The 55,211-nt window shown below is 69.3% G+C and carries 52 protein-coding genes and 14 pseudogenes (1 of these 66 running past the window's edge); 36 read left to right on the top strand and 30 right to left on the bottom strand.

Going from position 1 to position 55,211, the window contains the following annotated elements; all coding sequences use genetic code 11:
- Nucleotides 1–224 precede the first annotated feature (224 nt).
- From AB0I51_RS40625 to AB0I51_RS40635, 3 genes are all read left to right on the top strand, one after another.
- Nucleotides 225–1,355 carry an MBL fold metallo-hydrolase gene (locus tag AB0I51_RS40625; RefSeq protein WP_362983417.1) on the top strand — a complete coding sequence of 377 codons (1,131 nt, stop codon included), beginning with the start codon at nt 225–227 and terminating at the stop codon, nt 1,353–1,355.
- 174 nt (nt 1,356–1,529) lie between these two features.
- On the top strand, nt 1,530–2,891 hold the full coding sequence (locus AB0I51_RS40630) for a glycine cleavage T C-terminal barrel domain-containing protein (RefSeq protein WP_362983418.1): 1,362 nt from the start codon (nt 1,530–1,532) through the stop codon (nt 2,889–2,891).
- 335 nt (nt 2,892–3,226) lie between these two features.
- Complete coding sequence (locus AB0I51_RS40635) at nt 3,227–3,724, top strand: pyridoxamine 5'-phosphate oxidase family protein (protein WP_362983419.1); 498 nt, start codon at nt 3,227–3,229, stop codon at nt 3,722–3,724.
- Between the two features lie 8 nt (nt 3,725–3,732).
- Here the strand turns inward: AB0I51_RS40635 and AB0I51_RS40640 are convergent.
- The 4 genes and pseudogenes from AB0I51_RS40640 to AB0I51_RS40655 all read right to left on the bottom strand — a co-directional run.
- Nucleotides 3,733–3,831, bottom strand: a pseudogene (locus AB0I51_RS40640) (NADP oxidoreductase); the annotation flags it as partial.
- A gap of 232 nt (nt 3,832–4,063) precedes the next feature.
- Nucleotides 4,064–5,052: pseudogene (locus AB0I51_RS40645) on the bottom strand (glycoside hydrolase family 19 protein).
- Nucleotides 5,022–5,651, bottom strand: a complete 630-nt coding sequence (locus AB0I51_RS40650) for a cellulose binding domain-containing protein (protein WP_362983420.1) — start codon at nt 5,649–5,651, stop codon at nt 5,022–5,024. The pseudogene AB0I51_RS40645 and the gene AB0I51_RS40650 overlap by 31 nt, the downstream one beginning before the upstream one ends.
- Nucleotides 5,652–6,087: 436 nt before the next feature.
- Nucleotides 6,088–7,203, bottom strand: coding sequence for a serine hydrolase domain-containing protein (locus tag AB0I51_RS40655; protein WP_362983421.1), 1,116 nt, complete (start codon nt 7,201–7,203; stop codon nt 6,088–6,090).
- A gap of 238 nt (nt 7,204–7,441) precedes the next feature.
- Here AB0I51_RS40655 and AB0I51_RS40660 point away from each other — a divergent pair, with 238 nt between their 5' ends.
- Entirely contained in the window at nt 7,442–8,323 is an 882-nt protein-coding gene (locus tag AB0I51_RS40660) for an AraC family transcriptional regulator (protein ID WP_362983422.1), read from the top strand.
- Nucleotides 8,324–8,582: 259 nt separating this feature from the next.
- Nucleotides 8,583–9,818: an MFS transporter gene (locus tag AB0I51_RS40665; protein ID WP_362983423.1), complete on the top strand. Its 1,236-nt coding sequence runs from the start codon at nt 8,583–8,585 to the stop codon at nt 9,816–9,818.
- A gap of 443 nt (nt 9,819–10,261) precedes the next feature.
- Here AB0I51_RS40665 and AB0I51_RS40670 read toward each other — a convergent pair whose 3' ends face one another.
- From AB0I51_RS40670 to AB0I51_RS40685, 4 genes are all read right to left on the bottom strand, one after another.
- Complete coding sequence (locus AB0I51_RS40670; protein WP_362983424.1) at nt 10,262–11,362, bottom strand: glutamate--cysteine ligase; 1,101 nt, start codon at nt 11,360–11,362, stop codon at nt 10,262–10,264.
- A 245-nt stretch (nt 11,363–11,607) separates the two neighbouring features.
- Nucleotides 11,608–11,886, bottom strand: a complete 279-nt coding sequence (locus AB0I51_RS40675) for a hypothetical protein (RefSeq protein WP_362983425.1) — start codon at nt 11,884–11,886, stop codon at nt 11,608–11,610.
- Between the two features lie 153 nt (nt 11,887–12,039).
- Nucleotides 12,040–12,351 carry a type II toxin-antitoxin system PemK/MazF family toxin gene (locus tag AB0I51_RS40680; protein WP_317882693.1) on the bottom strand — a complete coding sequence of 104 codons (312 nt, stop codon included), beginning with the start codon at nt 12,349–12,351 and terminating at the stop codon, nt 12,040–12,042.
- Complete coding sequence (locus tag AB0I51_RS40685) at nt 12,348–12,533, bottom strand: hypothetical protein (protein ID WP_362983426.1); 186 nt, start codon at nt 12,531–12,533, stop codon at nt 12,348–12,350. Before AB0I51_RS40685 ends, AB0I51_RS40680 begins: the two co-directional genes overlap by 4 nt.
- A gap of 471 nt (nt 12,534–13,004) precedes the next feature.
- On the opposite strand from AB0I51_RS40685, the gene AB0I51_RS40690 reads away from it, so the two are divergent.
- From AB0I51_RS40690 to AB0I51_RS40700, 3 genes and pseudogenes are all read left to right on the top strand, one after another.
- Entirely contained in the window at nt 13,005–15,032 is a 2,028-nt protein-coding gene (locus tag AB0I51_RS40690) for a hypothetical protein (RefSeq protein ID WP_362983427.1), read from the top strand.
- Between the two features lie 275 nt (nt 15,033–15,307).
- Nucleotides 15,308–15,461, top strand: a pseudogene (locus AB0I51_RS40695) (IS5/IS1182 family transposase); the annotation flags it as partial.
- 322 nt (nt 15,462–15,783) lie between these two features.
- A pseudogene (locus AB0I51_RS40700) lies at nt 15,784–15,966 on the top strand (IS110 family transposase); the annotation flags it as partial.
- Nucleotides 15,967–16,072: 106 nt separating this feature from the next.
- Here AB0I51_RS40700 and AB0I51_RS40705 read toward each other — a convergent pair.
- Together AB0I51_RS40705 and AB0I51_RS40710 are read right to left on the bottom strand one after the other, a co-directional pair.
- Nucleotides 16,073–16,414 (bottom strand): annotated as a pseudogene (locus AB0I51_RS40705) (DUF5959 family protein); the annotation flags it as partial.
- Between the two features lie 516 nt (nt 16,415–16,930).
- Nucleotides 16,931–17,173 (bottom strand): hypothetical protein, encoded by a 243-nt coding sequence (locus tag AB0I51_RS40710; protein ID WP_362983428.1) that lies wholly within the window; start codon nt 17,171–17,173, stop codon nt 16,931–16,933.
- A gap of 58 nt (nt 17,174–17,231) precedes the next feature.
- Here AB0I51_RS40710 and AB0I51_RS40715 point away from each other — a divergent pair, with 58 nt between their 5' ends.
- The 3 genes from AB0I51_RS40715 to AB0I51_RS40725 are packed head-to-tail and all read left to right on the top strand — an operon-like array spanning nt 17,232 to nt 19,610.
- The gene (locus tag AB0I51_RS40715) at nt 17,232–17,693 is read left to right on the top strand and encodes a hypothetical protein (RefSeq protein WP_362983429.1); all 462 of its coding nucleotides are present in this window, start codon (nt 17,232–17,234) and stop codon (nt 17,691–17,693) included.
- A 25-nt stretch (nt 17,694–17,718) separates the two neighbouring features.
- Nucleotides 17,719–18,408 carry a two-component system response regulator CseB gene (gene cseB / locus AB0I51_RS40720; protein ID WP_362983430.1) on the top strand — a complete coding sequence of 230 codons (690 nt, stop codon included), beginning with the start codon at nt 17,719–17,721 and terminating at the stop codon, nt 18,406–18,408.
- Nucleotides 18,405–19,610 (top strand): HAMP domain-containing sensor histidine kinase, encoded by a 1,206-nt coding sequence (locus AB0I51_RS40725; protein ID WP_362983431.1) that lies wholly within the window; start codon nt 18,405–18,407, stop codon nt 19,608–19,610. The genes cseB and AB0I51_RS40725 overlap by 4 nt, the downstream gene beginning before the upstream one ends.
- Here AB0I51_RS40725 and AB0I51_RS40730 read toward each other — a convergent pair.
- Entirely contained in the window at nt 19,588–19,866 is a 279-nt protein-coding gene (locus tag AB0I51_RS40730) for a barstar family protein (protein WP_362983432.1), read from the bottom strand. The genes AB0I51_RS40725 and AB0I51_RS40730 overlap by 23 nt on opposite strands.
- Before the next feature lie 40 nt (nt 19,867–19,906).
- Between AB0I51_RS40730 and AB0I51_RS40735 the strand changes: the two are divergent.
- The 11 genes and pseudogenes from AB0I51_RS40735 to AB0I51_RS40785 all read left to right on the top strand — a co-directional run.
- A pseudogene (locus AB0I51_RS40735) lies at nt 19,907–20,475 on the top strand (zf-HC2 domain-containing protein); the annotation flags it as partial.
- A pseudogene (locus AB0I51_RS40740) lies at nt 20,472–21,342 on the top strand (ATP-binding cassette domain-containing protein). The pseudogenes AB0I51_RS40735 and AB0I51_RS40740, both read left to right, overlap by 4 nt.
- Before the next feature lie 111 nt (nt 21,343–21,453).
- Nucleotides 21,454–22,452 carry a hypothetical protein gene (locus AB0I51_RS40745; protein WP_362983433.1) on the top strand — a complete coding sequence of 333 codons (999 nt, stop codon included), beginning with the start codon at nt 21,454–21,456 and terminating at the stop codon, nt 22,450–22,452.
- The gene (locus AB0I51_RS40750) at nt 22,437–22,871 is read left to right on the top strand and encodes a hypothetical protein (protein WP_362983434.1); all 435 of its coding nucleotides are present in this window, start codon (nt 22,437–22,439) and stop codon (nt 22,869–22,871) included. The genes AB0I51_RS40745 and AB0I51_RS40750 overlap by 16 nt, the downstream gene beginning before the upstream one ends.
- 227 nt (nt 22,872–23,098) lie before the next feature.
- Entirely contained in the window at nt 23,099–23,272 is a 174-nt protein-coding gene (locus AB0I51_RS40755) for a hypothetical protein (RefSeq protein WP_362983435.1), read from the top strand.
- A 77-nt stretch (nt 23,273–23,349) separates the two neighbouring features.
- On the top strand, nt 23,350–23,787 hold the full coding sequence (locus tag AB0I51_RS40760) for a hypothetical protein (protein ID WP_362983436.1): 438 nt from the start codon (nt 23,350–23,352) through the stop codon (nt 23,785–23,787).
- Nucleotides 23,788–23,859: 72 nt separating this feature from the next.
- Complete coding sequence (locus AB0I51_RS40765) at nt 23,860–24,822, top strand: ribosome-inactivating family protein (RefSeq protein ID WP_362983437.1); 963 nt, start codon at nt 23,860–23,862, stop codon at nt 24,820–24,822.
- A 139-nt stretch (nt 24,823–24,961) separates the two neighbouring features.
- Entirely contained in the window at nt 24,962–25,396 is a 435-nt protein-coding gene (locus AB0I51_RS40770) for a hypothetical protein (RefSeq protein ID WP_362983438.1), read from the top strand.
- Nucleotides 25,397–25,401: 5 nt separating this feature from the next.
- Nucleotides 25,402–25,614 carry a Tn3 family transposase gene (locus AB0I51_RS40775; protein WP_362983439.1) on the top strand — a complete coding sequence of 71 codons (213 nt, stop codon included), beginning with the start codon at nt 25,402–25,404 and terminating at the stop codon, nt 25,612–25,614.
- 454 nt (nt 25,615–26,068) lie between these two features.
- On the top strand, nt 26,069–27,205 hold the full coding sequence (gene gntH / locus AB0I51_RS40780; RefSeq protein ID WP_362983440.1) for a guanitoxin biosynthesis MBL fold metallo-hydrolase GntH: 1,137 nt from the start codon (nt 26,069–26,071) through the stop codon (nt 27,203–27,205).
- A 72-nt stretch (nt 27,206–27,277) separates the two neighbouring features.
- Nucleotides 27,278–28,281: pseudogene (locus AB0I51_RS40785) on the top strand (IS5 family transposase).
- A gap of 70 nt (nt 28,282–28,351) precedes the next feature.
- Here AB0I51_RS40785 and AB0I51_RS40790 read toward each other — a convergent pair.
- The 6 genes from AB0I51_RS40790 to AB0I51_RS40815 form a co-directional block, all read right to left on the bottom strand.
- Nucleotides 28,352–29,068 carry a GntR family transcriptional regulator gene (locus AB0I51_RS40790; protein WP_362983441.1) on the bottom strand — a complete coding sequence of 239 codons (717 nt, stop codon included), beginning with the start codon at nt 29,066–29,068 and terminating at the stop codon, nt 28,352–28,354.
- A 58-nt stretch (nt 29,069–29,126) separates the two neighbouring features.
- On the bottom strand, nt 29,127–29,516 hold the full coding sequence (locus tag AB0I51_RS40795; RefSeq protein WP_362983442.1) for a PPOX class F420-dependent oxidoreductase: 390 nt from the start codon (nt 29,514–29,516) through the stop codon (nt 29,127–29,129).
- A gap of 108 nt (nt 29,517–29,624) precedes the next feature.
- Entirely contained in the window at nt 29,625–30,425 is an 801-nt protein-coding gene (locus AB0I51_RS40800) for an amino acid ABC transporter ATP-binding protein (RefSeq protein ID WP_362983443.1), read from the bottom strand.
- Nucleotides 30,426–30,430: 5 nt separating this feature from the next.
- Entirely contained in the window at nt 30,431–31,225 is a 795-nt protein-coding gene (locus tag AB0I51_RS40805; protein WP_362983444.1) for an amino acid ABC transporter permease, read from the bottom strand.
- Nucleotides 31,226–31,259: 34 nt separating this feature from the next.
- Entirely contained in the window at nt 31,260–32,132 is an 873-nt protein-coding gene (locus AB0I51_RS40810) for a transporter substrate-binding domain-containing protein (RefSeq protein ID WP_362983445.1), read from the bottom strand.
- 102 nt (nt 32,133–32,234) lie between these two features.
- Nucleotides 32,235–32,603, bottom strand: coding sequence for a proline racemase family protein (locus AB0I51_RS40815; RefSeq protein ID WP_362983446.1), 369 nt, complete (start codon nt 32,601–32,603; stop codon nt 32,235–32,237).
- A 335-nt stretch (nt 32,604–32,938) separates the two neighbouring features.
- Here AB0I51_RS40815 and AB0I51_RS40820 point away from each other — a divergent pair, with 335 nt between their 5' ends.
- The 7 genes from AB0I51_RS40820 (at nt 32,939) to AB0I51_RS40850 (ending at nt 41,540) form a co-directional block, all read left to right on the top strand.
- A complete protein-coding gene (locus tag AB0I51_RS40820; protein WP_362983447.1) occupies nt 32,939–33,988 on the top strand; it encodes a proline racemase family protein in 1,050 nt (349 codons plus the stop codon).
- Between the two features lie 93 nt (nt 33,989–34,081).
- Nucleotides 34,082–35,326, top strand: coding sequence for an FAD-dependent oxidoreductase (locus AB0I51_RS40825; protein ID WP_362983448.1), 1,245 nt, complete (start codon nt 34,082–34,084; stop codon nt 35,324–35,326).
- A 69-nt stretch (nt 35,327–35,395) separates the two neighbouring features.
- Nucleotides 35,396–36,316 carry a dihydrodipicolinate synthase family protein gene (locus AB0I51_RS40830; RefSeq protein WP_362983449.1) on the top strand — a complete coding sequence of 307 codons (921 nt, stop codon included), beginning with the start codon at nt 35,396–35,398 and terminating at the stop codon, nt 36,314–36,316.
- Nucleotides 36,313–37,416, top strand: coding sequence for a proline racemase family protein (locus AB0I51_RS40835; protein WP_362983450.1), 1,104 nt, complete (start codon nt 36,313–36,315; stop codon nt 37,414–37,416). The genes AB0I51_RS40830 and AB0I51_RS40835 overlap by 4 nt, the downstream gene beginning before the upstream one ends.
- Nucleotides 37,416–38,906 (top strand): gamma-aminobutyraldehyde dehydrogenase, encoded by a 1,491-nt coding sequence (locus AB0I51_RS40840; protein ID WP_362983451.1) that lies wholly within the window; start codon nt 37,416–37,418, stop codon nt 38,904–38,906. Before AB0I51_RS40835 ends, AB0I51_RS40840 begins: the two co-directional genes overlap by 1 nt.
- Before the next feature lie 127 nt (nt 38,907–39,033).
- Entirely contained in the window at nt 39,034–40,146 is a 1,113-nt protein-coding gene (locus AB0I51_RS40845) for a phosphotransferase (protein WP_362983452.1), read from the top strand.
- A 35-nt stretch (nt 40,147–40,181) separates the two neighbouring features.
- Nucleotides 40,182–41,540 carry an aspartate aminotransferase family protein gene (locus AB0I51_RS40850; protein WP_362983453.1) on the top strand — a complete coding sequence of 453 codons (1,359 nt, stop codon included), beginning with the start codon at nt 40,182–40,184 and terminating at the stop codon, nt 41,538–41,540.
- A gap of 222 nt (nt 41,541–41,762) precedes the next feature.
- Here the strand turns inward: AB0I51_RS40850 and AB0I51_RS40855 are convergent.
- Nucleotides 41,763–42,961, bottom strand: a pseudogene (locus AB0I51_RS40855) (IS110 family transposase).
- A gap of 366 nt (nt 42,962–43,327) precedes the next feature.
- Here AB0I51_RS40855 and AB0I51_RS40860 point away from each other — a divergent pair.
- Entirely contained in the window at nt 43,328–43,486 is a 159-nt protein-coding gene (locus AB0I51_RS40860) for a hypothetical protein (RefSeq protein ID WP_362983482.1), read from the top strand.
- A gap of 25 nt (nt 43,487–43,511) precedes the next feature.
- Here AB0I51_RS40860 and AB0I51_RS40865 read toward each other — a convergent pair whose 3' ends face one another.
- Together AB0I51_RS40865 and AB0I51_RS40870 are read right to left on the bottom strand one after the other, a co-directional pair.
- Nucleotides 43,512–44,090: an Imm21 family immunity protein gene (locus AB0I51_RS40865; protein ID WP_362983454.1), complete on the bottom strand. Its 579-nt coding sequence runs from the start codon at nt 44,088–44,090 to the stop codon at nt 43,512–43,514.
- Nucleotides 44,091–44,164: 74 nt separating this feature from the next.
- Complete coding sequence (locus AB0I51_RS40870; protein WP_362983455.1) at nt 44,165–44,545, bottom strand: VOC family protein; 381 nt, start codon at nt 44,543–44,545, stop codon at nt 44,165–44,167.
- Nucleotides 44,546–44,652: 107 nt separating this feature from the next.
- On the opposite strand from AB0I51_RS40870, the gene AB0I51_RS40875 reads away from it, so the two are divergent.
- Genes AB0I51_RS40875 through AB0I51_RS40885 form a run of 3 tightly spaced genes read left to right on the top strand, consistent with a single transcriptional unit; the run spans nt 44,653 to nt 46,121 of the window.
- Nucleotides 44,653–44,886: a hypothetical protein gene (locus tag AB0I51_RS40875; protein ID WP_362983456.1), complete on the top strand. Its 234-nt coding sequence runs from the start codon at nt 44,653–44,655 to the stop codon at nt 44,884–44,886.
- 51 nt (nt 44,887–44,937) lie between these two features.
- Entirely contained in the window at nt 44,938–45,237 is a 300-nt protein-coding gene (locus AB0I51_RS40880) for a transposase (protein ID WP_362983457.1), read from the top strand.
- Nucleotides 45,234–46,121, top strand: coding sequence for an IS3 family transposase (locus AB0I51_RS40885; RefSeq protein WP_362983458.1), 888 nt, complete (start codon nt 45,234–45,236; stop codon nt 46,119–46,121). The genes AB0I51_RS40880 and AB0I51_RS40885 overlap by 4 nt, the downstream gene beginning before the upstream one ends.
- A gap of 45 nt (nt 46,122–46,166) precedes the next feature.
- Here the strand turns inward: AB0I51_RS40885 and AB0I51_RS40890 are convergent, their stop codons facing one another.
- The 6 genes and pseudogenes from AB0I51_RS40890 to AB0I51_RS40915 all read right to left on the bottom strand — a co-directional run.
- A complete protein-coding gene (locus tag AB0I51_RS40890; RefSeq protein ID WP_362983459.1) occupies nt 46,167–47,777 on the bottom strand; it encodes an IS4 family transposase in 1,611 nt (536 codons plus the stop codon).
- Nucleotides 47,778–47,942: 165 nt separating this feature from the next.
- Nucleotides 47,943–48,143: pseudogene (locus tag AB0I51_RS40895) on the bottom strand (Ku protein); the annotation flags it as partial.
- A gap of 63 nt (nt 48,144–48,206) precedes the next feature.
- Nucleotides 48,207–48,455, bottom strand: a complete 249-nt coding sequence (locus AB0I51_RS40900; RefSeq protein ID WP_362983460.1) for a DUF6207 family protein — start codon at nt 48,453–48,455, stop codon at nt 48,207–48,209.
- 103 nt (nt 48,456–48,558) lie between these two features.
- Nucleotides 48,559–49,356, bottom strand: coding sequence for a nucleoside 2-deoxyribosyltransferase domain-containing protein (locus tag AB0I51_RS40905; RefSeq protein ID WP_362983461.1), 798 nt, complete (start codon nt 49,354–49,356; stop codon nt 48,559–48,561).
- A gap of 109 nt (nt 49,357–49,465) precedes the next feature.
- On the bottom strand, nt 49,466–49,714 hold the full coding sequence (locus tag AB0I51_RS40910) for a hypothetical protein (RefSeq protein WP_362983462.1): 249 nt from the start codon (nt 49,712–49,714) through the stop codon (nt 49,466–49,468).
- Nucleotides 49,715–49,922: 208 nt separating this feature from the next.
- Nucleotides 49,923–50,319, bottom strand: a pseudogene (locus AB0I51_RS40915) (transposase); the annotation flags it as partial.
- Between AB0I51_RS40915 and AB0I51_RS40920 the strand changes: the two are divergent.
- Nucleotides 50,317–50,736 (top strand): annotated as a pseudogene (locus AB0I51_RS40920) (transposase); the annotation flags it as partial. The pseudogenes AB0I51_RS40915 and AB0I51_RS40920 overlap by 3 nt on opposite strands.
- Nucleotides 50,737–50,765: 29 nt before the next feature.
- On the opposite strand, the gene AB0I51_RS40925 reads toward AB0I51_RS40920, so the two are convergent.
- The 4 genes from AB0I51_RS40925 to AB0I51_RS40940 form a co-directional block, all read right to left on the bottom strand.
- On the bottom strand, nt 50,766–51,062 hold the full coding sequence (locus AB0I51_RS40925; protein ID WP_362983463.1) for a hypothetical protein: 297 nt from the start codon (nt 51,060–51,062) through the stop codon (nt 50,766–50,768).
- Nucleotides 51,063–51,842: 780 nt separating this feature from the next.
- A complete protein-coding gene (locus tag AB0I51_RS40930) occupies nt 51,843–52,568 on the bottom strand; it encodes a hypothetical protein (RefSeq protein ID WP_362983464.1) in 726 nt (241 codons plus the stop codon).
- A gap of 19 nt (nt 52,569–52,587) precedes the next feature.
- Nucleotides 52,588–53,136, bottom strand: a complete 549-nt coding sequence (locus AB0I51_RS40935; RefSeq protein WP_362983465.1) for a SigE family RNA polymerase sigma factor — start codon at nt 53,134–53,136, stop codon at nt 52,588–52,590.
- 71 nt (nt 53,137–53,207) lie between these two features.
- Nucleotides 53,208–53,645, bottom strand: a complete 438-nt coding sequence (locus tag AB0I51_RS40940; protein WP_362983483.1) for a hypothetical protein — start codon at nt 53,643–53,645, stop codon at nt 53,208–53,210.
- Between AB0I51_RS40940 and AB0I51_RS40945 the strand changes: the two are divergent.
- Together AB0I51_RS40945 and AB0I51_RS40950 are read left to right on the top strand one after the other, a co-directional pair.
- Nucleotides 53,580–54,982, top strand: a pseudogene (locus AB0I51_RS40945) (IS1380 family transposase); the annotation flags it as partial. The gene AB0I51_RS40940 and the pseudogene AB0I51_RS40945 overlap by 66 nt on opposite strands.
- Before the next feature lie 183 nt (nt 54,983–55,165).
- Nucleotides 55,166–55,211, top strand: a pseudogene (locus AB0I51_RS40950) (MarR family transcriptional regulator); its annotated part runs 329 nt beyond the window's last position; the annotation flags it as partial.

Below are 55,211 nucleotides of genomic sequence, written 5' to 3' on the forward strand. Positions count from 1 at the left end.
ACCGGGCACCCAGCGCAAGATCACGGTCTTCCTGGACTTCCTCGCCCAGTGGTTCGCGGAGAACCCGATCCCCACGATCGGGAGTTGACGTCGGCGGGCACTTGCGCGGTACGAAATCTTAGGGTTCGCCGAGGGAACCCATACTTTGTACCGACTGATGGACAGCCGTACTCGATGTGGCCACTGTGGCAACGCGAATCGAGCCGCGAAGGAGCTGTCTCTTCATGTGTGGACCCCTGAGTGAACCCACGTCCCGCAGGACGATGCTGGGCGCGATGGCGGCATCAGCCGCTGCCGCTGTCGCCGTACCACTGCTCGGCGCCGAACCGGCCGCGGCGGCGGGGAGCACCGGATCCCTGCCCTCCGGAACGGGCCTGTCCGTGACACTGCTCGGCACCAACGGCGGGCCGCCGCCCCTGGCGAACCGCTACGGCATCTCGTCGGCGCTGACGGTGAACGGCAGAACGTATGTGATCGACTGCGGACGGGGAGCGGTGACGCAGTACCTGCGCGCCGGCCTGTCGATGCCCTCGCTGGCCGGGATCTTCCTGACCCACCTGCACGCCGACCACATCGTCGACTACTACTCCTTCCCGCTGCTGTCGGCGGGCGCCTCGGGCGCCCAGGGCTTCCAGAACCCGATCGAGGTCCACGGCCCCGGCCCCGCCGGGATTGCCTCATCCGTCGCCGGGGCTCCGGGGCCCGTGCCGGGCACCGTCGAGCTGACGAAGCTGGCGGGCAGGGCGTACGCGGCCTCGCCGACCTTCTTCATGGCCGAGCACGCGGGCATCGACCCGGCGACCCTGCTCGACGTCCACGACGTACTGCCGCCCTCCGGAGCCGGCGCCTCGGCGACGGACTCCGCCCCGGCCATGACCCCGTTCACCGTCATGGAGAACGACGACGTGAAGGTCACCGCCGTCCTGGTCCCGCACGGTGCGGTGTTTCCCGCCTACGCGTACCGCTTCGACACGGACCACGGCAGTGTCGTCTTCTCCGGCGACACGGCACCGACCCCGAACATCATCACGCTCGCGGCGCACGCGGACGTCCTGGTCCACGAGGCCCTGTACCCGGCCGGCCTGGCGAGTCTCGGCCTGCCTCAGGCGCTGATCGACCACATCACCTCGACCCACACGGACGTGGCGCAACTGGGCCGGATCGCCGCCGAGTCGGACGCGGGCGCGCTGGTGGCGACCCACCTCGGCCCGGGACAGCAGTCAGTGGTCTCCGATGCGACCTGGCGCCGCCTGCTCCGAGACAGCGCACGCAGGGCCGACTTCGGCGGATCGATGGTCCTGGGCACGGACCTGCTGCAGCTGCCGGTACGGCGGCGCGGGTCGCGGCGGTCCTGACCGGCCCGCCACCTCGCAGAGGTTCCGCATTGCTTGCGCCGCGCGACCGATCAACGGCGCGTCATGACTCTCGCCTCGCCCCGAACCTCCTGTTAGCGTCCTGCTTAATCGATCTAGCACCATGGTGGCGCTCCGGACGGCACCCTGGACGACGGCCACTCGACGGAGAGTGAAATGGACCTTGTCTCACAACATCGCAGCACCTACGAAGCGGTCCTCCGGCTGAACGACGCACCGTTCATCATCGAACGTCCGGCGATGTTCAGCCCGGCCGCCGCGGCCCAGGACGAGGGCAACACGCGGGGCACCTACGGCCGTTTCGCACAGCTCCTGCTCCCCGAGGAGTACACGGACTGGGTCGAGGAGAGCGCCGCCCATGTCGGCTCGTGCTACGTCGGCGACTGGACCTCCCTGCACAAGGTGAAGGTGCACGGTCCGCAGGCGCTCGCTTTCCTGAGCAGGTTGGGGATGCGGGACCTGTCCCGTTTCGAGACCGGACAGATCAAGCACCATGTGCAGCTCGACGAGAACGGCTGGATCGCCTCCGAGGGCGTGCTGTGCCGACTGGGGACCGAGGAGTTCGTCTACACCGCGGGCAGCTGCGACTGGCTGTTGTGGCAGCTGAGCCTGGGCAGTTGGGACGCCGCCGCCACCGACCTCAGCCCCGACGTGTTCATCTTCGGTGTCCAGGGCCCGGCGTCCCTGGCCGTGCTGGAGAAGCTGACGGGGGACGATCTCCGCGACATCGGCTTCAGCCGCAGCCGTATGTCGACGGTCGACGGGGTCCCGGTACGGGTCCTGCGCACCGGGATCTCCGGCGAACTCGGCTACGAGCTGCACGGGCCCACCGAACACGCCAATGAGATCTGGGCGGCGGTCGTGGCGGGCGGGCAGGACGTCGGAATACGTCAACTCGGCTTCCGGTCGCAGCCTGTTCAGCACATCGAGGCCGGGATCGCGACCAACGGGCTGGACTATCTGCCGGCGTCGATCCTGACGCCGGGCGCGCCGAGGCAGTTCCGCAGGGGCGCGCCGACCGGCAGTTTCGTCCCCACGTCCGGGGTGACCGACTACTTCCGCAAGCCGGGCGAGCTCGGCTGGGGATTCCGCAAGGGAGTCCCCGACCGCGACTTCACCGGTCGGGACGCACTCGTCAGGGACGCCGAAAACGGCGTACCCGCCCGCCAGTTGGTAGGTCTGCGATGGAACGAACAGGACGTCGCCGGCGTCCTCGGCTCGCTCCTGAGCGAGGCCGAACTGCCCGACCAGATGGAGATACCGCGCGGGCGAGGTCCCCACTTCGACCAGGTCCTGGTGTCGGGCGATCCGGTGGGCGTGGCCACGGGCCGGACGGTGAGCCCGACCCTGCGGGCGATGATCTCCCTCTGCGTGCTCGACCCCGCGCACGCGACCCCGGGCACGGAGGTCGTCGTTCTGTGGGGCCGCCCGGGCACCCCGCAGCGGGAGATCAGGGCGACGGTCGCGGCGCTGCCCTTCAAGCCGGACAACCGACGCACCGACGTCACCAAGCGGTGACGGGCCCCTCGCGACTCCTCGCCGACCGGTCGGGCAGCCTTCAGGCCGGAGGGAGTGCGCGAGTCCTCAGCCGACCGGCAGCGGCGCCGGCGCATGTCGCCTCCACAAGCGGACTGGCGGACGCCGGCACCGATCCCTGGTGAGTCTCCGTCGCGGGAGCGGATCCTCCGTGCGGCGCGGCGGAAAGGCCTGGTCCAGTAGCTTCTCGCCCGGTCGGGAGAGACAGTTGGCCGACCGGACGGGAGGCTGGGAGAACTCGGGGCCGGTGGATGTCGAGATTGCCCTGCCGGCTCCGTCCCTGGGGCAGATGGCGACGACTTCTCTGGAGGACGGCTGTGCGAGCGAGTGAGATCACCGAGATCCTGGACCGGCCGATCAGCCGGGAGCTGCTGGCACGTGACGTGGTCCGGCTGGCGTACGTGGCAAAGGACGGCACGCCCCGGAACGTCCCGATCGCGTTCACCTGGAACGGTTCGGAGATCGTCATGTGTACGACGAAGAACGCCCCCAAGCTCCCCGCTCTGCGGGAGAACCCGGTGGTCGCGCTGACGATCGACACCGAGGTGCATCCGCCCAAGATCCTGCTGATCCGTGGTCGGGCCGAGCTGGATGTCGTGGACGGCATCCCGGAGGAGTACCTCCAGATGAACGGCTCGTACGAGATGACACCCGAGCAGCGGGTCGAGTGGGAGGCCGAGGTCCGCTCGCTCTACGACGGCATGGTCCGGATCGTGGTGACACCGACATGGGTGAAGCTGATCGACTTCGAGACGACCCTGCCGAGCGCGGTCGAGGAGTTGGTCAAGCAGCGGGCCGAGCGCGAGCAGGTCTGATCATCGCGGGACTGGATCAGGTGCAGTACGAACAGGACTGCGGCCTCGACAGCCCGGGCGGTCTCGATGCCATCGAGGTCGGTGATCCACTTCTGGTACCGGCCGAGGAGCGAACGGACCGGTCCCACGTCGCGCCACGGCGGTCATCAGCGGGAGCGGGCAACACGTACTGGGCTGCCCCGCGACCCGGGCGCCGCCTACGGCGCCCCCAGTACAGCCGCCCGACTGTGGCCTGCGGCCAAGGTCTTCTCTCCCGTCACCTGTGACGGAGCAGGCGTTCTGCGGGGGCCGGTTCACGGATGAACCGGCCCCCGCGCCGGGCGTGTTCGGGGGCGAGGTTCAGCAGTAGAGGTTGCTGCCGGGGCCGACCCCGAGGATGGAGGTGAAGCGGTTGTAGGCGTCGACGCGGCTCTGCACCTGCGCGGGGTTGCGTCCGTCGCATTCCAGGGAGCCGTTGATGGAACGGATGGTCTGGCCGAAGCCGAAGCCGAAGCCGAAGCCGAAGCCGAAGCCGTCGCCGTTGACCATGGCGCTGTGCGGGGTCATCGTGCCCGGGCCGGACTGGGTGTTCCAGTACCACAGGCCGGTCTTCCAGGCGACGGCCGAGTCGTTCTGGACCAGCCAGGGGTTGTTGAGGAGGTCGATGCCCAACGCGTCGCCCGCGGCCTTGTAGTTGAAGTTCCGGGACAGCTGGATGGGGCCGCGGCCGTAGTAGGCGGCCTGTCCGGCCGGGCAGCCGTACGACTGGCTCCAGTCGCAGTACGTCGGGTAGTTGGCGGTGTTCTGCTCGACGACGTAGACCAGTCCGCCGGTCTCGTGGCTGACGTTGGCGAGGAAGGCGGCGGCCTCCTGCTTCTTGATCGTGTCGGACCCGGTGTTGGCGAAGCCGGGGTAGGCGGACAGGGCGGCGGTCAGGCCCTGGTACGTGTAGAAGCCGTTCCGGCTCGGGAACATCTGGTTGAACTGGGCCTCACTGACGACGAAGCCGGACGGGGTGGTGCCGCCGCTCGCGGGGGCGTTCCATTTCTGGTTGGCCCCGCCCGGCAGGTCCAGATCTTGAGCCGGGTGCCGTTGGCCGAGTTGTCGCCGGTGACGTCCAGGCACTTGTCGGCCTGCGGGTTGACGATGTTGTTGGCGGAGCTGACGGCCCACTTCTGGGCGGCGGTGCCGTTGCAGTCGTGGAGCTGGACCGGTGTGCCGTCGGCGGAGGCGGCTCCGGCGACGTCGAGGCACTTGCCGGCGAGGCCGGTGATCGCCCCGGTTGCCGCGGCCGCCGGTGCCGCGGTGAGGAGGCCGATCAGCAGGGCCAGCAGGGCCAGCAGGGCCAGGACGGGGGAGCTGCGTAAGGCGATGCGGAGGTGGTGCCGATGACGTCGCTGCCCTCGTAGACCCGGTAGCCGACCACGCCGACGTTGTCGGTCGAGGCGTTCCAGCCCAGCGCGACGCTGCCGGGACCGCTGGCCCGGACGGAGAGGCCGGAGGGGGTCGAGGGCGCGACGGTGTCGGCGGGGACGCCCGCGCATGGGCCGTTGTTGATCAGACAGGCGCTCGGCGCGACGACCGAGCCGCTGTAGCCGAAGTCCATGCCGACGACGGGCGCGGAGTCACCCGGGGCGAGCGGGGCTTCCCATGTGGGGGAGGTGATCGTGTACTGCGTCCCGCTGTGGGTGACCGTGCCGTTCCACGAACCGGTGACGGCCTCGGTGGTGGGCAGGGTGAAGGTGATGGTCCATGAGGTGACCGTGTGGGTGGAGTTGTTGGTGACCGTGTAGCCGCCCTCGAAGCCGGTGCCCCAGGTGGAGGTGATGCCGAAGGAGGCGACCAGACCTGTGTTGTCGGCCGCGTGGGCGGCTGGGGTGGTGAATGTGGCCATGCCGCCGACCATCAGGGCGGCGGTCAATGCGGCGCGCAGCGACGCACGTCTCATGCGGATGCTCCTCCGTGGGGCGAGGCCGCGCACGGCGTCGCGCCAGTACGCGGACTGCGGCGCCCTGCGTGCCCGTCGCACGGTGGAGAGGTGCGGGTGGGGAGGAGCCGTGCGACGTGATCAGGGCGGGGTGAGGCAGGGGAAGACCGTCGAACGGAGAGTCGTGAAGTTAATCGGAAACTTTCCTTACATCTGCCTGCGTGACGAAGCGTGGCCGGCCGCGTCGGCCGGCGTCAAGAGATCCGCGAAAGATTCGTCTAGACCAATTTCCGTCCCCGGGGTACGAGTTGGGGCCGGAGACGGTTCGAGGGCAGCGGAACCAAGGACGGCTCCGGCCCCGTCACCGCTCCTTCCGGATCCTGTCCACAGGGCTGCCCCAGGGGTGCCGACGTCGTCGGAGCGCGGGAGGGGGCGTCCGTGCCCCCTCCCGCGAACGTCACCGCAGTCCGCTGTAGGCGGCCATGATGATCTCCATGCCGCGGTTGTCCTCCTGCTGCTCCCGGTCGAGCATCTGGTTCATCACGTAGGCCACCGTCATGCGCGCATCGGGGTCGCTCGCGACCAGCGAGCCGCCCCATCCACCCCAACCGAACATATTGCCGAACTTGCCGAAGCCCGCAGTCCAGGACATCGGAGTCCGCAACACCCGGTCCTCACCGCGGAAGACCTCCTGCCACGCGGGCTCGCAGCCCTCGGGGGACAGCAGCCGGACGCCACCCGCGGAACCCCGGTTCGCCAGTACCGACTGGACGAGGGCGACGGACCGGGCGTTGCCGAAGCCGTTCACCGCGGGGATCTGCGCACGACGCCAGGCCACGGAGTTGGCATCCCTGACCCGGACCTCGACGCCGTCGTACTCCCGGCGTGTGCCGTCCGGTCCGGGCGGTGCGCTGGGAGCGTACGCGTCGGTCAGCGACGGCGGCGGGATGAGCGGGGCGACGCGGCGGTCGTCGGCGGCGGAGAGCCCGATGTGGAAGTCCGCGCCCAGCGGCTTGGCCACTTCCTCGGCGAAGAAGTCGCCGAGGAACTGCCCGGTGATGCGACGGACGATCTCACCGATCAGGAATCCGAAGGTGAGCGCGTGGTATCCGGCGGCGGTTCCCGGTTCCCACTCGGGGGCCTGCGCGGCCAGCCCTGCTGTCACGCTCTCCCAGTCGTAGAGGTCCTCGACCGCCGTCGGCCCGGACAGGTCCGGCAGCCCCGCGGTATGGGAGAGCACGTGGCGTACCAGCAGACGCTCCTTGCCCGCCGCTGCGAACTCGGGCCAGTAGGCGGCGACCGGCGCGGAGAGATCGAGCCGGCCCTGGTCGGCCAGGACGAGCGCGCACAAGGCCGTCATGTTCTTGGTCGTCGAGTTCACGCCCGTGAGGGTGTCGCGATTCCAGCCGACGGTGCGGTCCGCGTCCGCGTACCCGCCCCACATGTCGACCACCGGCTCGCCGTCGAGGTAGACGGCGACCGAGGCGCCCACATCGTCCTTGCCGAGGGAAGCCGCGAGGGCCGTCTCGACTGCGGCGAACCGCGGCTCGCACAGCCCCTTAATATCAGTCATGTGCGCCAGCCTCGGGCAACGCCGAGGCCACCCGCCCGACAATTCCCGTACGGCTTCCGTCGGGCAGGGTGCGGAGAAAACACCTACACCTGAAGACGGCCCGGTCGGCTGTATCGGCAGCCGGTCCCGCGAGCCCGGAACGGCGTGTGCGTCACGACAGCACACCCGACCGCGGGAGCTGTCGCAGCCGAAGAGCGCATTCCCACGGGGGAGACCCGAGGAAGAGGGACGGACACACGTGCTGGAGCGGCTGAATCAGGCACTGGACCACTTGGAGGCCTGCCTCGGCCGGGACGTCGACGTGGGCGAGGCCGCCCGGATCGCCGCGGTGTCGGAGTACCACTTCCGGCGGTTGTTCTCCGCCCTCGCCGGAATGCCGCTCCCGGTCTACGTACGGCGCCGGAGGATGACCCTTGCAGCGGCCGACGTGCTGGCCGGGCAAAGCACGCTGCTCGATGTCGCGGTGCGGTACGGCTACGGCTCGGGCGAGGCGTTCGCCCGGGCGTTCCGGTCGGTGCACGGCATCGGTCCGGGCGAGGCCCGGCGCAAGGGTGCACTGCTCACGGCACAGCCGCGGATGTCCTTCCGCGTCGTCGTCGAAGGCAGTACGACGATGCGGTACCGGATCGTGGAGAAGGAGGCGTTTCGGATCGTCGGCAGGAAGGCGCTGGTCCCTCTGGTGCACGAAGGGATCAACGCGGCCGCCGCAGCGCACCTGAAGACCCTGGACGAGCGGGCGATCGTACGGATGAAGGAGCTGGCCGACCGGGAACCCGAGGGGATCGTGTCGGCCGCGGTGTATCTGACCGACAGCCGGGAGGAAGGGGCCGAGGCGGACTACTGGATCGGCGTGGTCACCGGCCCGGAGTCGGTCGTCGAGGACTTCGACGCCCTCGACGTGCCGGCCGGGACCTGGGCGGTCTTCGACAACGACGGGCCCTATCCGAGCGCGCTCCAGGACCTGTGGCGGGACGTGTTCACGCAGTGGTTCCCCTCGAACCCGTACACGAGTCGGCCCGGTCCGGAACTCCTGCGGACGCAGCCGGTGGAGATCGGCGAGGAGACCCACTCCCAGCTGTGGATCCCGGTCGAGCGGAGCAACGGGAGCTCCGGCGCGTGACCACTGGTCCGCCGACCGGTGAGGATGCTCCGGCTCGTGAGGAGCGCCCTGCCCTTGACCTCGCGGCCGGATCTTGGAATGCGTGCGCGCATGCCGACGTTGTCGCGCCCGTAGACTTTCCCTGCTCTCAGGGGCGCATCGGGCAACGGTGGCCGACGCGACAGACTGCAGAAACAGGGCGAACGGGACGCATCACGGTCCTGCCCACTTCACCCGCATCCGCACGCAGACCGCCGCCCGCGAAAGGTACTCGCGCTCCATGCCACTGGCCCTGCTGGCCCTTGCCCTCGTCGCCTTCGGAATCGGTACGACCGAGTTCGCCACGATGGGACTGCTGCCCCAGATCGCCGACGGAGTCGGCGTGTCCGTGCCGCATGCGGGCAATCTCGTCTCCGCCTACGCGCTCGGTGTCGTCGTCGGGGCGCCCGTCCTGACCGGCATCGGCGCGCGCATCGCCCACAAACGGCTCCTGCTCCTGCTGTGCGCACTGTTCGTGACCGGCAACGTCGCCTCCGCTCTCGCTCCGAACTTCGGTCTGCTGTTCGCCGCACGGTTCCTGGCGGGCCTGCCGCACGGAGCACTGTTCGGCGTGGGCGCCGTGGTGGCCTCGCGGCTGGTCGCCCCCGAACGCGCCGGGCGGGCCGTGTCGAGGATGTTCCTCGGACTCACCGTCGCCAACATCGTCGGCGTTCCGGCCGGCACCGCCCTCGGGCAGCACCTCGGCTGGCGGTACGCCTACTGTGCCGTCGCCGTCATCGGCCTTGTCGCACTGGCCGCGCTGGCCGCCTTCGTCCCCCATCAGCCCCGCGGCAACCAGTCCGGCATCCGGCACGAACTGCGGGCGATGGGCAACCGGCAGGTCGCCCTCGGCCTGGCCACCGCCGTCGTCGGATTCGGCGGCTTCTTCGCCGTGTACAGCTACCTGGTGCCGATCCTGACCCACGTGACCGGCCTCTCCGACTCCTCCACCACCTGGGTCCTCGCGCTCTACGGCATCGGAATGACGCTGGGCACACTGATCGCGGGCCCGCTCACCGACAAGGCCCTGCGCCCGACGCTGTACGGGGGCCTCTTCCTGCTCGGCTCGACGCTCGTGGCGTTCTACTTCGCCGCGCACAGCACCGTCCCCGCCCTGGTGACCCTCGTGTTCATGGGCGCGATGGGCGCTCTGGTCACCACCCCTGTGCAGATGCTGCTCATGGCCAAGGCGAAGAACGCTCCGACGATGGCCGCGGCCTCCAACCACTCCGCCTTCAACCTGGCCAACGCCGGCGGAGCCTGGCTCGGCGGACTGGCCATCTCCGCCGGCTGGGGCTGGGCCTCACCGGCTCTGGTCGGCGCGACGCTCGCCGCAGCCGGCCTCGGCCTCGCCCTCCTCGCAGGCTTCACGGACCGCGAAACCGGCGGCTCCACACTGATCACCGCCTCACCGGCCCAGACCCCGGCAGAGCCTGTGCCGACGACGTCTCGGACGCGGACCAGTGGCGACACCTGAAAGATGTCCCCTTCACAGGCCCGGTTCGTCGAACCGGGCCTGTGGCAAGTGATCGGCGTCGAGGTCTTGGCGGAGATCCACGGGCTTCACAGGCCCGGGCGGAGGCTGGAGGCGGCGGGGCAGGCAGACGGGTGGTGACACCGGTCCTGGCACCGGAGGCTTAGAACACCGTTCCAGCCGGTTGATGGACGCCGTGCGCGGGCCCCTCGTACGGCGTCCATCAACCGCATGCCGGAGCCCCCGGCGGCTGTCGGCCCACCACGCCGACAGCCACGTACCGCCCGTTCTCGTTCGACCTGTCCTGCTAGAAGGGGACTTGAGCCCCGCCACGACATCGCTCACCACATCGCAGCCCGACGGCACATCGGGCCGGGCAACGCCTGAGAGGGCGCCGTGATGGCCCGCGGCGATCACTGCCTTTCGGTGCCCACTGCGGCGTCAGGTCACACGGGTTGGGGCGCGATCAGATCCAGAAGCGCCGCCGTGCCGCCTTCGGCGAGCGCGGCACGCTGCCTTGCGGCTCCCGTGCCCTGATCGAGCAGCCGCTGGACACCGGCGTTCACCCGGTCGACGTCCCCGAGTTCCTTGAGCGCGGGTGTGAGGCGATCGAGCAGGGCGCCCACCACCGCAGCTGCCGGGGAGGAGGTGGCGGTACGGGGGTCGACCAGATCCGCGCTCAGGCCGTGGCGCGCCGCGTGCCATCCGGCGGCCTGCAGGATCTCGGCCGAGGGATCCAGGGCGAGCAGATCGCGACGGCCCTCGCTCAGCGCGGTCACCACCAGCGCGCGGGTGAGCCCGGCGAGGGTGACGGCACTGTCGACGTCCAACTGGACATCGGGTGCGCGTACCTCCAGTGTCGGGTAGTCGTCGGAGAGCCGGGCGTGCCAGTACAGCTGGCCCCGGTCGGGAATGACGCCGGTGGCGAGCAGAGCGGCCACCTGCTCCTCGTAGTGCGCGGCGCCGGTGAAGAACGGCGGCGGGCCGCTGATCGGCCAGCGGCCGAAAACCACGGTGCGCCAGCTCGCGAAACCGGTGTCCCGCCCTTCCCAGAACGGGGAGTTGGCGCCCATGGCCACCAGCACCGGCAGCCAGGGTCTCAGCCGGCCCAGCGCGGCGGCACCGGCCTGACGGTCGGGCACGGCGACATGGACGTGCATGCCGCAGATCAGCTGCTCGTCGACCAGCCGCGCGGCCTCGGCCCGCATGGTCCGGTAGCGCTGCAGCGCGGTGACAGGCACGGTCGACGCACCGGCCAGCGGCGCGCCGCCGGTCGCCGCGAGCCGGCAGTCTGCGCTGCGAGCGGCGCCACCCACCGCGCGCCGGAACCGGGTGAGGTGCGCGGTGACCTCCGCAAGGTCGGAACACACCGGCGTGGCGACCTCCACCTGCGCCTGGAGCAGTTCGGTGTCGATGTCCTCCCGCCGCACCCCGGGCTCGCGTCCCGCCGCGGCACGGACCTCGCCGATGCGCGGCGAAGGCAGCCCCGTCTCGCGATCGAGCAGCAGGAACTCTTCCTCGACGCCGAGCGTCACACCTGTCGTCATAGTGGTGGGGTGCCCCCGATCTGCGCCTTTACGACAGAATAGTGTTTCTGGCGACCCGGGCTTCTTCTACGGCGGTCAGGCGCAGCCCAGGTCTGTCACAGGACGCGGGGTGTGAGTCACGGCGCCGTATCCGTCGGGCGCCGGGACACGTATGTCGATCCAACTCCGCAAGCCGGTGGCAGCGCGGTGCAGAGGAGATCACCGGTCGGCCGCTGTGGCACAGCCTCGTCCGCTTGAGTCCGCCGTCACATGACGACAGACCACGACGGGGCCACCCGGTGCGATCCGGCCGGGGGAGGGGAGGCCGGCGTGCCGGTTCGTCGGCCGAGACGGCGTCCGAGTTGATCGTTCAGGGCCTTGCGGTCGATCTTCACGGCCGGCATGAAGTAGTCGGTGCTTGCCCGGTCCTGAGCCGTGTCGCCGTGCAGCTGGAAGACGACTCCGCAGCGGTCAAGGCCCGGGCCGAACATGTCGCCCGCACGGCCGGCTTCGCGGAGCCTGCCGCTGTCGCCGCATATCGACATTTCCGTAGTAGAGGGCGTCGTACATCGCGCCTTGCCCCTGTGACGTCCGGTGTCGGCCCCGATGCCTCGCTGGATGCCGTCACGGCGGCTTCGCCCTCCAGGCGCGGGGAGTGGCTCGGCGGTGATCATTCGTGAGGCCGGTTGAAAGGCTGGCTAGAGGTCGAGGACCGCGCGGAGTGCGTTGTCGATGAGCTCCTGCTGCTCGGGGCCGATGTTCCCGTGCGGTGTGCCGGTCTCGAATCGGAGTGTCGAGAGCTGGAGGAGATTGACAGCGACGACGGAGGCGTCGACCGGGGTGGTCAGATGCACGCTCATTGCGGTGTCGGGGTGCTGCGCCGGTGCATGCAGGACCAGGACGACGACAGCGCCGTAGGCATCGGCAAGTCCGTCGAGGCTGACGACGAGAACAGTGCGGGTTCCCTTGCCGGTGTCGACGTCCCAGACGTCGCCCTTGCGGATGATCACAGGGTGTCGCCTTCGCCTGCCAGATCGAGGGGGGGCATGGAGGTGAGTTTGCGTGCCGCGTCGAGTGTCATCTGACGTCGCACAGCGCGCACGATGTAGTCGTTCAGGGACGATGCGCCGGCGGCAGCGTCGCGCAGTTGCTTGTCCATGGAGTCGGGAATCCGCAGAGTGATTGCAGTCATGACACCAACAATAGTGTCAAGACTGCCGTCATCACAGGCCGCGCGACGTTTTGGCGTAGGTGACATTGATGCTGTGGCATCCGTTGAACTCGGCTTCTGACGGACTGGATTCGTCCTGCTTGACGCCAGGGGAGAGCTCTCGACGGTGTCGTTTCCCCCGAGGGCCCCGATGTACCCCTACCCCGCCTGATGCCTGCGAGCCCGGGAGTGGCACGGGACATCGGGAATGGTTGCTTCATCATGTCCCGGACCCGGGCGGTGGCCGAGACGGTGGGTGCCGGTGCTGATGCTGACGGCCAAGTACGGCGACTACGACCCGGCCGCAGGACTGGACACGCGAGCGCACCACTACCCGTCAAAAGTGAACGACCAATAGCCATCAGGTGTACAACCCTTCACTCCTTCCTCGCGTCGAACTGGCGTGCAACGGCGTCGCCGTTGCGGGAAGTCCTGTGGGGGGATCCCTTGTCCATGATGGTCCGTTGGTTGTGTGCTGCCCTGCGCGTGCGGGCGAAGGCCGACCTTCTGCTGGTGTTTCTGTTCGCCGCCGGCTTCGCCGCGCTGCCCGTCTTCGCACTGCTGCCGTCCCTGTGGGGCTTCGCCGTCGCGTCCGCCGTGAGCTACCTCGTGGACGAGGCCTTGCATGTCCGGGCACCCCAGTTCGTCCGCCGGCTCGCGGCGCTGCAACTCGACCGCACCCTGCGGTTCGCCTTCAGAACGCTGATGCTGCTCGCCCTGGCCGACCGGATGGAGGCCCCGGACCGAGTGCTGGTTGCCGGGCTCGCCGTCTTCGGCGCCCACTTCGCGCTGGTGATGCTGTACTCGGCGGTGCATCACGCGATCAGCCGTCGGCGCGTGCTGCCGGTGGCCGTGCGCAACCTCGACATGAGCGGGTCCGGCATCGAGAAGCCCCCGCCCGCCTATCTCTACCGGCGTTTTCTGCGCAAGCTGCTGCATCTGGACCTGCCCGCCCACGCGGGGCTGCTGGTGGCGCTCGCGGCCGGGACCTGGTACCCGGCGCTCATCGGCTACGCGGTGACGGCCGTGTCTGCGGTGACGGCCGTATCGGTGCTGCTGATGGCGTACCGCCGGGCCCGCCGGATGCCGGCGAAGGGTGAGGTGATCGCCGAGGTCAACCGGCAACTGGCGGGCTACCGGCCCGAGGTGGCCCTGTACTTCAGCTTCGCGGCGGTGTCCCGGGACTTCATGTACCAGGTCAACATGTGGATCGAGACGCTGGAGCAGCTCGATCGACGACCGCTGATCATCCTGCGGGAGCAGGCCTCGTTCCGATACCTCAGCCGAACCTGGATCCCGGTCCTGTGCGTGCCCAAGGCCGACGACCTGGCCGAGCTGGAACTGCCGGACGTCCGGGTCGTCCTGTACCCGGGCAACGCCGGCAAGAACGTGCACATGCTGCGCGTCGCCGAGGCCAAGCACGTCTTCATCGGCCACGGCGACAGCGACAAGCTCGCCAGCAGCAACCGTGTCAGCAAGGTGTACGACGAGATCTGGGTGGCCGGACGGGCCGGGCGAGACCGTTACCAGCGGGTGCGACACGCCATCAGCGACGAGGCGATCGTCGAGGTGGGGCGCCCGCAACTGTCGTCGATACGACCACACGCCGACCACACGCCGGGCCCACTGCCGGTCGTGCTGTACGCCCCCACCTGGGAAGGCTGGAGTGACGACGACTGCCACACGTCCCTCATCCCGATGGGTGTGCGCCTCGTCGAGAAGCTCCTCGCGCAGGACGTACGGGTCATCTACAAGCCGCACCCGCTCACAGGCCGCCGCTCTCCCGAAGCGGCTGCCGCGGACCGGGCCGTCCGTGCGCTGCTGAGCAACGACAACGAGAGACGCGAATCCACGCAGGCGCAGGCCGCACTCGCCTTCGGACCGAGACTGCGCGAAGTCCGGGCCCGGATCGACGAGCTGGCCGGACGGCACAGTGGCGACTACACGCAGCAGACCCGCGACTCACGGGTCCCCGACCGCGGCGACACGGCCGAGTGGCACGCCCTGCACAGCGAGTGGCACCGGCTCTTCTGGGAGAGCCACGGACCGGTCCGGCATCAGGTGATCCTCGGACAACTGCCCACGCTGTACGAATGCTTCAACCAGGCGGACATGCTCATCAGCGACGTCTCCTCCGTGGTCGCCGACTTCGTCGCCAGCCTCAAGCCCTATGTCCTGACGAACGCGCACGACCTGCCCGACGACGACTTCCGCGCCGCCTACACCACCGCGGGCGGCGCCTACCTCCTCGACCGCGACTGCGCCCGACTGCCGGAGATCCTTCGCTCGGTCCGCGAGCCGCGCCACGATCCGATGGCACCGCACCGCCACGAGTTCAAGGAGTATGTCCTGGGCACAGACCGCCCCAGCTCCATGGAGCGCTTCAACACAGCCGTCAACGCTCTGGCCGAGAGGGCCGCGGCGGAGCGGGGCGAATTCCGGACGGACCGAGATCGTCCCGCCGTCAGGGAGTCTGCGTAGTCGCATGACGTCCGGTCCGTGATGCGGGTGGTGCCGGAACTGTGGGGATCGGCGCCGTCGGGCTGACCGGCTGATTCCACGAGGCGTTTGACCACCGCGTGTTCGTCGGCCGTGCGGTTGGGCTGATGCAGTGTCAGCGTCACGTCGCCGTCCGCGAGTCGAACGATCAGTCCGTGACCGGGTCCACGGGCCCTGGCCCTGACCCCAGAGCGACTCCTGCTGCTGGGGCCAGGGCCCGTTGATCTCAGCGGAGCCTTCGGCGGGTCCGGGGTCTCGGCGTGAAACCGGTGATCGCCCGGCGCGGCACCGAGCACGGTTCCGGCCTGGGGCACCCAACGCTGTTTCCTGGAAGGCGTGTTCGCCCGCCTGTACTGGTTCCGCCGCCTGCGGTTCCGCTGGGAGATACGTGACGACATCCACGAGGCCTAGTTCGTTCTCGGCGGCCATACAGAGCGGTTGTCGCTCCGGGGGGCTGTTCGAGTACGGGACTGCGACGCCTCCGGCGAACCGGGTTTCATTGAGACCTCCGCATAGAGCGGCGTGCAGTCCCCGTGCTCGTGGTGGTGGTCGCGTGGGCGCCGGACGGATTCCTACACGAAGCCTGGCTTGAGAAGCCTTGAGCGAAGGGCGAAGCGCTCGTGCCTGCGTGACCGCCGCCACCCCAGGCCGTGCTTGCTCGTTGACGTTGGTGGTGCGAGCCCGCTGCATGGTGACCTCTCGATATGCCCGAGCTGCGAGCTCCCGTCGAGACCGAGGCTCGCCCGGAGCCATGGCTCACTACCGTCGCCGCCGCGACGAGCATGGGGACTGGCACGCTGCCGCCCAGCGCATCCTCTTGAACCGCATGCTCGGACAGATGTTCTATTGCCTCCGGCGACGCGAACTGTTCGATGAGAACACCGCATTCCCAGCCCAACTCGCCGCCGCGGCTTGACACTTATCCGTGTGAGGGGTCTTCCTCACGCTCGGCTGCGTGCTCATCTGCCGGAGGCGCCTCATCGCCTGTGAGGTCCTCACCCGCAGCTGAGAGCCTCCCGTCCTCAACTATGCCCGAAGGGCCACGCGGCGCGGATCTGGGCGAGTCGCAGACGCTGGGCATCGACCCAGCCGGCGGGCAGGCGCACCAATACGCAAACCGAGGTGAGGGACACCGCCGTGTCCCTCACCACCACCTCGATCGCGTTGAGGACCTCGCCGTGCGAGATGTTCGGCCCCTCCGGCGTGATCCGGATCTCCGGGTTTCGACCGTCATCCATCCAGCGAATCGGCTGGCCCTCGGCGAGCAGTTCGAGCGCCTCTGCCCAATCGTCCAGGTTTTCGGGCAGCAGGCACACCTCTGTGAGGTGGCCCTTCGCGAACTCGCTGGACACCACGATGTCGACGTCAAGGCAGCCGTCTCACGGGAGCACTCCGGTTGTTGGCCCCGCCACCCGGACGATCACGCTGTTCTCTCCGTCAGCAAGGTGGATGAGGTCCACCGGACCGCGCTCGGTCATGTCATATCCCCTGGGCCGTCTGCATGTGCCGACTCATCATGCACACGTCCTCGGCAGAGCGGTCTCAGGGGAGAACGGGCACTGATCATTCTGTTCGGAGTTCTTAGCGCGGGGCTGTCCACGGGCTCGTCCCCTCGATCCATGCAGCGACTATCGCCTGGTGGTAACGCTGTCTGCCACTGTCCTTCCCCCCATGCCGCCCGCCGGCGACCGGTTGGGCCAGCCGCGCATCCGATCGATCACCCCGCCGCTTGATCGACGTCGTGTCCCGATCGTGGTAGTCGTTCGGTCTGCGATCCGGCTGAGGTTGGGCATGCCGCGAGATTGGCGGCGAGAGTCTGCGCGAGGACGAGGTGGTGGTCATACAGCGATGCCCACAGCCGTTTCGCCTCGGTGTCCGGGTCAACCGTCGGTGGACAGCCAGTCGGCCTCCCGGGCGTAGACGCGGATCCCCGCGCGCCGTTCCTTCCAGTGGCCGGTGTCGATCCCGGCCTGGATGACCACGCCCAGGACCCGGGTGTCGCTGAGGAAGTCCGGGGACTGCTGCCAGTGGGCGAGGTCTTCGGCGGCGGCCGGGGCGCGGTCGCCGAGGGGGGCGACGGCGCACAGCGCGCTGTTGCGGACATCACGCCCCTTGTTCAGCAACCATTCATGTCACGACATGCATCATTCAGGCAGACCGACGATCCCACGGGAGGCAGCCATGGTCCCGCGCAGATCAGCGCTGCGCGCGTCGCTCGCCGCCTGTCTGCTGGCCTGTGTCGCCGGGTGCGGCACGCCCTACGGCGGGGCGCGTGTGGAGGGCCCGGCGCCCACCCGCGTTCCCTGGACCGGGCCGGTGTACGTCCTGAACTGGGAGTCCGAGCCCAACGAGCGGCCCGATCTGATGGACCTGACCAAGTACACGATGCTGGACTGGATGCGGTGGCACGGCTGGGGCTCGCCCCGGGCCACCGCGACCGGCTACGTCATGGACTACGCCTGCGTCTCCGGCTGCCCCCACGAGGATCCACCGAGCTACCGGATCCGGATCGTGCTCAGCGGGCTGGTGAAGCGCCAGTACGCGGCCTACTACAGTCACGCGGCCGTCACCCCCGTGCACCGGCCGGCGCCAGACTGGGCGGAGGACGTGAGCAGCGTGCCCCTGCGTGTGCCCAAGCCATGACGACGTTGCCCGACTCACGGGGAGAGTGAGCGTGTACGACATCCTGCTCGTCGAGGACGACGAGATGATCCGTGAGGCCACCCGGCTGACGCTGGAGGAGCACGGTTACCGCGTCCGCACCGCGGCCGACGGGGTGCGCGGGCTGGAGATGTATCGCGCGTCCCGGCCCGACGTGGCGGTCCTCGACATCATGCTGCCTGGGCTCAACGGGGTGAGTCTGGCGGGCCGGATCCGCGAGGAGTCCGGGGTGCCGGTGCTGCTGATCTCGGCGCGCAACGACCCGGTCGACGTGGTGATGGGCCTGGAGGCGGGCGCCGACGACTACGTGACCAAGCCCTTCGAGGGGTCGGTGCTGGTCGCCCGGATCCGCTCGCTGCTGCGCCGGGCGGCACCCGCCGAAGCGCCGACGCGGCCGCAGGAACCGCCGGTCCCGCCCCTGTGCTTCGGCGACCTGGAGTTCTGCCCGGTGTCCCTGGCCGTGCGCCGGGGCGAGAAGCCGCTGAACCTGACCACGACCGAGCTGAAGCTGCTCAAGGAGTTCGCGTCCTCGCCCGGCACGGTGTTCACCCGAGATCTGCTCCTTGAGCGGGTCTGGGACTACGCCTGGTCCGGCGACACCCGGGTGGTGGACGTCCATGTGCAGCGGCTGCGCACCAAGATCGGCCGGGAGCGGATCGAGACGGTCCGCGGTTTCGGCTACAAGCTGCGCACATGAGACGGCCGGTCACCGCGCACATCGGTACGAAGGTCGCCCTCGCGGTGGCCGCCGCGGCCGTGTCGGTGTCGGCCGCGACCGGCGTCCTGGTCCACCGTGTCACCGCCGCCGACCAACTTGCCACGGCCCGTTCCGAGTTGGACCAACGGTTGCTGAGCGCGGCCTACGACTACGCGGCCGCCCGCAAGTCCCTGGCCCGGCTCAACCCGCCGGACCTGCCGGCGCCGGTGGCACGAGCGGTACGGCACGGGGTGCGCGTGACCTGGCTCCGCGACGGCACCCTGTGGGCGGCGACCCAGGTCTCGGACGGCGAGGTGCTCGCGCTGTCGCGGTCCTACGCTCCCGAGACGCGGTCGCTGGCCGCCCTGGACCGGACCCTGGCCGTGGTGGGGGTGGCCGCTACCGTCCTGGTGTCCCTGGCGGGGCTGCTCCTCGGGGTGAGGATGGGCCGCCGGGCCAGGGCCGCCGCCCGCACCGCGGAGCGCATCGCCAACGGCGACCTCGACGCCCGGGTCCGTCCTGGCGGCCGGGACGAGATCGCCCGGCTGTCGGCCGCCGTCGACACCATGGCCGACGCGCTCGGTGCCCGTCTCGAGGCCGAACGCCGGGTGACCGCCGACATCGCGCACGAGCTGCGCACCCCGGTCGCGGGCATGTCGACGGCGGTCGGGCTGCTGCCGCCGGGCCCTGCCACGGACTTGATCGGGCGGTCCGTGAAGAACCTGCGCTCCCTGGTCGAGGACGTCCTGGAGGTGGCCCGCATGGACGCGCAGGTCGCCGTGGCCGAGACCGAGGAGCGGCAGGTGAGCGCCATGGTCCGGCGGGCGGTGGCCGGACTCGATCAGGTGGAGGTGCGGGTGGCGGCCGACATGGTGGTGACGACGGACCCGCGCCGCGTCGAGCGGATCCTCACCAACCTGGCCTCCAACGCGCTGCGGCACGGCGCCGAGCCGGTGCTGGTCGAGGTGGACGGCCCGGTCGTCCGAGTCCGCGACCACGGCGAGGGCTTCCCGCCCGACCTGCTGGCCGTCGTGCACACCTCCGGTCCCCAGCGCTTCCGTACGACCGCCGCCGGCACCGGAACCGGCCTGGGGCTGACGATCGCCGTGGGCCAGGCCCGCCTTCTGGGCGCCCGCCTCACCTTCCGGAACCGTCCGGAAGGCGGGGCGGAGGCGGTACTCACGCTGCCTGATCCGTCCTGAGCGTGAAGTCGGCCTCCTTGGAGACCGTGTCGACGATCGCCAGCAAGGTCGCCAGCTGCTTGGGGTCCTCGTCCACGAGCAGCTGGTCGATGTCCCGGGCGACGACCGTGAGGGGGCTCACGGTGAACAGGCACTCCTCGAAGGCGTCCCAGTTGTGGCCGAAGCAGTCCGGGAAGGCGAGCGCCTCGGCCCACTCGGCGAACAGGTCGAGAGTGGTGCGGCAGTGGCCGCCGCGGACCTCGGGGACCTCGGTCATGTCGTCCTCCTACCAGCGGCCGGAGTAGTGGAAGGAGCCCACGCCGGTCCTGCGGCGCTCCTGGCTGGCCGCCGTGGTGTTCCTGCTGCTGGCCACGGTCGGCGTGGTGCACACGCCCGGCGCACCGACCCTGTTCCTCGCCCTCGCCCCGCTGTTGCCGCTGGCCGGCGTCGCCCTCTCCTACGGGCCCGCGCTCGACCCGACGTACGAGATGGCCGTCGTCGCACCCATGCACGGCTTCCGGCTTCTGATGATCCGCACGCTCGCCGTGCTGGTCGCGGGCCTCGGCCTCAACGGGCTCGCCACCCTCGCCCTGCCCGGCTACGGGCTGCGCGCACTGGCCTGGCTGCTGCCCGCCCTCGCCCTCACCGCGAAGCGGCCTCGCGCTCACCCCCCCGGCTCGGCCCGGTGCTCGCGCCGTCCCTGGTCGGCGGCGCCTGGGTGGCCGTGATGCTGGGCGCGCAGGTGGCGCAGCAGGCCTCCGCCGACCCGCTCGCGCCGTTCACCGCGGCCGGGCAGGGCGAGGCCGGAGCGGTCGCCGCGCTCGCCGCCGGGCTGCTCTTCCTTCTCCGTGACCGCTTCGACCTCTTCAACGGGAGCGCCGAATGACCACCACCACCGTCTCCGCCGCCGGGCCCAGTCTGCGCTACAGCGGCACCCGCGCCCTGGACGACGTGTCGCTGCGGCTGACCCCGGGCGTGACTGGGCTGCCCGGCCCCAACGGCGCCGGAAAGACCACCCTGTTGAGGGTGCTCGCCACCTCCGTGCCCGCCGACCGGGGCGCCCTCACGTCCTCGGCAACGACCCGGGCACCTCGCGCGGCCGCCAGGAGGTCCGCCGCTCGCTCGGCTGTCTGCCGCAGGCACCCGGCCTCCACCCGGACTTCACCGCCTTCGAGTTCGTCGACTACGTGGCGATCCTCAAGGAGCTGACCGACCGCACCGCACGCCACCGCGAGGTGCGCCGCGTCCTGGAGGAAGTCGACCTCGGAGACGTCCGCGGCCGCCGTGTCAAGAAGCTGTCCGGCGGGATGCGGCAGCGGGTCGCGCTGGCCGCCGCCCTCGTCGGCGCCCCCGGCTTCCTCGTCCTGGACGAGCCGACCGTCGGCCTCGACCCCGAACAGCGGATGCGCTTCAGGGAGTTGATCGCGCAGGCCGGAGAGGGTCGCACTGTGCTCCTGTCCACCCACCAGACCGAGGACGTGGCGATGCTCTGCCACCGCGTCCTGGTCATGGCGCGCGGCCGCATCCTCTTCGAGGGCACCCCGCCGACCTCACCGGCCGCGCCGCCGGCCGGGTGTGGAGCAGCACCGAACGCGCCCCGGACGCGAAGGCGGGCTGGCGCACCGGCACCGGCGCCTTCCGTACCGTCGGCGACCCGCCGGCCGGCGCCGACCTCCTCGAACCCACCCTGGAGGACGGCTACCTGCTCGCCCTCGACGACGCGGGCACGGACGCGGAGGTGGCGGCCGCATGAGCCTGGCCATGGAGACGGCGGCCGAGACCGCTGTGCGCCAGGACGGTCCGCGCCGCTCCTGGGCGGCCGTGTTCGCCCTCGCCCGCTTCGAGGCACGCGACCTGCTGCGGTATGTCCCAGTGCTGGACCCTCCTGCTGTACGTCGGCTACACCGCCTGGACGCTGTTCCACGAGAGCGACGGCATGGACGCCTTCCCCGCTCTCCGGAACGCAGACCGGGCCACACAGGAAAGGCCGCTGCTCCTCGGAGTCGCCCTTTTCGTGTTCGTCAACCGGTGCACGCTGCGCTCCCGTCGGCGCGGTACCGACCGGCAGTTCGACGTGCTGGTCATGGAGCCGTGGCGGCGAACGGTCGCGCACGTCCTGTCGGTCGTGCCGTTCGTCGTCCTCACCGCACTCGTCGTGCTCGGCGAGTTCGCCCGGCAGGCGCTCCGGCCGGGCGCGGTGGGCCACGGCTCACCGGCCGAACTGGCCGTCGCACGCCTGTTCGTGCTGCTGTGCGGTGCGTTCGGGGTGCTGCTCGCCCGGCTGGTCCCGACCACGTTCGCGGGGCCGCTCGCCGTAATGGGTCTCTTCGTCCTCAGCGTGTTCGTCTCCGCGGGAACGAACGACGCTGAGTGGTCGCGCTGGCTGGGCCCGATCGTGAGCGAGAACAGCAATACGGCCCTCCCGTCGGACCTCATCGGCCGTCCCGCCGCCTGGCACGCGCTGTATCTGACGGGGCTGATCCTGCTGCTGGCCCTCTGCGCCGTCCTGGCGAGCGGTGGCAGGACCCGGGTTCTGCGGGCCGGGGTGGCGGGCGCGCTGGCGCTGACGCTGGCCGGTGCGGTGGGGCAGTCCGGGGGGAGTGAGCTGACGGCCGCCCGGGAACGGGCCTCGGTCTCCCCGCGGATGGACCAGTCGTGTGTGAAGCGCGGCGCCTCCACGTACTGCGCCTTCCCCGAGTGGACCCGCCGGGCGGGCACCTGGGCGGGGGGCGTGGACCGGGTCCGGACATTGGCCGGGGGTACGGCCGCCCGGCAGCCCCTTCTCGACGGCAGCGGGTCGACGCCCGCTACGGACTGCCCGGCGACGCCTCGCTCGACACGCTCACCATGCCGAACCAGGTGACCGTCGGCACGGGTTGGGGCGGCAACCGGGTACCCGAGTTCGCGGTCACCGTCGCCTATGTGCTGGTGGCCGGTGACGAGTCGAAGGGGAGTGAGCTGTGCGACGGGCGGGTGGTCAACGCGATGTGGCTGGCCCTGGGCCGGGATCCCGACCCGATGGCCGACTTCGCCAACGTCCGGCTCGGCGACAACGTCACCGGTTCGTCGGTCGTCCTCGCCCCCACCAGCGGTCTTTCCATGTCGGCCGGACAGACCGACGTCGTACGGGAGTTTCTGGGCCGCCCGCGCGCGGAGACGACGGCGGCGGTGAAGGAGCACTGGGGTGAACCGACCGCTTCGGGGGTCACCACGGCCCAGGTGGCGAAGGCGCTCGGGGTCGAGGTGCCGAAGGGGGCGAAGGACTGCGAGGACGAGGAGTGACGGGGGCGTTGAGAGGGGTCGGGAGAGCCGGGGCGGGGTGAGGGCGCCGGGGGGTGCGTCGGGTGTCGTGGGGGTCGGGGGCGCGGAGGGTTCCGAGAGAGCCGGGGGGCGTTGAGGGTGTCGGGGGAGTTGGGGCTGTCAGGGGTGCCGGAGGTGCTGAGGGAGTCGCGGGAGTCGGGGCTGCCGGAGGTTCCGGAGGTGCTCGGGGAGCCGGGGGAGCCCGGGGCATGAGCGGGGCGTTGGTCGCGGCCGTGGCGCGGACGGTGCCGTGGCGGGTAGTCGGTGCCGGGGCGGTCGTAGGGCTGCTGGTCGTGGGGGTGCCGCGGCTGTCCACCACCCTCGACGAGTGGCTCGGCCTCAACCTTCTTCGGGCCGCCGCGCTCGTCCTCGCTTCGGACTGACCTTCCTCCTGGACGATCCGGCCCGGGAGATCACCTCCCCTGTCCCGACCCGGCGTGGGGTCCGGACGGGACTGCGGGTGGCGCTGGTCGCCCCGGTCGCCGCGCTGTGGTGGACGGCGGTACTGCTCCTCGTCCCGGCGCAGGCTCGCCCCCCGGTCGGCGCGATCACCCTGGAGGCCACGACCACGGCTGCCCTCGCGCTGACCGCCGCGACGATCGCTCTCCGCTTCACCGACGAACCCGAACCCCGCCCCTCGGTGGCGGCGGCCCTGCTGACCCTGGCGGTGCTTGCCCCCACCCTGCTGCCCGCCCGCTGGGACCTGTTCGTCACGCCGGGCGACCCCGCGTGGGGGCCGGCCCACACGGGCTGGGCCGTGCTCCTCGGGTGCGCGGTGCTGCTGTGGGTCCTGTGTGGACCGGAGCCGCTGCGGCGTCTCGGGTCCGGGCGGGGGGCCGGGGAGGGCCAGAGGGTTCGGGTAGGCCCGGGGGCAGCCCCACGCGATGCGGGACTGTGACGGAACCTACGGACCGTTGACGTATTGGCTTCCTACCTTTCCGGCACAGTCCCCAACGGAAAGGTGAGCCCCATGCGTGCTCCTCTGCGTCAGCGCTTCCTGATGACCGCGGCCGTCCCGGCCCTCGTCGCCGGAGCCGTCCTCGTCTCCGGAGTCTCCGGTGCCTCCGCCTCGCACACTGCCTCCCCGTCCGCCCAGGCGGTCCACCTGGGCTCGGGAGAGCTCGGTCTGGTCGCCGACGACCAGAAGATGCAGCAGATCCACTGGAACGTGGACGGCGGCGCGGCCGCCTACAAGGCCATGCTCCAGGACCTGGCCAACCTCCAGGTCAGCCTCGCCAAGGCCCACAGCGTGAAGGTGCAGGCGACCGCCTCGTCGAGCCGGACCGTCACCTTCACGAACAACACGGCGATCCATACCTTCGCCGACCTCGTGGTCACCTCCCAGGGGCAGAGGGTCCACCTCCTCGTCCGGCTGAGCGACCTCTACGTCACCGGCTTCTACTTCGATGCGAGTGACGGCAGGCACTACGTCCCGATCACGACCGCGAACGCGGCGATCATCAGTGGCGCCGACGTCAACGACCATTGGCGCGGCACGGAGAACTACAACAAGCTCTCCTCGCTCGGCAGCATCAGCCTCGCCGACCTTCAGATCGGCCACCACAGCCTCTTCCAGGCGATCACCGACCTGCGGCACGTCGACACGGCGAGCACCCAGGCCGTGGCGCGGGCCCTGCTGCGGATGATCTTCGCCGTCTCCGAGGGGTCGCGCTTCCCCTGGCTCTCCGGCGGCATCTACAACGCCCTCCTGAACAGCCAGGACTTCCGCGTCAGCAACACGGGTGTGGAGCTGGTGCACGACTGGGCGGGCCTCAGCCACGTCCTCGCCGACCGCCTCAAGAACGGCAACAAGTCCACGGCGAGCGTCCGTACCACGAGCTTCGGTCTCGTCGACAGCGTCGCCAAGGCGGTGAAGCTCCTGCTCACCGCGCTGAGCGACGGTGTGAACCCCAACCCGCACGAGGAACTCTGACCCCCCGGCCCCGCGGGGGGCTCCCCCCTGCACCGCCACCGCAGTTGTCGATCTGGAATCTTCCCGCCCATGCCGTGGAACCGTTGTCGTGCCGAGCGCCTGGTGTGCGCTGAAGTCGTGACAGGCCGAGGCGAACGGGGTGCGCAGCCGGATGGGCGAGGGCGGGAAGCCGTCGACAGGAACGGCGGAACTGCGGGCGCAGATGGACGCGTTCCTGCGCGGTGACGGGGATCCGCGCTCCCTCGTCGAGGCTGTGCGGGATGCGGAACTCCTGCTCCCGCTGCTCGGCGAGGGCCCCGTGTGGACCGCAGATCTGGACAGCATCCGCTGGCTGTTCGCGTTCACCGGCACCCGCGAGATGCACACCTTCCTCCAGCAGAGGTGGGAGGCCGCCGAGCCCGGCGAACTGAACCGTTCCGGATTCGACGAGATCGAGGACCTTACGGCGGAACTCGGATGGATAGCTGCGGGGCGTCGCGGCCTCCGAAGGCTGCTGGACGGTCAATTGTCCAGCAACCCGACTCCATCAGAACCGGGGCATACCATCTCGATCAAACCCGGAACGGTTCACTGAACGCCGTGGTGCTGTGGAACAGCCTCTACCTGGACCGGGCGGCCAAGCAGCTCGCCGCCGATGGCTTCCCCGTCACCGACGACCTACTCGCCCGCCTCTCGCCGTTGCAGTTCGACCACATCAACTTTCTCGGTCGGTACGCGTTCTTCCGCCCGGCCGAGGCTGGCCGTCGTCCGCTGCGTCAGCCGTCGGTCGAGGAGGATGGCTGGAAAGTGTAGGGCGGGCCAGGGGCGGCGCTACCGTCCCGGGGCGGTCCACTTCGTCTCTGCGGCTGTGGCCTGCAGGCCACCGAGGCCCTGGGGTGGGGGAAGGCCTCGATCCGCAGCCAGTACGAGTCCGGGAGTGCTTGGGTCGACGTGGGCGCCGACACGCCATCCGATCCGCCGGCCCGACAAGCGGGTCTCACTCTGACGAGGACGGCCGGCGGACTGGTGAACAGCTCTGCCAAGTGGTTCCGCGCGATGAGCGGTTCTACCGTTAAAGGTGTGCGTTGCCCACCAGCGTCCCGTGCTCACCGCCCGTACTGTTCGAGGTGGCAGGAAGTGAGCTGGGGTGGGGCGGCCGCGCCGACGCCTGGTCCGCTTCGCTCCGCGTCCTCCCCGGCTGGGCGCCCTCCGGGCGCGTGCGGTTGCCTGGTCGACGACTCGAGCCAGGCCTGAGAGGAGCATCCTCATGGCCAACGAGACCCCTGCTGCACTTCCCGCCCTGACCTACATGGGTGGTACCACCGCGATGACCACGACGCCCGTCGCGGGGACGCTGGCTCAGCCCTACCCGGACATCTACGTGCCGAGCGCGGAGCCGATCCGTGGCGGCGAGATGCGGGTCACCGTGCTCGGGAGCGGCAACCCGCCACCGACCCGCGCGCAGGCGTCGGGCAGCGTGCTCGTCGAGGTCGGCAATCCTGAACGCGACATGTTCATCTTCGACGTGGGCAGCGGATGCCTGGCCAACTTCATGTGCCTCGGTCTTCCGGTCAACTCGCTGGACAAGGTGTTCCTCAGCCACCTGCACGCCGACCACACGGCCGACCTCATCACCCTGTTCGGTAGCTTCCGCAAGGCGGGGCGCAAGGGGCCGCTGCAGGTGTGGGGCGGCAACGGATCGGAGCCCAAGTACGGGTCGGAGGCCGCCATCGACGCCATCGCCGCGGCCTGCGCCTGGGACACGGAGTCGACGCGTGGCTTCACCTCCAACGAGGCCGCCGAGATGTACGGGACGGAGTTCGATGCGTCGGTCACGTCCGTTGTCTACGAGGCGAACGGCGTGACCATCACCGCGTTCCCGGTCATCCACAACCTTCACGGCGCGGTGGGCTACCGGGTCGACTTCGCAGGCTTGAGCATGGTGTTCTCCGGCGACACGCACCCGTGCCGGCCGCTGGTGCGAGCCGCGCAGGGCACGGACCTCCTGATCCACGAATGCTTCCCCTCCGCCGACATGCTCGCGACGCTCACCGGAGACCCGATCGAGCGCTTCGAGGCCATAACCGCAACGCACACGGTCCCCGTAAGCGCCGGCAGAGTGTTCTCTCTCGTCAAGCCCCGCATGGCCGGCCTGTGGCACACCTTCCTGGTCCCGCCCGTGGTCGCACCGATCCTCGAACAGGTGGGCACAGTCTTCGACGGGCCCGTGGTCCAGACACAGGACCTCACGGTCTTCAACATCACGAAGGACGCCGTGGTCGCGCGCCAGACAGAGCCGGTGCCGCAGGCCATAGTCGTTCCAGGGGAACCGACCTTCGAGCCGACATACGGCCAACGGCCGACCCCGCCGAGCTGGTGGGAGGAAGCATTCATCCCCGACTAGGGCCTGTGTGATGTCGTGATCAGTCTCGGGTTCTGGTTCCGTGCGGGTGCAGGACCTGGTAGGACGCTGGGTGTGACGCGTAGGCAACTCACCGACGAGCAAGGGGAGTTCATCGAGCCGTACCTGCCGATAGGCGAGTACGGTCCGTACCCCGGGCGGCTGCGGGAGCAGTTCGAGGGGGTGATCTGGCGGTTCCGGTCCAGCGCCCAGTGGCGAGAGATGCCGTCCGGGTTCGGACCGTGGCCGACGGTCTACGGGCGCTTTCGCGTCTGGCGGGACGCCGGGGTCTTCTCCGCTCTCCTGGAAGGCATGATCGCGGAGGCCGCCCGCCGGGGACAGCCGGACGTGTCCCTGGTCAGCGTGGACTCCACCACCGCCCGCGCCCACCACGACGCAGCCGGGATGCACATCGGCAAGGACGTCATGGACGCCCTTGAGGAAGCCGCCGCCGAGCAGGAGCGGGCCCGGCAAAAGGGGGCGGCCCGCCAGAACAGAACGGACAGAACGGCAGGGGCAGCCCCGAGCAGGAAGAGCGACGGCGTGTCAGGCGACGGCGCAGGCTCCGCTTGGACCTAGCCCTGCTCGGCAGATCCCGCGGTGGACTGACGAGCAAGATTCATCTCGCCGCTGACCGCAGGTGCCGTCCGCTGTCACTCGTACTGACCGCAGGACAGGCCGCCGACAGCCCGCAGTTCGTCCCCGTGCTGCAGAAGATACGGGTCCGTCTGCCGGTTGGCCGGCCTCGGACCCGGCCCGACGCTGTCGCCGCGGACAAGGCCTACGCGTCCCGCGCCAATCGCTCTTACCTGCGGAAACGCAACATCAAGGCGGTCATCCCGGAGAAGAAGGACCAGGCCGCCAACCGGAAGAGGAAGGGCAGCCGGGGCGGCCGGCCCGTCGGTCATGACGACGATCTCTACAAGGAGCGGAACACCGTCGAGCGCCTGATCAACAAGCTGAAGGCATGGCGGGGTATCGCCACTCGATACGACAAGACGCCCGAGAGCTACCTCGCAGGCCTCCACCTCCGTGCCTCGATGATCTGGATCAACGACCTCCTGAAGGCAACTGGCTGATCACAACATCACACAGGCCCTGGGGCGAGTTCAGGGGACGGGTGCCCCATGTACCCGGGACGCTGGACATTCACCCGGCGTGCGGCCGGCCGGCGCTCTTCTTTCGTTCGGCGAGCATCTCGATGAGTTCCGCGGCGCTCCACAGGGTGTGCCGTTCCACCTCGGCGTCGATGAGCCGGGGGTCACCGTCGAGGATCGCGTCGATCAGCCGTTCGTGGACGTGCAGCGCGCGGTCGGGGTCCGAGCGGGTGCTCTCGTCGACGGTGATGGCGATGTTGATCTGGGCTTCGACGGTTGGCCACATACGGGTGAGCATGCTGTTCTCGGAGGCGGTCCAGATCGTCCAGTGCAGGTCGAGGTGGGCCTGGTGCAGGCGGTCCGTGTCCTGGGAGGCGTGCGCGGCCCTGTACTCCTCGGAGCTCGCGCGGAGTCTGGCCTTGCGGGAGGAGTCGGGGTCGTCGGCCAGGGCCCGGGCAGCGAGTTGCTCCAGGGCCATGCGGACTGCGGCCACGTCGCGGATGAACTTCTCGTCGATCGCGGTGACGACGACACCGCGGTAGGGCTGCTGCTCCAACAGCCCTTCGTGGATCAGCTGGTAGATGGCCTCGCGGAGGGTCGGGCGGCTGACCCCCATCTGCTGGGCGATCTGGACTTCTTTGAGCCGCTGCCCCGGCCCCAGCTCACCGGCCAGGATGGCGCGCCGCAGCTCGTTCACCACGGCGTCGCGGCGGGTCTGGTTGGTGACCGGCCGGGGGCCGAGGGTCGGCTGGGATGCGTGCTTGCTCATGAGTCCTCCGCTGATTGTCAGACCATATAGTAGGCCATTGCGATGCTCCGCAGAGACATCAGGCACCGTACTCAGTAACGCGTTCGGCGTGGACGGTCACGACCACCCTCGGCGTCGTCTGTGTCTCCTGCCAGGGCCTGCCCTCGTATTTGCGGGAGAGTTCGTCGATCAACTCGGGCCCGCCGTCCCGGGTGAGGGTGACCGGGCCGCGCACGACGGCGTACACATGGGCATCGTCCCGGTCGGTGACCAGGACGCTGGCGCGCGGGTCACGCAGCAGGTTGAGGTGTTTGACGCGGCCTTCGACGGTGGAGAAGGCGATTCCGTCGTCGGTGGCTTTCACCCAGACCACGGTCTGCTGGGGCAGACCGTCCCTGCCGATGGTGGCGACTGTCGCGAAGTTCGGCCCGGAGGCCAATTTATGTGCCAGTTCTGCGAGTTGAGTCATGTGGGGGATTCCTTCGCTTTCAGCACGAGGTGGTCTGTCCGGGCAGGAACGGTGGCAGAGCCCTGAAAGGGAGGCCAGGGGATCTGCCACCGTTCCCGGTCGGTGTGGTCAGAAGCGGATGGCGTCGATGAAGGCCCTCAGGCCGGGTGTCTGCGGGTCGTTGAAGGCGTGCTCCGGTGGTACGTCCTCCTTGATCAGGCCGTCCTCGAAGAAACAGATGCGGTCTGCGGCCTTGGACGCGAAGGCCATGTCGTGCGTGACGATGACGCAGGCGATGCCCTCCTCCTCCTTAAGCTTGGTGAGGACGCCCAGGACCTCGGCCGCCACCGGCGGGTCGAGGGCCGAGGTGATCTCGTCGCACAGCAGCAGGCGTGGCCGCATCATCAACGCCCGGGCGATGGCCACCCGTTGACGTTCGCCGCCGGACAGCTGGGTGCACCGGCTGCGCAGATGCTGGGCCATGCCTACCTCGGTAAGGGCTTTCTCGGCCCGCTCCAGCAACTGGGCCCTGGATTCACCGAGGGTCAGACGGGGGGCGATGGTGAGGTTGTCGAGGACGTTCATGTGCGGCCAGAGGGTGTAGCTCTGGAAGATCATTCCGATCTGGCCGTGGAGATCCTTCCATGCGCCCTGGTACTCACCGCCCTGGACGACTGCCTGACCGGCGAGGTGGATGTCCCCGGCGTCCGGCTCCTCCAGGCCGGCGATGACCCGGAGCAGGGTGCTCTTGCCGGAGCCGCTCTTGCCGACGAGGACGGCGATCTCACCGCTGCCGATGGCGAAGTCCGCTTCCTTCAGGACCGGGCGGCCGTGAAAGGACTTGCTCACCCCTTGGGTGCGCAGGAACGCGCCGTCGAGACCGGGAGCATTCTCCGGTGTCCCGTCGAGGGTCGGGTTGGTCTCTGCCATGTTGATCAGACACCTTCCGGCTTGAGCAGGGACTTCAGGACGGGGCTGGCCACGGCGGGCGGCCGGTATCCGGGGCGCATGCGGGCGAGGGTGCCGCGCAGCCCTGAAGAGGGTGGCGGGGCGCCGCGCGAACCGCTGGTGAGCAGCCGGCGCTCGACGTAGCTGGTGAACAACGTCGCGGGGAAGGCGACCGCGAAGTAGAGGACGGCGACCAGGGTGAAGATCTCCATGGGCCGGTATGTCTGACTGGAGAGGATGTTGCCCTGGAAGGTCAGGTCCGCCAGGCCGAGCGCGGAGACCAGGGAGGTGTCCTTGAACATGCTCACGTTCAGGGACAGGATCGTGGGGATCTGCTGGCGGAAGGCCTGCGGCACGATGACGTACCGCAGGATCTGCACCCGGTTCAGGCGCAGCATCCGCGCCGCCTCGATCTGCTCGACGGGCACGGACTGCATGCCGGCGCGGTACGTCTCCGACATGAACGCCGTCAGGTGCGCGGTGAGCGCGATGATGATGGACAGCTTGCCGGGCAGGTCGATGCCGAGGAGCGCCGGAAGGGCGTAGAACACCCACAGCAGCTGGATCAGCAGCGGTGTGCAGCGGAACGCCTCGATGTAGAGCTGCGCCGGCCAGCGGATGACCTCGATCTTCGACATGCGCGCCACGGCGAGCGGGAAACCGAGGACGGCGCTCGCGGCGATCACGATCGTCGAGATCTCCAGGGTCAGCCACAGTCCGTCCAGCAGGGTGGGCAGTGCGGGGCCGATGACGCTGAAGTCCGGGGAGTACGCGAGATTCATCTTGGACTACCTCCGTGAGGGCGGCAGGTCGGCGTCAGGACTTGATCTCGAGGTCGCCCAGCGCGTCCACGTCCCGGTAGCCTGCCCCGGCGAAGGCACGGGCGATCTCGCCGCTGGCCACCGAGTTGTCGACGGCGACGTTGAGGATGTCCATGGAGCGGGCGTCGATGCCGGCGGGGACGCCGTAGGCCACGTGATGCACGAAGATCGCCGGGTCGGGGACGATGATGCCCATGGACTTGTCCTTGGTCGCCATGTCGACGGCGGTGCCCAGATCGGTGAAGACAGCGACGGCCCGGCCGGCCTTCACACCGGCGGCAGCGTTCTGGTAGGTGTCCACCCGCAGTTCCTTGGCCTTCGCCTGCTGCAGCGCGGCGTCCAGCGCAGTGCCCTGCGAGGTGGCGATCGGCTTCTTCGCGTCGAGGATCTGCGTGCTGCTCTTGTAGTCGCTGCCGCGCTCGACCAGGAACACGCCGGGGTAGGACCAGGATCCATGGGTGAAGCGGATCGCGAGGCTGCGCTCGACGGTCTGGTCGAGGTCGGCGGCGACGTCGTACTTGTCGGCCTGGAGCCCGGCGACGATGTTCTGCCAGGTGGTCGCGACCGTCTTCACCTTCACGCCGATGCCGTCCGCGAAATTCTGCAAGGGCAGCAGGTCCGGCCCGCTGCAGGAACCGTCCGCCTTGACGACAATGGTCGGCGGGGCGTCGGCGCAGCCGATCCGCAGCTCCCCGGCCTTCTTGATCTTGTCGACCCAGGCGGCCTTGCTGGAGTCGCCGGAGCTGGCGACGGTCTGCGTCGAACCGCCGTCCGAGCCCACCTTCCCCCCGAAGAAACCGGCCAGCCAGGCGAGGATCAGGACCCCGACGACGTAGAAGGTGGTTTTGCTCTGCTTGGTGAGTGCCATGGCCGTGCTCCAGTGCTAGAGGGTGAGTGGTGGTGCGGGGTGTGGCATGGGGGGATCCAGCCGATCCGCGGTGTGGCGGGGGTGTTCGGCGGGGGTGAGGGGTCAGGTGACGAGGAACCCGTGCCGCAGAGGGTCTTCGGGGTCCAGGAATTGGGTCGAGGTCGCGGTGAGGTGGGCGCGGCCCGCGATCTCCACGCGTACGGCGGGGACCGGGCCCGCGTCGGCCGTCTCCACGGCTCGGGCGCGGAACGTGCCGCCGGTGATGCTCTGGTGCACGAAGGGCTGCCCGATCGGCAGCCGCCCCTGTGCGACGAACGCGGCCACTGGGGCCGAGGCCCCGGTGCCGCAGCGAGAGCGGTCCGCTCCCGCCGGGCGGATGTTCACCAGGACGTGGCGGTCGGCGTCCGGCGAGTCGGCGGGGGCGGTGAGCTGGACGTGGGTGACTCCGGCGATCTGGTGTTGAGCTCTCATGGGCCCACCCGATGATTGTCTGACACGCAGCAATTTGGGGGAAGGTTAGGGAGCGGCCTCCCGACTGTCAATAGCCCAAATCGTGATGTACCCATGAGGTGGAGACCTGAGATCGCGGGTCCAGGGGAAGCGGCAGGATGCGTCCGGAAAGTGGCAGGACGCATGACACCTGGTTGATTTATGGCAAATCTAGGTGATCAAAGGTGCACAAAGAAGCCCGCTACCGATCACCGGGTGGGCTCCAGGGTATTGACGGCGCCAGACAGGCGCGTCTAACTTCACCACATCGCCGCCGATTGTTTGACAATCTTCGGTCGTCACGAAAGGGAAGACCCATGAGGTTCAGTCGCACCCTGAACGTCGTCGACGCCCATGCCGAGGGGGAATCCGGCAAGGTCGTGGTCGGCGGGATTGGGCCGGTCCCAGGCGAAAGCGCCTTCGGCAAGATGCGCTACTTCGAGGAGCACCACGACCGCCTGCGCAAGCTCCTGCTGCAGGAGCCGCGCGGCGCGATGTGGCACAACGCCAACGTGGTACTGCCGTCCAACAACCCGCAGGCCGACGTGGGCTACATCATCCTGGAGTCTACGGAATATCCGGCAATGTCCGGTTCTAATACCATGTGTGTGGCCACGGTGCTGCTGGAGACCGGCGTGCTGCCCATGACCGAGCCGGTCACGCATCTCACGCTGGAGGCGCCGGCCGGCCTGATCCGGGTGGAGTGCCAGTGCGCCGACGGCAAGGTGCGGCGGGTGAAGCTGGTCAACCGGCCCTCCTTCGTCCACCACCGGTCCGCGGATCTGGACGTCCCGGGTCTCGGCCGGGTGACCGTGGACATCGCCTACGGCGGGATGACCTTCGTCTTCGTGGACGCCGAGTCACTCGGCTTCAAGCTCGACGTGAGCGAGGAGGCGGCGCTGTGCGAGCTCGGACAGCGTCTCAAGAAGGCCGCAGTGCAGCAGTTGGACGTGAGCCACCCGGAGAATCCGCTGATCCCCGGCATCACCAACACGGTGTTCGCCGGCCCGCTCCATCACGAGCAGGACGAGGACGGCGCCGAGATGATCCGCTCCAGGAATGCGACCGTCGTCTCGCCCGGCCGGATCGACCGTTCCCCGTGCGGCACGGGCACCTCGGCCCGCCTCGCCGTCCTGCACGCGTACGGCCTGCTGAAACCCGGGCAGCTGTTCCGGCACGAGTCGCTGATCGGCAGCCAATTCGACGCCCGGATCGAGTCCACCACCACGGTCGGGCCGTACGACGCCGTCGTGCCGAGCATCTCCGGGCGCGCCTGGATCACCTCCTTCAACCAGTTGGTCCTCGATCCGACGGACCCGTTCCAGGAGGGCTTCGTGGTGGGGCGGCCCTGGGAACCGGAGATCTGAGCGAAGCCCGGTTTCGACGTTCTTCAGCGGGTGCGCCTGTCGCCCCGCTGGTGGGAGGCGCCGCAGGCGCCCTGTCAGGAGGTACACGACTCCATGCGGACCATCGTTGTGGGTGCCGGGGCCGTCGGTCTGGCCGCCGCCTACCGGCTGGCCAAGAGCGGCTGCGAGGTGACCGTTCTCGACGCCCGGCGCGCGGGCTCGGCCGCCTCGCACGGCAACGCGGCAAAAATCGCCTTGGCGGAGAGCGGCCCGGTCCCTGCTCCGGGTGTGATCCTGCAATCCCTCAAGTGGATGCTGAAGCGGGACAGCCCGCTCTACGTCAAGCCCTCGCTCAACCCGGGCTTCATCAAGTTCATGCTGAGCATGGCCCGGAACTGCACCGCCCATGACTTCCGCCACGGTCTGGAAACGACCCTGCGTCTCGCCGAGGGCACCATGGACCTCCTCGACGACTGGACGCGGGACGGCATCGCCTTCGAGATGCACAAGGCCGGCGTCCTGCTCGCCTTCGAGACACGGGAGCGCTACGAGGAGCAGCTCGCCTCCCTCGACATCTTCGAGAGCTTCGGCCTGATCGCCGAACATCTGCACGCAGACGCCGTGCAGGCCAAGGAACCAGTCCTCAGCAGCCGTATCAAACACGGCCTGTTCTTCCCGGACGACCGCCAGGTCGAGCCCGACTCCCTCACCCAGGGCCTGCTCAAGCGATGTACGGAACTCGGCGTCGAGATCCATGAGCACACCCCCGTACAACGCTTCCTGCGCCAGGGCGACGCCGTCACCGGTGTCGTCACCGACAAGGGTGAGTACCGGGGCGACAACCTGCTGCTGACCGGCGGCGTGTGGACCGCCCGCATGACCGCCCAGCTCGGGGTCCCCCTGCCGATCCGGCCGGGCAAGGGCTACAGCGTCGACTACACCCCCGCCCCGGTGCCGCTGCGCACGCCGCTCACACTGGAGGACGCACGCGTCGCGGTGACCCCGCTGAACGGCTTCCTGCGGCTGGCGGGCACCATGGAGTTCGGCGGCCTGGAGGAGAGCATCAACCCCCGCCGGGTCGCCGCCATCAGGCAGGCCGCGGCCGACTCCCTCACCGGCTGGGACAACCCGCCGGGAGAAACCGCCCCCTGGGCGGGGCTGCGCCCCATGACCCCCGACGGGCTGCCGATCATCGGCCGTCTCGATCCCCTGCCGAACGTCTACGTCGCTTCGGGCCACGGCATGCTCGGGCTCACCCTCGCCCCGGCCACCGCCGAGATCATCACCGAGGCCATCACCCAGGGGCGGCTGAACGCCGTCGCCGAGACCCTCACCCCGAACCGCTTCACCCGGCGCTGAGCCTCACTCGATCCCTCAGCGCCATCCCCACCCCGCATCCTGTCCTCCGCGACCTTCAGGAGATCAACCATGAGTGCCACGCAGCTCACCGGCATCCTCGCCGCCGTCGTCACCCCGCTGACCGCCGATGCTTCCGCCGTCGACGCGGCCGGCGTCAAGCGCCAGGCCGACCACATCATCGGCGGCGGCGTGACGGGCCTGGTGGCCGGCGGCAGCACCGGCGAATTCACCACGCTGACCGCCGACGAGCGCAAGCACGTCAGCGACCTGTACATCGCGGGCGCCGCCGGGCGCGTCCCGGTGATCGTGGGAACCGCCGCGCTCAGCACAGCCGCGACCGTGGAGATGAGCGTCTACGCCGAGAAGGCCGGCGCGGCCGCTGTGATGATCGTCCCGCCGTTCTACGACAGCCCCTCCTTCGACGAACTGCGGCGCTTCTTCGGCACCGTGTCCGAGGCCATCGACATCCCGATCATGTACTACAACCTGCCCTCGGTCTCCGGCGTCCAGCTCACCCCCGAGGAGCTCGCCCAGCTCGCCCGTGAGACCGCGGTGACCTCCTACAAGGACACCGGCGGCGACTTCGCCTGGTTCTCCGCCGTCCAGCAGCAGCACTCGCTGGACATCACCGCGCTCAACGGCTGGGACACCCTCACCTTCGCCGCCCTTGCCAGCGGTGCCAAGGCCGGCGTCTGGGGCGCGGCAAGCGTCATCCCGCGCCTGTGCGCGGACCTGTACGACGCCCTCGTGGTCCGCGGCGACCTGCAGGCCGGGCGAGAGCTGTGGACGAAGATCTTCCCGATCTGCCGGTTCCTGGAGTCCCACAACTACTGCGCGGCCATCAAGACGGGCCTCGACCTCGTCGGCGTGAGCGCCGGCCCCACCCGCCTGCCGGTCCTGCCCCTGGCCCCCGAGCACCGCGCGGAGTTCCGCGACCTGCTCGTCGCGGCCGGCGTCGAGACCGTCGAGGACCCGGTGGCCGCCGGATGACCAAGCACCGCCGCATCCACGCCATCGACGTCCATGCCGAAGGCGAGCCCGGACGTGTGCTGATCGGCAGCCATCTGCACGTCAAGGGCGCCACCATGGCCGAGCGGCTGCAGTACTGCGAGAAGCACCTCGACGACCTGCGCCGGCTACTCCTCCGGGAGCCGCGCGGCTACCCGGCCCTGTGCGGCGTCCTGGTGCTGCCCCCGGCCGACCCGTCAGCCGATTTCGGCATCGTGGTGCTGGAACAGGGCGGCTTCCGTCCCATGTCGGGCTCCAACCTGATCTGCGCGGTCACCGCCCTGGTGGAGACGGGCGCGGTGCCGGTGAGCGAGCCGGTCACCGAACTCACGGTGGACACCGCGGTCGGCCTGGTCCGGGTCCGCGCCGAGGTGTCGGGCGGCAAGGCCACCCGGGTCACCTTCGCCAACGTCCCGGCCTTCGCAGTGGCCCTCGACCACGAGCTGGACCTGCCCGAATACGGCCGGGTCCCGGTCGACATCGTCTTCGGCGGCCAGTTCTTCGTCCAGGCCAGAGCCGAGGATCTCGGCGTCCGCCTCGAACCGTCCGCCGCCAAGCAGCTCACCCGCGCCGGAGCGGTGCTGCGGGCCGCCGCCCAGCAGCAGTTCCCGGTCAGCCACCCCCACAACCCGGGCATCGACCAGGTCTCCCTGACGATGATCCACGGCCCCTCACCGACACCCGGCGCCTCCGGCCGCAACGCGGTCGTTGTACCCAACGGCGAGGTGAACCTGGCCGATCCGGCGACCTGGACCGGCACGCTGGACCGCTCCCCCTGCGGCACCGGCACCAGCGGCCGCATGGCCGCCCTGCACGCCCGCGGCGAACTCGCCCTGAACACCGCCTTCGTCCACGAGTCGATCATCGGCACCACCTTCACCGGCACGCTCCTGTCCGAAACCTGGGCCGGCCCGTACGACGCCGTGCTGCCGACGATCAGCGGACGTGGCTGGATCACCGCGTTCAGCCAGTACGTCCTGGACGAGACCGACCCCTTCCCGCACGGCTACACGCTCGGCGACCTGTGGGGCGAGCAGACCTCCCCGCCCGCCGGGCCGGCCGGGACCGACCTGGAGAACTGATGGAAACCACCGGACTGCAGTTCATCGCCGGCAAGCGCCGCTCCGGCACCTCCGGCGAACACTACGAGGTGACCAACCCGGCCACCGGCGAGGTCCTGGCGACCGAGATCCTGGCCGGCCCCGAGGACGTTGACGAGGCGGTGGCCGCCGCCCGCGCCGCGTTCTGCGAGTGGTCGCGCGCGACCCCGGCCGAGCGCTCCGAGGCGATGCTGCGCTGGGCGGACCGGCTCGACGCGCGCGCCGAGGAGTTCGCCCGCGTCGAGAGCCGCAACGCGGGCAAGCCGATCAGGCTGACCGAGGGCTTCGACGTCCCCGGCACCATCGACAACGTCCGGTTCTTCGCCGGAGCGGCCCGCAACCTGGAGGGCCGCGGCTCGGCCGAGTACTCCGCCGACCACACCTCCGCCATCCGCCGCGAACCCATCGGCGTGATCGGTTCCATCGCCCCCTGGAACTACCCCCTCCAGATGGGCGCCTGGAAGATCCTCCCGGCGATCGCAGCGGGCAACACCATCGTCCTCAAGCCCTCCGAGCTCACCCCGCTCACCTCGGTGATGTTCGCCGAGGCGGCCGAGGAGGCCGGCATCCCCGACGGCGTCATCAACATCGTCACCGGAACCGGCCCGATCGCCGGCCAGGCCCTGGTCACCCACCCCGACGTCGCCATGGTCTCCTTCACCGGCTCCACCGCCGTGGGCCGCCAGGTCGCCTCCCAGGCAGCCGGGTTGGTCAAGCGAGTCCATCTCGAACTCGGCGGCAAGGCCCCGTTCGTGGTTTTCGACGACGCCGACGTGGAGGCCGCCGCCCGCGGCGCCGTGGCCGGAGCCCTCATCAACGCGGGCCAGGACTGCACGGCCGCCACCCGCGCCTACGTCCAGCGCCCGTTGTACGGGGCGTTCGTCGAGCGGGTCGCCGAACTCCTGGACGGCGTACGCCTGGGCCCGGTCGACGACCCCGCCACCGACATGGGCTCCCTGATCTCCTTCAAGCAGCGCGACAAGGTCGCCGCCATGGTCGACGCCGCCCGTGAGGCAGGGGCCACCGTCGTGCGCGGCGGGAAGATCCCGGACGGGCCGCTCGGACAGGCCGCCTACTACGAACCCACCCTCATCACCGACGCCGCCCAGGACTCCGCCATCGTCCAGCAGGAGGTCTTCGGCCCGGTCCTGGTCGTCCTGCCCTTCGACACCGACGACGACGCCATCCGGCTCGCCAACGACACCCCCTACGGGCTGGCCGCCTCGGCCTGGACCAGCAACGTCTTCCGCGCCGGGCGCGCCACCCGCGAGATGCAGGCAGGCTGCGTCTGGATCAACGACCACATCCCGATCATCAGCGAGATGCCGCACGGCGGCTACAAAGCGTCCGGCTTCGGCAAGGACATGTCGGCGTACGCCTTCGACGAGTACACCAACATCAAGCACGTCATGACGGAGATCACCGGCGACCAGCACAAGTCCTGGCACGACGTGATCTTCACCAGCAGCTGACCCGCCCAGCCCTCCGATCGCCCCATCCGGTCCGGGCGGGGCGGACTCCCGTCCGCGAGAGCGCCCCGCCCGGACCTACCGCGTCACCTGTTGCCGTACCGGAAGACGACCGAGGAGCACGGACCCCATGGCCCCTACTGTTTCCGATGACATCGACGGCGCTGCGAACACCACTGCCGACGAGATGCTCGACCGGCTCGGCCTCGGCGCCGGCAGTCTTGCCGCCGGACACGTGGTCATGAGCGAGACCGAGGTGAGTGCTCTGGTCCGCGAGTGCTGGTCCCTCGACGCCACCGCGACCCGGCTGGCGACCGAGAAGGACGACACCTTCCGGCTCGACACGACCACCGGCGAGAGATTCGTCGTCAAGGTCTCCCACCCGAACGAGGACCCCGGCGAAGTCGCCTTCGAGACCGAGCTGACGCAGCACGTCCACGACTCGCCCCACGGCGTCCCGGTGCCCGCGCTGCTGCCCGCCGCCGACGGCCGGGCCCTCGTGCCGATCAGGGACGAGGCCGGACAGCACCGCCTGGCACGGCTGATGACCTTCACCGCTGGCACACCGCTGGACTCGACCGGGTCCTCGCCACGGGAGCGGCAACGCGTGGGGGAAGTCCTGGCCAAGCTGCGCCACGCCACCGCCGGCTTCCGTCATCCGGCGGACGGCAGGTTGTGCGCCTGGGACGTCCGGCATCTCCCGGCCCTGCGTCCGCTGCTCAGCCGGGTTGCCGATCCCGCGCAGCGGAAGGTGCTGACCGCCGCGTTCACCCGCTTCACGCAGGTCGCCGAGCGTGTGCTGCCGGACCTGCGTACCCAGTTGCTGCACAACGACTTCAGCAAGTCCAACATCCTCGTGGACCACGACGACCCCGCTTTCGTCACCGGCATCATCGACTTCGGCGACGCCGTGCACACCGCGATCGCGGTGGACGTCTCGACCGCACTGCTCAACCAGCTGCCGCGCGATGCCGCGCAGCGGCCGGTGGACGACCTGTTCACCGACGCCCGTGACGTGCTGCACGGGTACCTGCGCTTCGCCGACCTCACCGAGACCGAACTGGCGGTCATCCCCCACCTGGTGATGGGCCGCGTGGTCGCACGGGCGCTGATCACCTTGCACCGCGCGGCACTGATCCCGGGCAACACCACATACATTCTGCGCAACACCGCGCAGGGCTGGGGGCAGTTGGCCTGGTTCCTGGACCGCACCCAGGACGAGATCTCGTCGGCCCTCCTGTGACCGGCACGCCGCCGTACCCGACAACAAGGACGATCATGAGTACCTCTGACATCAAGCCGCGCGGGAAGATGAACAACGCCTTCGACCCGTCCGCCGCGCAGCGGCTCTCTCCGGCTTCCCGCAGGATGATCGAGCGCCGTACGAAACTGCTAGGGCCGGCGTACCGGCTGTTCTACGAAGAGCCCGTCCACTTCGTCCGCGGCGAGCGGTGCCGGCTGTGGGACGAGGAGGGCAACGAGTACCTCGACGCCTACAACAACGTGGTCTCCGTCGGGCACGCCCACCCGCACGTCGTCGAGGCCGTGCACCGACAGATGCAGACGCTGTGCACCCACACCCGCTATCTGCAGGAAGGCGTCCTCGACTACGCCGAGGACCTGCTGGCCACCCTCACCGGCCCGGTCGGCGACGGCCACGCCATGTTCACCTGCACCGGCTCGGAGGCCAACGACCTCGCCCTGCGGATCGCGAAGCACCGCACCGGAAACCGGGGCGTCATCGTCACCTCCGAGGCGTACCACGGCAATTCGGACCAGACCGCGGCCTTCTCGCCCGCTCTCGGGGACAACGCCCCTCTGGGGACCTGGGCGCGCCGGGTACCGACACCGGACTCTTACCGCATCCCACGCGAGGGGATGGCGCAGTGGTTCGCCGATCACGTCCGCGCGCAGATCCGTGATCTCGAACGGCACGGCGAAGGCGTGGCGGCGTTCGTCGTCGACTCACTGTTCAGCTCCGACGGGATCTACGCCGAGCCGGTCGATCTGCTCGGCCCTGCGGTCGAAGCCGTCCATGAGGCCGGGGGACTGTTCGTCGCCGACGAGGTGCAGTGCGGGTTCGCGCGCAGTGGCGAACAGATGTGGGGCTACCAGCGCCACCACGTCGCGCCCGACGTCGTCACCATGGGCAAGCCCATGGGCAACGGCTACCCGGTCGCCGGCATCGCCGTCACCCACGACGCCGTCGCCGAGTTCGGCCACGACATGCGCTACTTCAACACCTTCGGCGGCAACCCGGTCGCGATCGCCGCCGCACAGGCGACCTTCGACGTCATCCGGGACGAGAACCTGCTCCGCAACGCCCGCACGGTCGGCGACGTCATCCGGGCGGGGCTGGCCGAGCTCGGCGAGAGGCACGAGGCGATCGGCGACGTCCGCGGCGCGGGACTGTACCTGGGCGTGGAACTCGTCGGCGACCGCGACACCAAGTCCCCGGACCCGGCCCTGGCGACCGCCGTCGTCAACGGCCTCCGCGAACGCCGCGTACTGATCTCCGCGACCGGCGCCAACGGCAATGTGCTGAAGATCCGCCCACCACTGGTCTTCGACACCAAGGACGCCGGCCGGCTGCTCAGCACACTCGCGGAGGTCCTCAAGTCCACCGCGAGGCGGTGACGATCGCCTGGTGTCAGTACCGTCCGTGCTGTGGCAGACCGACGTCCTGCACCTCCAACAGCTCTATCGCTACAAGTAGTTGGGGCCGCTCGCTCGACCGCCTACGCCCGCGCCCTCAATCAAGCGGTCTGGCAGGAGCGTGACGAGGGGGGCCTGGCCGAGCGCCTGGAGCCGTTCAGGGCGGAGTTTCTCGCCGTGGCACGCCGCTTCCTAATGCTGTTGTCAAGCTGCTGTAGCCGCTGGGGGTGTCGCTTCGTAACACCGTCGGTCACGGATTAGGGCCCACAGGACGTTGACGCGTCGGCGGGCGAGGGCGAGCACGGCCTGGACGTGCTTCTTGCCTCGGCACGTTTGCGGTCGTAGAACTTCCGCGAGTTCGGGTCGCAGCGGACGCTGACCAGGGCAGAGGTGTAGAAGACGCGCTGGAGTCTTCGGTGGTAGGCGATCGGCCGGTGGAGGTTGCCGCTGACCTTGCCGGAGTCGCGAGGTGCGGGGGCGACGCCGGCGAAGGCCGCCAGGGCGTCCGGGGAGTCGAAGCCGTCCAGGCTGCCGCCGACAGCGGCGACGAACTCGGCACCCAGGACGGTGCCGATGCCCGGGACGCTCAGGACGATGTCAGCGAGTTCGTGCTCGCGAAACCGGCCCTCGATGAGCTTGTCGATCTCGGCGATCTGCTCGTTGAGGGCCATCACCTCCCCGGCCAGGGTGTGGACCAGCTTTGCGGTGGTCTTCTCCCCGGGGACGGCGGTGTGCTGGCGCTCGGCGGCCTCGACCGCCGCTTCAGCCAGGGATCTCGCGTTGCGGACCTTGCGGTTGGCCAGCCACTTCGTCAGCCGTGCGGCGCCGGCGCGGCGGATCGCGGCCGGGGTCTGGTAGCCCGTCAGCAGCTTGAGCGGGCCGGTGTTGGTCAGCTCCAGGGCCCGTTCCAGGGCCGGGAACATGCTCAGCAGGGTGCCGCGCAGGCGGTTCACCGAGCGAGTGCGGTCCTCGACCAGATCTGCACGGCGCCCGGTCAGCAGCTTGAGCTCGATGGCGGCCTCGTCGCCGGGACGGACGGGCCGCAGGTCGCGGCGCATCCTGGCCTGGTCGGCGATCACGTAGGCGTCGCGGGCATCGGTCTTGCCCTCGCCGCGGTAGCCGTCGGCCGCCCGGTTCACCAGGCGGCCGGGAACGTACAGGACTTCCTGGCCGTGGTTGACCAGCAGCGCCAACAACAGCGCGGGCTCGCCGCCGGTCATGTCGATGGCCCAGGTGACCTGACGGCCGTCGGCCAGGTCCAGGACGTCACCGATCAGCTCCAGCAGCTCGGGTTCGTCGTTGGCGACCCGCCGCGACAAGAGCGTCTTGCCGTCGGCATCCAGTGCGAGGCCGTGGTGGTGGCCCTTGCCGCTGTCGATCCCCGCCCATATCCGGCTCATCATGCTCCTGACCCGCTTGTTCGTGCTGTTCGTGCCACGGACGACTTCGCCGGCATTGCTCTACACAGCGACAGATTCGCACTTCCTAATCGGCGGCCGAGTCGTCGTGGGGCGCCGGGCGGCGAAGCGACGTAAGCCACGAGCTGGCAGCAGCCTGATAGCCACACCCGGAACCCCTGGGCGATCCAACCCTACGAATGGCTCGATCAACCCCGATCAAGAAGGTAGAGCAGCCTGACGTGACATCGCAGGGTCACAGCCACTCGTTGATGGCTGGGGTCTGATGCAGGTCAGGTCAGATGACCTGCCCCACGTCCTGGGTTCCAGTTCTGGTGGCTAACTGACAGTCCTTCACGGAAGTCTGAAGTCATGCCTCGCCCTTATCCTCCGGAGTTCCGGGCACGTGCCGTCGCGCTGGTCCGCGCCGGCAAGCAGGCCAAGCAGACCGCGGTCGAGCTCCTCAAACGCCAGCACTACGGCCGGGCCGGCTTCGCCCTCCTCAGACGCCGCATCCTCCTCGCCCACTGACCACGCCCTGACCCTCGCCGCGGTCTCACGGTCTTTCGGGCAGCAACTGGACCACACCGACCCAAGGGAATTCGCTGGTCGTGTGAACCGCGCGGACTCGCCACCAGCCAGCAGGCAGCGCAACGGAAGCCTGCTCCGGCTGGCCGCCGTCGGGGTACTCCTCATCGAGTTCGGCCCCCGGCGTGGTGGAGTCCATGAGAACGGCGGGCCCATCCGTCTCCCAGACGCCGACGTCCTCCCACTCGATGTCGCGATCGGCGAGGACGGTGTCCGCAGCCGCAAGCACCTCGGACTCTGAGTCAGCAGCGAGCCAGCGAACAAAGACCCGGCGCTCGGGCAGGTACCGGCTGGTGGCGGGCTCATCCGCAAGGACCAGAGCCCGGGCACCGCTGCCGCCGACATCAAGCAGTCCGGCCCAGCCCTCGACCGCGCAGGCGCGGTCGTAGTCCTCCACAATGCCTGGTTCCTCACCCCAGTTCTCCGAACAGCCACCCCATTCGGCCAGCACAGACACGGGCACGACGATCAGCGGGCCGCCAAGCGACTCCACCCAGCCTGAAGGCTTTCGTGTTGAACCAGAAACGGCGCGCGAAGAGTGATCCATGCCGTGAGTATGCCCTCGGCCACTGACAACGCGCCGCCGAGAACCCGCCCCAAGACCGCCTGTTTCACGGGCACTCAGAGGTGGCGGCCGATGAGCCAGTGGTGGCCGAACGGGTCGACCACGCGGCCTTGGCGCATCCCGTACGGCTGGTCAGCGACCGCGAACATCTCGCGCGCGCCGGCAGCGACTGCCCGTGCTGCAACCACGTCGGGATCATCGACGTCGAGGGAGATCCGTACCGTAGTCGCACCCAGCGTCTGCGGACTCGGCGTACCGAGCTCTGGCGCCTCGGTCGCCACGCCGAGGCGATGACCTGCGATTGAGAGGAGTGCCACTTGCGGCCCATCAGGAGCACGCACTCGCTCGCCAACCTCGATGGCGCCAAACGCCTCCGCATAGAACACGACTGCGGCGTCGACGTCGTTGACCGCCAAGAACGGATAGACATCGCTCATGCGCACGATCCTAAAGCTGAGGAACCTCTCTCAGCTTGTTCTTTATGGTCCAGGCTGCCTGGAAGCGTGCGGCAAGGCCAATCCAGCCCCTGAGTAGGGTTGTGGCCATGGCCAAGGGGATGGGGCGGCGGCCCAAGGTGGATCTGGACAGCGGCGTCGAGGACGCGACGATGCTCATCCTGGAATGGCTCGGTGAGCAGGGTGTAGGTGCCATGATCCGGGTCGACGCGGAGCGCATGCGTGACGGCCTGCCGGCGTGGACATTCGCAGCCTCTGGTGGGCCCCTGGATGGTGGGATGAGGGCCGATGGGGGCTCGGCCGGAGTTGAATCTTCCCCTTGATCGTGGACACCTGGAGACTGGGATCTGAGGTTCCAGAGGAAGTAGCACCAGGTGGGAGACAAGTACACGAAGCGGTACACCGAGGAGTTCAAGCGGGACGCGATCGCGCTCGTCGACTCCTCGGGCAAGACGGTCACGGCGGTCGCCCGGGAACTGGGCATCAGCTCCGAGTCCCTGCGCGGCTGGTACCGCAAGGCGAAGGCGGAGCAGGGCGAGGGCACTGCCGGCGAATTGAGCAGTGCCGAGCGCGAGGAGCTCAAGCGGCTGCGGAGGGAGAACCACGAGCAGCAGCAGACGATCGAGATCCTGAAAAAAGCGACCGCCTTCTTGGTGAAGGACAACGACCGGTGAGCGAGTTGTGCCGGTTCATCCATGCGGAGAAGGCGAACTACCCGATCGTTCTGTTGTGCCGGGTGCTGAACGTCGCCCGCTCCTCCTACTACGCGTGGCGCGAGGGCGAGGCCGCCCGCCATGCCTGGCAGGCCGCCGACGACGCGCTCGCGCACGAGATCACGGTGCTGCACGTCGCCTCCCGCCGCACCTACGGTGTCCCGCGCATCCACGCCGAACTGCGGCGTCCGGGGCGGCGGGTGAACCGTAAGCGCATCGCCCGCGTGATGCGCGAGCACGACATCCGAGGCGTCACCCGGCGCAAACGCCGCTCGTTGACCCGGCCCGACAAGAAGGCGCAGCCCGCCCCTGACCTGACCGGCCGCGACTTCCACGCCGAGCGGCCCGGGATCAAGCTGGTCGGCGACATCACCTACCTGCCCACCGCCGAGGGCCGGCTCTACCTCGCCTGCCGGCTGGACCTGGCCACCCGCGAGGTCGCCGGTCACGCCATGGCCGATCACCACCGCGCCGAACTCGTCGTGGACGCCCTCGACATGGCCCACGGCCGAGGGAACCTGGAGCCCGACCGCGTGATCCACAGTGACCGCGGCAGCAAATACACATCGACCCAATTCTGCGACCGAATAAGGGAGTTGGGACTGCGGAACAGCTGCGGACGTACCGGATCACGCTTCGACAACGCGGCCGCGGAGAGTTTCTGGGCCCTGCTCAAGGAAGAGATCGGCACCCGCATCTGGCCCGACCGGGCCACCGCCCGAGCCGAGGTCTGTGTCTTCATCGAGACCTTCTGCAACCGCCGCCGCCTGCGCAAGCACAAGACCTTCGGCTACCTCACCCCGGCCGAGACCAGGCAGCGGCATCCCCACGCCCTCGCGGCATAACAGACGAGTGTCCAAGATCACGGGGAAACTTCCAAGGCCGGGTAGTTAGCGTTTCCGCAGGTCATGCAAGGTGGCGGTCCTCGTTGGAGTGGCTGCCGCGTAGCGGCCGGTGCGAACCCTCTTGATCAGCCCTCTTTCGGTCCAGCGGGCGAGTTGCCGATAGGTGGCGATCAGGGTGACGTCGCCGAGGAGTTCGGCGATCTCTCTGGCCCGCCACTGCCGCTGGGGCTCTGCCTGCAGAACCGTGAGGACGCGGGTCGTGCGGTTGCTGATCTGGCCGGGGCCGACGTATTCAGGGACCGTGGTGGCCGGCAGGGCGGGGCGAGGGGGCGGGGGTTGCAGGAGAGCGATCGTCACGGAGGTCACGGTCAGGCTCTGGTCGGGGCGGCCGTCCATCTTCCTTTCCGCATAGCGCGAGATGGGCGATTTCACCTTCCGGGTACTGACGCGGGGCCGGCGCGGCGATGCCAGCTCCGACAGGACCCGCCGGCCGATCGCCCCGATGCCCTGCTCGAAGACTTCTTCCGCACGTACCAGCAGGTCGCGGGCGGTATGGAGAGCAATCGTGAAGCCGCAGCGGTCGGGGTCGGTGCCCGGCCGCGACTCCGCCGCCTCGACCATGGCCCGGCGAAGCAGCTGGTAGAGGACCAGCAGGGCCCACATCTCCTGCTCGACGCCGATGGGGTCGTGGGAGCGCAGGACCCGCCCGTTCAGGATGGTGTGACGCAGGGCGTAGTAGGCGCTCTCGTGTTCCCAGCGCTCGTGATAGAGGCGCACGAGACGGTCGGCGGGATACCGCTGGGCGTCCAGCAGGGTGGTCACCAGCCGGTAGGAGCCGTCGAAGCCTCTGCCGTCCGTGCAGGCGACGTGCACCTTGGCCTCGATGATGCGCACGGCAACACCGCCGATGACCGAGAGATACGAGGAGTCGGCGAGAGGTTGCAGGACCGGCGGGCGGCGGCGCTGTCGGATACGGCCCACGACGCGGGCGCCGGTGGCGTGCACGGCGGCGAGGAAGTCGTTGCTGTCGAAGCCCCGGTCCCACAGCACCAGCATCTCAGGGCCCAGATGATGCAACAGGCGGGTGGCGTAGGAGGTTTCGCCCTCCCGGGTGGGTCCGAACACCGCGCCGATCACGGAGCGGGTCCCGGTCTCGACCAGCGTCATCAACTCGATCTGGGGATAGCCGCCGTGCGGGCACCGCCCCAGCCGGCCCCGGTTGCGCTCGCTGTCTGGGGTCTTGATCGAGCTGCAGCCGTCGAAGGAGACCGTGCGATAAGGGCCGAAGTGCACGCCCGGCGTAGGGGGTTGAGCCAGTGCTCCGGACACCACCTCGAACAGGGCCTTCATCGGAGCGCAGCCCACCCGGCGCCGAAGATCGCGCAGGCCCTTCGCGCTGGGGGCCGGCCAGACGCCGCCGGTCGCGGACGTCAACTTGTCCCACACCAGCCGGTATCCGACCTCCGGGAACAGGCACATCGCCACCAGGAAGTACACCCCGACCCGTGACGGCAGGTCCCGCAGCCGCTGCTGGACCGCCCTGGTCTCCGCCAGAACGGCATCCACCAACTCGAAGGGCAGAAACGGGGTCAGGCCGCCCAGGTGCCCGGCAGCGAACCTCCCGGCGGCCACGGTAGCCGTACGGGTGATGGCCATCACAGGAGTCTGCGGGACATGATGAAACGGCAACGGAGCTCCTCGGATACAAGCTGTCTTGGTCGACTGCCTGTACCAACGAGCTCCGTTGCTCCGCGTCGGGACTTCCCCAGCGGGCTTGCATGACCTGCGGAAACGCTAACTACCCGGCCTTGGGGAAACTTCAGTGACCGCGACGATCTGCGTCTTGGACAGCTCGTACCCTTTGCCGATCTCCGAGGCCGGAACTTCTCGATCCTCGACCTCGCACACCTTCCGCACCCGCACCCGGCCCATGTCCTCCAGGTGATACTGGTGGAAGCGGATGCTGTGGTCCTCGGTTGCGCTCACCACGTGGATCGGCACCGTGACCAGGCCGAAGCTGATGGCGCTGGATCAGATGGTTCTCGGCATGGCTGACCTCCGCGTCGTGCCCCGAGCGCCTCCCGCCTATGAGCCGTTCCGCCGCCCGGCACGAGGAAGGCCGGCGCACAGACTGCTGCTACGTTCCGGTGTCCTGGGGGATGTCCAGGAAGAGCCGCAGCCGTACGCCGGGTTCGCGCGTCGTACGCCCGCCTCTGCGGTCGCCCACCGTCCGGCAAGCAGTTCCTGGACCGCGAACGCGGTCTGGTCGTCGTCGGCGGTGACGTCGACGACCAGACCGCGTTCCGCGATGTGTGTGTTCGGGATCGGTCTCATGCCGTGGACGACGGCCCGGCACCGGCTGGGGTTGCGCCCTGGTGGGGATGTCACCCGACCGCGTACACGCCGCGACGGGGCGGAACCGTGTGCCTGCCGGGGGTCAGGTGCGGGTGGGGGTGGCCGGCAGCAGTGCGGCGGCTGCGCGGACCGTGGCGTGGAGGGAGTCGTGGACGCTCACCTCGGGGCGGGCCAGCCGCAGTTGCTCCAGGACGTCCAGGCGTCGCGGGTAGCCGGGGTGCGTGCCGACGGCGAGGCGGGTGCCGCGGGCGGCGTGGGCTCCGAGTTCGTACAGGGCGATCGGCTGGACGGCTTCGGCGCAGAACCAGAACAGGATCACGTCGGCGAGACGGAGGTGGTGGTACTCCCAGGTGGTCTGTTCGCGGGTCGCGTCCGGCTGTCCGAGGGGGAAGAAGGCGCGGCGGGGGTTGAGGACGACGGCGGGGGAGCCGATCGTGTCCAGCTGGAGCACGGCGCGCAGCTGCCAGTCGGGGCAGCCGGTGATGCCGCCGCCCAGGAAAACCGACGGAGCACTTCCGTCGTACGGGGCGGGGGATTCGATGTAGCGCAGCGTACGGGGCGGGAGCAGCGGGAAGCCGGTGACGGCGATCGCGTCCAGCAGGTCACGTACGAGTGCCTGGGTTTCGGGGCTGCTGTCCGGGTAGGCGCGCAGGACCGGGGCCAGCCGCCAGGAGCCGAGCTCCGGGTGCGGGCGCAGCATCTGCTGTATGGATTCGGCCGTCAGCTCGCCGCCGGCGGCGAGGCCGTCCAGGCCGCCGTCGGCGCTCGCCTGCGCGGACAGGATGCGGGCGCGGTGTTCCTCGGTGGCCTCTGGGCGCCACCGGCCGTGTACGTAGTCGTCCGCCAGTTCACCGGCCAGGCCCTGCAGTTGATCCGTCACACGGGGCAGCCTACGAAGCCACGGCGGCATCAGGACGGCCGTACGCACGATGACATGGCAGGGGCAGCGTTCGTGACAGCCTGAGCGCCGCGCCGTCGGTGTGCCCCGGCTAGCCGGCCGGGGTCTCCACCTGGTGCTCGTGGTGGTGCTTGAGGGCGTCACGGGCCGCGAGGATCTCGGCTGGGGAGACCTCGCTCCAGTGCTTGTGCGTGACGATCGCCCCGGCGAGTTCGACTTCCCGCACCCGCAGCCGGGCCGCCGGGGCGTGGGCGTGTTGGCGGCAGCGGTTGTGCGTCAGCCGTGTTCGGTTGTTGATTGCCTGGTCATGCGCTGTGAGCGCGGGTTGATCTGCTGTCATGAGGTGACCAAGTGGCTGCCATTTAGCGGCTGGGGCTGGGCGGGTTGGCTGTTGTGGGGGCGGCTGTTCCTAATTGTCCCTACCGCTTCCGCTTCCGCTTGTGCCGTGCTGCGTTCCTCGTGCCGCTCTGCGGCTGCTTGGCGTTCGGGTGGATCGAGCGATGAAGCTCTGAGAGGGTATTTGATCTAGACGTATTGCCCTGTATGCCCTAGTAGGTTCCTCGCCAGGTTGGCGTGGCCTCGTCCGTTATGCGTTTGGCGAGGTTGCCGATCGAGGCGATGTGGATCATGGCTTCGGAGCTGGCAGTGAGGGTCTCGTAGTCGCGGGCGAGGCGGCGGTGCATCATGATCCAACCAATGCTTCGCTCTACTACCCAGCGCCTCTTCACGACGTGAAATCCGTGCTTATCCGGGTTTCTGTTGACTACTTCGACGTCGATTCCGAGGCGAGCGCCGTGTTCGGTGACGGCATTTTTGAAGCCGGTGCCAACTCTTGGAGATGGTTGGGTACTTCTCCTTCGCCTGGTCGAGGGGGCGTATTCCCAGGGCGTTTTCCGAGAGGCTGGCGGCGGTGACGGTCACGGTGAGGATGAGACCGATGGTGTCGGCAGGAAGCGCAGCATCGTCGTCGACACTCTCGGCCTGTTACTGCTGGTCATGGTGACCGCCGCCAGCGTCTCGGACAACGCGGCCGGTATCCAGCTCCTCACCCGCGTCGCCGCCGACCACCCCACCATCAGCAAGGCGTGGGTCGACACCGGATACAAGAAGAAGGCCATCGAGCACGGCGCCTCGCTCGGCATCGACGTCGTCCCACGGAACGAGCAGGTCAAAGGCTTTTCCGTGATCCCGCGGCGCTGGGTCGTGGAGCGGAGTTTCGGGTGGATCATGATGCACCGTCGCCTCGCCCGCGACTACGAGACCAAACCGGCGCACTCCGAGAGCATGATCCGCCTCGCGATGATCTCCAACCTCGCAAAACGAGCGACGGGTGAAACAGTCATAACCTGGCACAACCCATGAACTATCGCTTCTTCAAGCAGGACGTCCTCTCAGAAGCCGCGCGCGGTGAGCCACTCGTCCAGTGCGGCCGCGACGATGTCACCGATCGGCAGATGATCGAGTTCGCTGTCCAGTGCGAAGCGCTTGATCCGCTTCTTCAGCTTCAGCGCGGCGGGGACCGACGAGTCGAGGCTCTCGCGCGCGACGATGCGCTGGTTGAGAACCACGGCGGCCTCGGGGATGTCCTTCGGACGGCCGGGACCGTGGGCGTACGGCGTTCCCTCGCTGGGCGCTTCATACGACTGCGCTTCCTGTTCCTGGTGAGACCCCGGACCATCGGTCCCCACCGGGAACACCGTAGGACCTGCCCTCGTAGGAGCCGTCGAGCGTACCGCCACCTCGGCGGACAGGGCTGCAGCAGCAGCCGTCGACGTGATGTGGGACGGGCCCTGCTGCGTGGATTGTGTGGGCTCAGGAGCCGAGACCTCCGTCGGCGTCAACAACTTCACTGGCTCACCGGCTGATTGCGTCCCTCTTTCGGGGGCGACGACGGCTGGGCGAGTCGGCTGACTGGGGCCAGGTTGCTGTCCGGGGCTGCCCGGCTCGGCCTCGACGGCTGACCCGGCGGCGGTCTGCGTCATTCCGGTCGTCGTTTCGGTTGAGTCCTGCGCTGCCGATTCGACGGGAGCGTTGGATGGAGGAGCCTGAATCCGCGGTGCGCTGGCGGCGGATCGTCCGTCCTGCAGTCAGCTGTAGGCCGCACTGGCCCTGCACACATCGCGATCGTTAGGAAGCCGCAACGCTTCAGGATTCGTGAGCGCGTCCCGGATGCCATCCTCGGCGCCGACGGACCGGACCTGTCATGAGTTGCGGATCTCCCCTGCGAGTGGACGGCTCTGGAATACCACCGCCGATCGCTGCCGCGCCGGCCGACAGCCAAGCCGTACAGCAGCCACCCGTGGCTCAGCGGCGGAAGCGTGTGTGCAGGGTGTGCCACGGACCGTACCGCTCGGGCACATCCCGTCCACCGCAAGCCGAACCGGCGTGCGAGGAACCCCGGGTGGTCTCCCTTTTCTGAGAGGCCCGCCCGGGTTGAGCCGGGCGGGCCTCGCCGGGACGGGCTCCCCTCAGAATGACGACATCTCTGCCAGCACCTTGCCGTCGGTGCTGTACGTTCGGAAGACGGGACGGTTGGCCCGTTCCGTGCTCTTCTGTGTCTGCGAGATGTTCCCGGGGGGCCCGACCGCGTAGGTGCTCACATAAGCCGGCCGTCCGTCCAGCCGCACGATGGGGAGTTCGGTGGTCCGGCCCTTGAGCGTCATGGTGATCCTGGCGGCAGGGGTCTTACCGGTATAGGCGAGGATGTACACGGTGCCTTGGGCGAGCGGGTGCACGTTCATGGTCATCGGCACTGCGCCCGGCTGGTTGACGTCGAGGTAGCCCACGCAGATGGGCTTGTCGTGACCGGGGGTCGCGTCGCAGAACTCCCTGGGCTTCAGCAGGTACCAGACGCCGAGTCCGGCCTGGACCTTCTCCCCGGGGCTTACGATCCGCACCTCCGTCCGGGGGCTCGGCGACGCGGGCCGGGTGGGGGAGTGCGCGGGTGTGGGGTCCGTACTGGTGACGCTGTGCGAGGCCGTCGGCTGGGACAGGGCCGCGATCTCGATCCCCACGGGTACCAGCAGGGCCGCGCCGAGAGTGGCCGCCGCCCACCGACGTCGTCGTGCGATGGTGCGGCTCCGCTGCATGATCCGTTCGTGCGGGAACGACGGTGGGGCGCAGCCGTGCGCGGCGTCGTCGAGTGCCTGCCACAGTTCGGGTACCGGCGGCTGCGGTGACATGTCGGTCGTCATCGTGTGGGCCCTTTCCCCCTCAGCTTTGTGCCGCTGTCGCGGCGTAGTCGGACAGGACAGCACAGCCGCGCAGTTTCTTCAGGGCTCGGCTCGCCTGGCTCTTCACGGTGCCGGCCGAGCAGCCGAGGATGTCCGCCGTCTCCTGCTCTCCCAGGCACTCCCAGTAGCGCAACACGACGACGGCGCGCTGGCGGGGCGGGAGGGTGGCGAGCGCGGCGAGGAGTTCGGTGCGGGTGTCGTAGCTGTCGTGGTCGGCGAGTGTGGCCGGCTCGGTCAGGTGCGGGGTGAGGAGCTGTACGACCCGTCGTCTACGTTGTCGCGTGGTGTTGTTGTTGATCAACGCGCGACGGACGTAACGGTCGGGCGCTCCGAGGGTGCGTATGTGATCCCAGCGCAGGTACACCTTGGCGAGTGTGGTCTGGACGAGATCCTCCGCCTCGTGGTGGTCGCCGTGGGTCAGCAGATAGGCGAAGCGAAGCATCCACGACCAGCGGGCGGTTGCGTACGTTTCGAAGTCCCCCACGTCGGCGTCCGCCTCGGGTGGGTTCTCCTCCCGGCCCGTTCTCATCCTGTCGGCCACCTCCCGGTCCGTTCTGTCCGCAGCCTTCCGCCCAGAGGCGGCAGGCGTACAAGGGCTGGTCATACGCACACCCCGGCTTCCCCGTTTCCTTCATGTCGTTCTCCGCGCTCCGGTCGGTGAGCGCGAGCTTCCGTGAGTAACACCCCCGGAAGAGCGCGCGGGTTGCACGTGGCTTTGAACATGTCGCCGAGGAGGGCATCGCCGCCTTCGGCTTCCCGGCGGTCCTTGATGGTGTCGACGATGGTGAGGTCGTCGCTCAGGACGTATGTGCCGACGTCGAAGAGGACGTGGCAGTTCGGGCAGAGGCCTAGCCTCGCCGTTTCGCTTGGATACGGCGGTTGTTGAGGCGGAAACGCGAAAGTGCCTCCCTGACCTGGGACGATGAACCTTGCTGAGGGGTTCTGCCGGTCCAGGCGGAGGGCACTTTCTACGTGCAGGGTATCGGGTTGCGTCCCAAGGTCCATGTCGGTGCCGATGGTTCGGGGGTGGTCGGGCATGCCGGGACACGACTGCTGGCCGAGCTTGCGGATGCCACCGGGCTGAGCGCCGCGTACTCGACCGCCTTACGGTCGCTTCGGCCGCGCGGGAGCGGCCATGACCCGGGCAGGATCGCCACCGACCTGGCAGTGATGCTCGCCGACGGCGAGGCCATCGCGGACCTGGCCGTGCTGCGGGACCAGGCTGGGGTGTTCGGCCCCGTCGCCTCGACACCGACGGCCTGGCGACTGCTGGCCGACGTTGACGAGACCGCCCTCGCCTCGCTGGCCCCGGCCCGCGCCACGGCCCGGGAAGCCGCCCGGCCACAGGCCGCCGAACAGGGCGGGGCATACCCGAAGCCCGGGCCGCGGGGCGCACGCTGCCCGGTCTGGTCCTGGACCTCGACGCCACGCTGGTCACCTGCCACTCCGAGAAACAGCAGGCCGCACCCACCTACAAGGGCGGCTTCGGCTTCCACCCGCTGCTGTGCTTCCCGGCCACCACCGGCGAGGCACTGTCGGGCCGGCTGCGGCCCGGGAACGCCGGCGCCAACACCGCAAGCGACCACATCACCGTGCCCGGCCAGGCACTCGCGCAGATCCCCGACGCCCACCGCCACGGCACCGACATCCTCATCCGCACCGACAGCGCCGGATCCGCGAAAGCCTTCCTCACCCACGTCCGCGACCTGCGCAAACGAGGCATCCGTACCTTCTTCTCGGTCGGATACGCCATCACCGAGCCGGTCCGGCGCGCTGTCCGGGCCATGCCCGACCGCCTCTGGCACCCCGCCCTGAACCAGGACGGGACACTGCGAGCCGGGGCCGAAGTCGCCGACCTGACCGGCATGGCCAACCCGGACGGCCATCCAGCAGGCACCCGCATCATCGGGCGACGCGAACGCCCGCGCCCAGGAGCCCAGTTGACCCTGCTCGACCACGACGAGGGCCTGCGGCACCGAGTATTCCTCACCGACACCCCATACACCGGCGGCGGCTCCGCCCAGTTCCTGGAGGTCCGCCACCGCGGCCACGCATGCGTCGAGGACCACATCCGGTACGGCAAGAGCACCGGCTTCGGCCGCTTCCCCTCCCGCGACGTCAACGTCAACGCCGTCCGGCTCGAACTCAGCCCCGCTGCGATCGACCTCCTGGCCTGGACCCGTGTCCTGCTGCTGCTGGACGGCGAACTCGCCACCGCCGAGCCGAAGAAGCTCCGCTACCGGCTGCTGCACGTCGCGGCACGCCGCACCCGCGGCAGCCGACGCCTGGGCTTGCGGATATCAGCGACCTGGCCCCGGAGAAACGAACTCGCCGTAGCCTTTCGTCGCCTCGCCACACTGCCCCGTCCCGCCGGCCAGCCTCCTGTTCACCCCGGGACGCATCGGTGTTGGCGGACTCGCGGATGCTGCCCCGACGTTACGGCGCTGTGGGAATGTATGGGGCTGTTGTCGCGAGACTGGTCCAGCCGACTCGGCTGTCCTGCCTGTCCCTACGTGATCGGTACGGTGGTGTCGGGACGACGAGGGGGCGGTGTGGCCGTGGGTGATGAAGCGGAGATCAAGACGGCGAAGGAGGCTGCCGACC

Origin of the sequence: Streptomyces sp. NPDC050549 (assembly GCF_040655035.1) — a bacterium.
Lineage (GTDB): Bacteria > Actinomycetota > Actinomycetes > Streptomycetales > Streptomycetaceae > Streptomyces.

Bases quoted from the DNA above. Each gene is read 5' to 3' on its own strand.
- AB0I51_RS40910 (WP_362983462.1), bottom strand. From the start codon at position 49,714: ATGACAGCAGATCAACCCGCGCTCACAGCGCATGACCAGGCAATCAAC.
- AB0I51_RS40655 (WP_362983421.1), bottom strand. From the start codon at position 7,203: ATGACTGATATTAAGGGGCTGTGCGAGCCGCGGTTCGCCGCAGTCGAG.
- AB0I51_RS40725 (WP_362983431.1), top strand. From the start codon at position 18,405: ATGAGACGGCCGGTCACCGCGCACATCGGTACGAAGGTCGCCCTCGCG.
- AB0I51_RS40805 (WP_362983444.1), bottom strand. From the start codon at position 31,225: ATGAATCTCGCGTACTCCCCGGACTTCAGCGTCATCGGCCCCGCACTG.
- AB0I51_RS40755 (WP_362983435.1), top strand. From the start codon at position 23,099: ATGAGCGGGGCGTTGGTCGCGGCCGTGGCGCGGACGGTGCCGTGGCGG.
- AB0I51_RS40820 (WP_362983447.1), top strand. From the start codon at position 32,939: ATGAGGTTCAGTCGCACCCTGAACGTCGTCGACGCCCATGCCGAGGGG.
- AB0I51_RS40790 (WP_362983441.1), bottom strand. From the start codon at position 29,068: ATGAGCAAGCACGCATCCCAGCCGACCCTCGGCCCCCGGCCGGTCACC.
- AB0I51_RS40825 (WP_362983448.1), top strand. From the start codon at position 34,082: ATGCGGACCATCGTTGTGGGTGCCGGGGCCGTCGGTCTGGCCGCCGCC.
- AB0I51_RS40715 (WP_362983429.1), top strand. From the start codon at position 17,232: ATGGTCCCGCGCAGATCAGCGCTGCGCGCGTCGCTCGCCGCCTGTCTG.
- AB0I51_RS40685 (WP_362983426.1), bottom strand. From the start codon at position 12,533: ATGACTGCAATCACTCTGCGGATTCCCGACTCCATGGACAAGCAACTG.
- AB0I51_RS40930 (WP_362983464.1), bottom strand. From the start codon at position 52,568: ATGACGACCGACATGTCACCGCAGCCGCCGGTACCCGAACTGTGGCAG.
- AB0I51_RS40670 (WP_362983424.1), bottom strand. From the start codon at position 11,362: ATGACGACAGGTGTGACGCTCGGCGTCGAGGAAGAGTTCCTGCTGCTC.
- gntH (WP_362983440.1), top strand. From the start codon at position 26,069: ATGGCCAACGAGACCCCTGCTGCACTTCCCGCCCTGACCTACATGGGT.
- AB0I51_RS40625 (WP_362983417.1), top strand. From the start codon at position 225: ATGTGTGGACCCCTGAGTGAACCCACGTCCCGCAGGACGATGCTGGGC.
- AB0I51_RS40900 (WP_362983460.1), bottom strand. From the start codon at position 48,455: ATGAGACCGATCCCGAACACACACATCGCGGAACGCGGTCTGGTCGTC.
- AB0I51_RS40665 (WP_362983423.1), top strand. From the start codon at position 8,583: ATGCCACTGGCCCTGCTGGCCCTTGCCCTCGTCGCCTTCGGAATCGGT.
- AB0I51_RS40870 (WP_362983455.1), bottom strand. From the start codon at position 44,545: ATGAGCGATGTCTATCCGTTCTTGGCGGTCAACGACGTCGACGCCGCA.
- AB0I51_RS40940 (WP_362983483.1), bottom strand. From the start codon at position 53,645: ATGCCCGACCACCCCCGAACCATCGGCACCGACATGGACCTTGGGACG.
- AB0I51_RS40860 (WP_362983482.1), top strand. From the start codon at position 43,328: ATGCCTCGCCCTTATCCTCCGGAGTTCCGGGCACGTGCCGTCGCGCTG.
- AB0I51_RS40850 (WP_362983453.1), top strand. From the start codon at position 40,182: ATGAGTACCTCTGACATCAAGCCGCGCGGGAAGATGAACAACGCCTTC.
- AB0I51_RS40650 (WP_362983420.1), bottom strand. From the start codon at position 5,651: ATGAGACGTGCGTCGCTGCGCGCCGCATTGACCGCCGCCCTGATGGTC.
- AB0I51_RS40935 (WP_362983465.1), bottom strand. From the start codon at position 53,136: ATGAGAACGGGCCGGGAGGAGAACCCACCCGAGGCGGACGCCGACGTG.
- AB0I51_RS40840 (WP_362983451.1), top strand. From the start codon at position 37,416: ATGGAAACCACCGGACTGCAGTTCATCGCCGGCAAGCGCCGCTCCGGC.
- AB0I51_RS40800 (WP_362983443.1), bottom strand. From the start codon at position 30,425: ATGGCAGAGACCAACCCGACCCTCGACGGGACACCGGAGAATGCTCCC.
- AB0I51_RS40865 (WP_362983454.1), bottom strand. From the start codon at position 44,090: ATGGATCACTCTTCGCGCGCCGTTTCTGGTTCAACACGAAAGCCTTCA.
- AB0I51_RS40835 (WP_362983450.1), top strand. From the start codon at position 36,313: ATGACCAAGCACCGCCGCATCCACGCCATCGACGTCCATGCCGAAGGC.
- AB0I51_RS40815 (WP_362983446.1), bottom strand. From the start codon at position 32,603: ATGAGAGCTCAACACCAGATCGCCGGAGTCACCCACGTCCAGCTCACC.
- AB0I51_RS40745 (WP_362983433.1), top strand. From the start codon at position 21,454: ATGTCCCAGTGCTGGACCCTCCTGCTGTACGTCGGCTACACCGCCTGG.
- AB0I51_RS40750 (WP_362983434.1), top strand. From the start codon at position 22,437: ATGCCGAACCAGGTGACCGTCGGCACGGGTTGGGGCGGCAACCGGGTA.
- AB0I51_RS40765 (WP_362983437.1), top strand. From the start codon at position 23,860: ATGCGTGCTCCTCTGCGTCAGCGCTTCCTGATGACCGCGGCCGTCCCG.
- AB0I51_RS40630 (WP_362983418.1), top strand. From the start codon at position 1,530: ATGGACCTTGTCTCACAACATCGCAGCACCTACGAAGCGGTCCTCCGG.
- AB0I51_RS40890 (WP_362983459.1), bottom strand. From the start codon at position 47,777: ATGGCCATCACCCGTACGGCTACCGTGGCCGCCGGGAGGTTCGCTGCC.
- AB0I51_RS40830 (WP_362983449.1), top strand. From the start codon at position 35,396: ATGAGTGCCACGCAGCTCACCGGCATCCTCGCCGCCGTCGTCACCCCG.
- AB0I51_RS40690 (WP_362983427.1), top strand. From the start codon at position 13,005: ATGATGGTCCGTTGGTTGTGTGCTGCCCTGCGCGTGCGGGCGAAGGCC.
- AB0I51_RS40730 (WP_362983432.1), bottom strand. From the start codon at position 19,866: ATGACCGAGGTCCCCGAGGTCCGCGGCGGCCACTGCCGCACCACTCTC.
- AB0I51_RS40875 (WP_362983456.1), top strand. From the start codon at position 44,653: ATGGCCAAGGGGATGGGGCGGCGGCCCAAGGTGGATCTGGACAGCGGC.
- AB0I51_RS40675 (WP_362983425.1), bottom strand. From the start codon at position 11,886: ATGTCGATATGCGGCGACAGCGGCAGGCTCCGCGAAGCCGGCCGTGCG.
- AB0I51_RS40810 (WP_362983445.1), bottom strand. From the start codon at position 32,132: ATGGCACTCACCAAGCAGAGCAAAACCACCTTCTACGTCGTCGGGGTC.
- AB0I51_RS40795 (WP_362983442.1), bottom strand. From the start codon at position 29,516: ATGACTCAACTCGCAGAACTGGCACATAAATTGGCCTCCGGGCCGAAC.
- AB0I51_RS40845 (WP_362983452.1), top strand. From the start codon at position 39,034: ATGGCCCCTACTGTTTCCGATGACATCGACGGCGCTGCGAACACCACT.